This window comes from Ochrobactrum sp. P6BSIII, from assembly GCF_014138065.1.
In the GTDB taxonomy this organism is placed as follows: Bacteria; Pseudomonadota; Alphaproteobacteria; order Rhizobiales; family Rhizobiaceae; genus Brucella.
This window is the reverse complement of record NZ_JACGXB010000007.1, coordinates 171096-228766: the sequence shown is the minus strand read 5'-3', so window position 1 is coordinate 228766 and position 57671 is coordinate 171096. Positions and strand designations below refer to the sequence as shown.

Genomic DNA, 57671 nt, shown 5'->3' with positions numbered 1-57671 from the left:
TCGATGACCGGGATGGAGATTGGCATGCCGCTGCCCTTCTTGAAGCGATAGGTACGCGCCACTTCGAAGGTCTTCGACGTTTTCGGTGTCTGCTGTTCAATCAGGCAGATTTTTGCGGTAGTGCCGCCCATATCGTAGGACACGACCTGATCAAGCTTGTGATTGGCTGCGATATGGGCTGCGAAAATCGCGCCGCCAGCCGGTCCGGATTCAAGCAGGCGAACGGGAAACTCAATCGCACTGTCGACGCTGATAATGCCGCCGCCCGAGTGGATCATAAAGACCGGTGCAACAAGCCCTTCATCGTGAAGACGGCCTACCAGACGATTGAGGTAAGACGCCATCAAAGGTTTGACATAGGCATTGGCGCAGACGGTATTGAAGCGTTGAAACTCACGCATCTGCGGCGAGACTTCCGACGAAATCGAGACGGAAAGATCAGGCTTCCTGGCCAGCAGCCGGTCACGGAAACGGCGCTCATGTTTGCCATTGAGATAGGAGTGGATGAAGCCGACAGCGATACTCTCATAACCTTGCGCAATAATGCGATCGCAAAGCGTTTCTATCTCGCTCTCATCCAGAGGCTTGAGCACTTCGCCGCTTGCTCCCATGCGCTCATCAAGGACGAAACGGTCGCTACGGTCGACCAACGGGGCCGGGAGGACAATATCGAGATCATATTGCTCGAAGCGGCTTTCGGTGCGCATTTCGATCACGTCGCGAAAGCCTTTGGTCGTGACGAGCGCCGTTTTTGCACCGCGACGCTCGATCAGGGCGTTTGTCGCAAGAGTGGTGCCATGGATCACCGTATCGATCTGGTTCAGCGCTATCCCGGCCTTTTCCGCAACCTCGCGAATGGCTTTGACAATCGCATTTTCAGGGAACGCGTAATCGGTCAGAACCTTGGTTGAGTGCAGTGTCGAACCAACCTCCATCGCCACATCGGTGAAGGTTCCGCCAATGTCGACGCCAACCCTGATCAGTTTGCCATCTATCGTCATGTCTTGCCTAACTCCCAAGATCAGATTCTATGCGTTAAGTGCGGGGCCGGGCTGAAAGGCCACGGTTCAGGCACGTGTTTCCTCGTTCCGGCAGGCGGTGCCTGCCGGTTCATTAAGTGTTGTTTTGTGGTGTCTCGGCTAACTCGGAACGTTCAGACGTTCACCAGTCAGTCTGTGGTTAGTTCTTGCCGGTGAAGTCCACTCCATCAAGGGTGGTCGGCAACTTTGCGCGATCCACACCAATCCACTTTTTGTAAAGACCGTCGAGTGAACCGTCCGCCGTGTGGCGCGTGACAAAATCATTCAGATAGTCGAGCATTTCCTGATCGCCCTTGCGCACCGCCATTGCCTGGAAATTGTCTGCGACCTTGTACTTGCGACCGTAGTTGCCGCTGTTGCCAGTTTTGTCGATCACCAGCCCATAGGTCACGCTGCCCAGAATAGCGTCAACCTGACCGGACAGGAGCGCCTGTACGGTGGTCGCATCGTCATCGAAGCGCTTGATCTGCGTGTTGGCGGGCGCGACTTTCTTCAGGACCGGCTCGAAAACGCTGCCGCGATTGACGCCAATGATGTATTTGCCCAGATCGTCATTGCCCTTGATATCAACGTCGTTCTTGCCCCAGACAGTGATGTCGTTGGAGGAATACGGAATGGCGAATTGAATGACCTTGGCGCGCTCTGGCGTGATGGTCATGGATGGAACGAGAAAATCGACCATGCCATTGGTGAGAAGTGGAATACGGTTCTGACCGGTAATGCGCTCGAACTTGATCTGAACGCCCAGTTCCTTGGCGATCAGGTCAGCAACATCGACGTCATAGCCTCCATTTTTGCCGTTCTCGTCGATAAAGCCCCATGGAAACTGGTCCATCTGCACACCGATGGTAACGGTGCCCTTGGCCTTGATTTCCTCGGGCGTAGCGGCGCCAGCCGCCGTGGCGATGCACACGGATGCGAGCAGACCGAACGCGAAGCCGAGTGAAGCCTTGGAACGAGCGAAACTTGAATTGAACATGTTCTTACCTCTGGTTGTTTTATTGTTATTCAACGGGATGCATTCATCCGCTTTTCGATACGGGCGCTGTAATAGGTGAGCGGAATGCAGATCACGAAGTAGACAAGACCGACAGCGCCGTAGACTTTGAGTGGCTCGAAAGTGATGTTGGCCATCAGCTGACCCGAGCGTGTGAGTTCGGTCAGGCCGAGCAGAGCCGCAAGGGCGGTGCCCTTGATCAGATTGACGAGAAAGCCAATCGTTGCGGGCAGGCCGATGCGAAAGGCTTGGGGAAGCACGACATCCGACATGCGCCGGACATAGCCGATACCAAGCGCGCGGGCCGCTTCATCCTGCCCTGCCGATACAGCCTCGATGCTGCCCCGCCAGATTTCACCAAGAAATGCACTGGTATGGAGCGAAAGACCGATAATGAGCGCGACCCAGACATCGACACGAATGCCGAGCAACGGCAGGCCGAAATAGACGAAGAATAGCTGGATCAGCAGCGGTGTGCCCTGAAAGATCTGGATATATGTCGCCATAAAATAGCGAAGCCATTTCTTGTTGCTGGTGCGCCCAAGGGCCACGATGAGACCACAGGCACCACCGAAGACGAAGGCGAGGAGTGACAGGATTACTGTCCAGCGAGCCCCTTCAAGAATGAACAGGAATTCTGCAAAGCCGAAACTGCGTATCATCGGTCTGCCTCACTTCGTCGGGTAGGAAAAGTAAGTTCTGCCAATGAGTTGGAGAACAATGGAAAAGAACTGCGAAAGCGCGAGATAGATAACGCCGAGTGCGAAATAGACTTCGAAGCTGCGGAATGTCTCTGAATCGATCATTTGACCGACATAGGTGAGTTCTTCCGCGGAAACTGAAGCCACCAGGCTGGAATTGAGCATCATCAAAATGAACTGGCTGCAAAGCGCTGGGTAAACCGCGCGAATGGCTGGCCGAAAGATGATGAAGCGATAGACGTCGATTGTGTGAAGGCCAAGCGCCCGTCCTGCTTCCACCTGCCCCTTCTTGATGGACTCCACCCCGCCGCGCACGATTTCGGCTGCATAAGCTGCGCAATTGAGCGTCATGGCCAGAATTGCCGCCTGTGTGGCTGTCAAGGTGACGCCAAGAGATGGCATTCCGAAGAAGATGAAAAATACCTGCACCAGAAACGGCGTGTTGCGGATCAATTCGATATAGGCAAATGCCACCCGTGATACGGTTCGTATCGAGCTCATGCGCATCAACATGAAGACAATGCCGAGCATCAGCCCAAGCGCCATCGAGATGGAGGATATCTTTAGGGTTTGTAATGCGCCGCTGAGCAGCAGTGGCCAGGCCGCCAGAACCGGCCCCATGTCGAAACTATATTGCATTGGCAAGCTCCCGTTATTCCGTCTGGTTCCCCTTTGTTGTTAGTGATTGAGAATCTGGCCCAGAAATGCTTTGGCGCGTTCGTGCTTGGGGTTGCCGAAAAACTCTGTGGGAGGGGCGCTTTCGATAATCTCGCCGCGATCCATGAAGATGACACGGTGCGCAACGGCGCGCGCAAAACCCATTTCGTGTGTTACGCAGATCATCGTGATACCGTCGTCCGCAAGCGAGATCATGGTATCGAGAACTTCTTTCACCATTTCAGGATCAAGCGCCGATGTGGGTTCATCGAACAACATGATCTTTGGCCCCATGCAAAGCGCGCGAGCAATGGCCACACGTTGCTGCTGACCTCCAGAAAGCTGGGCTGGATATTTGTTGGCCTGTTCGGCGATATGCACCCGCTTGAGGAAATGCATGGCTTTTTCTTTGGCCTCGGCTGTTGAAGCCTTATGCACGCGGCGCGGCGCCAGCATACAGTTTTCGAGTACGGTCATATGGGGGAAAAGGTTAAACTGTTGAAAGACCATGCCGACATCGCGCCGGATATGATCGACATTGGCCCCTTTGTTGCCTAGTCGTGTTCCATTCACATCGATGGTGCCGTCCTGAATCTCTTCAAGATGATTGATACAGCGAATAAGCGTTGATTTACCCGAACCGGAGGGGCCGCACAGAACGATATGTTCGCCCCGCTTCACATGTAGATCCACATTCTTGAGTACGTGAAGCTGGCCATACCATTTATTGACCGCGCTCATCGTGATGGCTTGTTCAGACATCTATCTCTCGCTTCATATGTGTAGGCAGAACGGAAATCGCCCGCTCAGGGCTGAACTTCAAAAATGGCGTCGACTTCGACAGCAAATCCGCGCGGCAGAGAGCCTGCCCCCAATGCCGTGCGGGCATGTCGGCCTTTCTCGCCCAGAACTTCGACCAGAAGATCGGAGGCTCCATCAATAACGGCGGGATGGTCTTTGAAGCTGGGCACGGCATTTACAAAGCCGCGCACCTGCAAACAGGCTGAAATGCGGTCGAGATCGCCATCAACGGCCATTGAGGCGCGTGCCAGAAGATTGAGTGCGCAGACACGCGCTGCCTGATAGGCCTCCGCTATATCCATAGTGTCGCCGACGAGGCCCAGATAACGGTCAACACCGTCGACGCGCGGCACCTGTCCGGAAATGTAGAGTGTGCTTCCACTCAACCGAAACGGAACATAGGTTCCGCTCGGGGCCGTCACACTGGGCAGGGCAAGGCCCAACTCCGCCAGTCTGGAAGAAACGATTCCCATCTCGAATTCCCCTGTTTTTGTTCGCCTGTTCTGCAATTGCTGTAGCATGGAACTACCTGCAACTGCATGGTGATATTATCACATGGCGTCTTGTTGTGATGTTAGGTTTGCTGAAATAATATCACTTGTCAAGAATGAATCTCAGGCGTCTATTTTGGTGGGAAAGCGATTGAGATTAGGTGTTATGCTATAGAAAACAGCATGTTGACCAATCTTTGAGCGAATTCAGAGGGTTGTGTCGCATAAACTGAATATCTACTTTTGTCGGCGCATTTTGTTCCGATAGTACCCATTCGGCGTTCCAATGGGTGTCAGGTTGGCTTGTAAAACGAAATGTGATTTTAAGAGATATTATCACATACATGATGATAGTATCTTGTCTTGAGCGTGCTAACCGCGTATCACCATGGAAAGACAATATTTTCCACCGGGATAGGCTCATATTGAAAACACTGACTGCGCGAACGATTGAGAGCCTCAAGACACTGATCGGCGACGGTACGCTTCAGGTCGGCGACAAGTTGCCGACCCTTGCTGAACTTGGGGACAAGCTTGGTGTCAGCCGCACGGTTATCCGCGAAGCTGTGGCGGCTCTGCGCTCTGACGGATTGTTGGAAGCAAAGCATGGGGTTGGAATATTCATTCGCGATCCTGGAAAGGCAGTGCCTCCCGTCTCAGACGATTCCATGCTGGAGCCGTTGGCGCGGCTTTCGCTTCCATTCATGGATTTGCTTGAGTTGCGTATGGCTTTTGAAGTCCATGCCGCCGGATTGGCCGCGCAACGCCGGTCATGGGCGCAGGAAGCAAACATGTGGGATGCGCTGAAGCAGTTCGAGGCTTCTATTGAGAATGAAGAAGCACTGGATGAACTGGACTTCATTTTCCACCGGTCCATATCGGAGGCAACCAATAATCTGGCGTTTATCGAGTTTTTCAGCGTCATGAGCCTGAAGATACTGCCACAGCCAGCATTTTCGCGGGATCTGAACCCCTCGCTTATCACGCCTGATTATATCCAGAACACGGTCATCGAGCATCGCGCCATTTGTGAAGCGATCAGCGCCGGAAATGCCGAGCAGGCACGTGAAGCGATGCAGGCACATCTCAATCGCAGCCATCAGCGCTATCGCGGGTTCAACGGCGCTTTTGGGTCGCCGTTGAGTAATATTGTGGATAGCTGAACCTATTCAGTAAGCGCTATCGACTGACGGACTATGGCCGCTACCTTCAACATTCGGGAGGTGAGGGCGGTACGACTGGCTGTTCGAACGTGCGCTGCAACTGACCCCAGCCCGGATCGTGCATGTGGGCGTCCAGTCCGGCTCGGGCGACCAGAGCACGCGCCTCTGCTTCACCGAAGGCAAGCGCCTCGTGCATATCGGCAGTTAGGACCACGCCGTCCTGCATGATAATCTTGCCGTCGACGATGACAGTATCAACATCGCTGCCAAGAACCTGATGAACCAGCCGATGGACCGGCATCCAATTGGGTGTCAGATGCGGTTTGCGCATATCGATGATCGCGATATCCGCTTTCTTGCCGGTTTCAAGAGAACCGATCTCATGATCCATACCAATGGCACGCGCCGCGTCGATGGTTATCATCTCGAACACCTTGCCGGGCGGCAGAAGGTATCGGTCGTGATTATGCAATATATGTTGGGTTGATTGCGCGATCCGGGCGACTTGCAGCATGTCGAAATGGCGGCTTGGTGCGGCGCCGTCGGATGTAATAGCGACAGGCACGCCCCGCGCAAGCATCTGCATAATCGGCGTGGAACGTCCGGGCGGTGCATGGGTGACGTGGGTGCCGGTTTCGGCGAGGATATCTATTTCCTCATGAGAGATGCCCCAGCAATGCTGTAAATGCACATCAGGACCCAGCAGTGCATGTTCCTTGTCTTGATACGCCATCCGAATTTGCCCGGCAAAGGCATCAGAATGGATGCGCACGCCCCATTTGCGCGCGGTTTCGCGAATGCGACGCGCCTGCATCCGGTCGTTCTCCGTCAGATTGACCGCGAAATCCGGTGTGGAAGCGTTTGACGGTTCGACAGAGGGGACGATTGTAAAAGGCGTCAGAAAAACCTTGATGCGGCCGCCGGCTGTTCCGTTAAGGCTTTCGATGGTGGCTTCAGCGCCCTCAATCATTTCTTCGAATGAAACAGTGTGACGCACAGGCTTGCCGCTTTCCCATCGCGTTACCGATTGCGGCCAGGGTAGTTCAGCGGGGCCGGCACATATGATCTCGCGCAGACCGAGTTCCGCATAGGCGCGCGCGTGATTGGCTGCAAAGACCGGATCGTCGCTGCGCGGCATGGAGGTGATGATGCTGGCCGAGGTTGTCACGCCCGCGCATAGCCGCTCCAGGCCGGAAACGAGGCCATCGGCGTACCAGTAGTCGCGGGTTACATAATGATAATAGGTTGGCGTGACGATCCGCATCCAAAGTGAATTGGTGTCGGCGGCAATGCTGCGGATCAGCGCGTGACCAGCGTGGCCGTGCGCGTCGATGAGACCCGGAATGAGCATCTTGCCACAACAGTCGATTGTCTTCTTGTCAACATGGCGCGGAGCGAGGTCCTGCGATGTGCCAATATCGACAATTCTGTCGTTCTCGATTGCCACAGCTCCATCTTCTATAATCCGCCGTGTTTTATCGACTGTCACGACAGTCCCGTGAAGCAGCAGCAATCCAGTCATATCTTCCCCTTTTTTATGTCCATGACGACAGCGTTTGACGCTGTGCGGTCTCATATCGATATGTCGATGTTTTTGAAGTTAATTGGCGACAATATCGTTGACAATAAAAGAATGGATTAAGATACTGCAACGAAATTCAGTCCAACAATCTTATCGTTATGGATGAGGGGAAAAAGCATGTCGCGTTTAAATAGGTTTTTTATATCGGCCCTGACGGCAGCTGCCATTGCGGCGCCGGCACTGGCCAGTTCTGCCGACGCGGCTACGTTACGTTGGGGCAGTCGTGCGGATATCTACTCGCTCGATCCTGATTCTGTTCCATCCACATCCAATCTGGCTTTCCTGAACCACATTTACGAAGGTCTGATCCGTTACGGCCCGAACTTCGAGATCGAGCCCGCGCTGGCTACCGAATGGAAGTTGGTCGATAACAAGTTCTGGCGTTTTACCCTTCGCAAGGGCGTGAAGTTCCACAATGGCGCAGATTTTACGGCTGATGACGTTGTGGCCTCGATGAACCGTGTTTCCGACCCGACATCACCTCTGCGCGGCAATATTCCGCTCTATGTCGGCGTCAAGAAAGTGGACGATTCCACGGTCGATATCGAGGTTTCGGCACCATCGGCGCTGTTCCTCAACGACATGACCAATATTTTCATGTTCAACGCGAAGTGGCTGAAGGACAATAGTGCCGAAAAGCCGACCGATATCGCGTCCAAGACAGAGAATTATGCAACGCATAACACCAATGGCACGGGCCCGTTCAAGCTCGACAGCCGTGTACCCGATTCAAAGACGGTTCTGATCGTTAATGATCAATGGTGGGACCAGAAAAAGCACAATCTGGATCGCATCGAATACATTCCGATTTCTTCGGCTGCGACGCGCGTTGCGGCACTTCTTTCCAATGAAATCGATCTGGTCGATTCAGCACCCATTCAGGATATTCCGCGTCTGGAATCGACGCCGGGCATCAAGGTCGACAAACGCACCGAGCTGCGCACGGTGTTTATCGGCTTTAACGGCAAGGAAAAGCTTGAGGATGGGCGTCCGAACCCATTCCTGGATGTCCGCGTGCGTCAGGCCGTCGAGGCAAGTATTGATCGTGATCTCATCAACAAGAAAATCATGCGCGGTCTGGCACGGCCTTCCGGTTCTCTGATTGCGCCGGAAATCGCAGGCTATTCGAAAGCGCTCGACACTTATCAGCCAGCCGATCCCAACCTTGCTCAAAAGCTGCTTGAAGAAGCTGGCCAGAAAGGCCTGACTTTCAACTATCTTTGCATGAATGATGAGAGCATCAACGAGGAAGATATCTGTTCGGGTATCGCCAATATGATGAAACGCGGCGGTTTCGAACCGAGCATCGATATGGGGCCACGTGCCGTTCAGCAGCCTAAGCGCACCAATGGCAAGGCTGATATGTTCAATCTGAGCTGGGCCAATGAGCCGACGCTCGATGCCTATTCGTTGCTTTCGCAGGTGCTTTCTACGCGCAGTGGTTCCACCGGTGTATCCAACTATGGTGGCTGGTCTTATCCTGAACTCGACGAACTGATGAAAAAGGCGGCACAGGAACCTGATACGGCGAAGCGTTTGGCGCTGGAAGAACAGGCGCTGAAAGTTGCCAAGGACAAGGCAATTCTGATCCCGATTCATCAGCAGCCCATCGCTTGGGGCATGCTGGACAAGGTCAAGAGCGTGGATTTCCGGGCCGATAACAAGCCGCGTCATTGGCATACGCAAATGGCCGAGTAAGGCCAGCAAAGCGAAAATAGAAAAGCGCTTCACCTTGGTGAGGCGCTTTTTTTATGTGGTGCACACTCTGGAGATGCGACAATTCTCATTCAAAAGCCGCACTTTGATTGTTGCTCAGAAATGTGGCAGCATCTGACCAATTGTAGAGCATAGTTGTCGACAAATAGGTTATTGAAACTCAAAAAATTGTCTACAATTACGTTGACAACTTTATATCGACTGGCAATACTCCCTTTCGTGATCTGGGAGGCCGGTCACCTCAAAAGGGAGAAATCAGTATTACCCGCCTTCATGGCGTGAGCAGACACTGAAACGCAGCACCGAAACGGATGCGGCGATGCATGAAAACAGACCTCCAAAAAAGGAGGCGCAAATTTCCAGAAGCGGAGCAAAATCTATGTTAAGAAAACTTGGCCTTGCGGCCACAATGCTGGCTGGGCTGACTTTGGCTGGCCACGCCGAAACGCTCAAATGGGGCGCTGCGCGCGATATCTATTCGCTTGATCCCTATTCTTATGGCGACAGCTATACACTGTCCTTCCTCAATCACATCTATGAAGGCCTCGTGCGCTACGACGCCGAGCTGAAGATCGAGCCTGCGCTTGCTGAATCCTGGGAAAATGTTTCCGAGACGGTTTGGCGCTTTCATCTGCGCAAGGGCGTCAAGTTTCATGATGGCGCGGATTTCAATGCCGACGATGTGCTCGCTTCGTTGAAGCGCGTCAGCGATCCGGTTTCGCCGCTGCGTGGTAATTTGCCTGCCTACAAGTCCTCCAAGAAAGTGGACGACTACACAATCGATATCGAGTTGAGCGGCCCTTATCCGCTGCTCCTCAATGACCTCACCAATATTCACATCTTCGATGCGGGCTGGCTGAAGACCAATAATTCGGAAAAGCCCACCGACGTTGGTGCCAAGATCGAAGGCTACGCTACCTACCACACCAATGGCACGGGTCCGTTCAAGCTGGAAAGCCGTGTACCGGATTCCAAGACCATTCTGGTCAAGAACCCGGACTGGTGGGACAAGACGTCGAAATCAAACATCGACCGCATCGAGTTCAATCCGATCACTTCGGCAGCGACACGCGTTGCGGCACTTCTCTCTGGAGAAGTCAATTTTACGGAAAGTGCCCCATCGCAGGATTTGCCGCGCCTTCAGGCACAGCCTGACCTGAAGGTCATGGAACGTACCGATTTGCGCACTGTCATGATGGGTTTCAATCGCAAGCCGAAGCTCGAAAACGGATCGGAAAACAAATTCAACGATTTGCGTGTGCGTCAGGCTTTCGCACATTCGCTTGACCGCGACCTGATACAGAAGCGCATCATGCGCGGCAAGTCGCGCACGGCAGGTGCGGTGGTTGCGCCGGAAATTCCGGGCTACACGCCGGAACTGGATACCACTTTGGCCTATGATCCGGCCCTGTCGAAGAAGCTTCTGGCCGAGGCTGGGGCTACGGATTTTCCGTTCACACTGGTCTGCACAACTGATGCCTATGTGAACGAGGAAGAACTGTGCCAGGGGCTCGTGAATATGCTGAGCCGGGGCGGCTTCAAGCCGCAGCTTGATATTGCACCAACGGCTGCGCAGGCACCGAAACGCACGGGTGGCAAGGCTGACGTCTATATCATTGGCTGGGCAACTGAGCCGATGCTCGACAGCTATTCGATCCTGTTACAGATGATTGAAACCAAAACTGATAATGCCGGTGTTTTCAACTGGGGTGGCTGGAGCTATCCGGAAATCGACAAGCTGGTCATTGAGGCATCCACGGAGATGGATCGCAGCAAACGGCTGGCATTGCAGACAAAGGCTCTGCAAATGGTCAAGGACGAGATCGTCATGTTGCCGCTGCATCAACAGCCGATGGCGTGGGTCATGTCGAATAAGATTGATCATATCGTCCAGTTGCCAGACAACAAGCCGCGTCACTGGCTGACGCATTTTGCCGAATAGTCTCATCAAGATGCTCCGGGGCACGCCGTTTCGGAGCATCCTGTTCCCAAGGAATTCACATGCTGGTTTTTATCATCAAGCGTCTGGCCAATGCCATCATGGTTATGCTGGCTGTTGCCTTGCTGGCCTTTTTGATCTTTCGTCTGGCGGGCGACCCCGTCGAGATGATGGCCAACGAACAGATGACACAGGCCGACCGCGATAATCTGCGCGAGCGTCTGGGGCTTAACGATGGCCTGATGACACAATATACCCGGTTCGTGGTGAACGCAGCTCAGGGCAATTTCGGCATCTCCTATCGCAATGGTCAGGATGTTCTGGGCCTTATCGCCGAGCGGTTTCCGGCAACACTGGAACTGGTTCTGGTGGCGACCTTGATCTCGTTGCTGCTCGGCCTTCCCCTTGGCGTACTAACAGCAATCAAACGCGGCAAGTGGTATACGGAGGGATTGCAGTTTCTCTCTATTGTCGGTGTTTCACTGCCAAGTTTTGTGGTTGGTATCCTGCTCATTCTGGTTTTCTCGGTTACGCTGGGCTGGTTCCCGGCTTTCGGACGAGGTGATGTCGTACAGCTTGGCTGGTGGTCCACTGGATTGTTGACGCATTCCGGTCGTATCGCGATTTTGCTGCCGGCCATTGCGCTGTCGCTTTATCAAGTCACGCTCGTCATGCGTCTGGTTCGCGCAGAAATGCTGGAAGTGCTGCGTTCGGACTATGTGAAATTCGCCCGTGCCCGCGGTATTCCGCGCTGGCGTATCTATTTTCGTCATGCGCTTCGCAACTGCCTGATGCCAGTTGTGACCATGACAGCGATGAATGTCGGTTCGCTGATCGCCTTCGCGCTGATTACCGAAACCGTGTTTCAATGGCCAGGCATGGGCATGTTGTTCATTCAGGCCGTTACCTTCCTCGATATCCCGGTCATGGCAGCCTATCTCTGCATCATTTCCTTCATCTTCGTTGTGCTCAACACTTTCGTGGACATTGCCTATGCGGTGATTGATCCACGCCTGCGCACGGCGCGTTGAGTTGCCCATGGAACCGATTGTGGAGTCAAAGTCGATGAGCACCCCAACCACGCAAACCACCACCACCTCCCGTCCGTCGTTTGTACAGCGGGTTCGTAAAAGCGACTTGTGGTGGTCGTTCACACACAGCAAGACCGCGATGATCAGCGCAGCGCTGCTCGCAATCCTGATCCTGACGGCATTGTTTGCGCCCCTCATTGCGCCGCAAAACCCTTATGATGGCGCAGCACTCGATATGTGGAAAGCAGAGCTGCCGCCCATCTGGGAAGAGGGCGGCGAATGGCCCTTCCTGCTGGGCACCGACACGCAAGGGCGCGATATGCTGTCAGCCATTCTTTATGGCACGCGCATTTCCATCGTTATCGGCATCGCTTCGGTTGTGCTTTCCTTGGTCATCGGCATGAGTGCCGGTTTGGTTTCAGGCTATTTTGGTGGCTTCATCGACAATCTCCTGATGCGCATCGGCGATATCACGCTGTCTATCCCGACCATTCTGGTCGCCATTCTGGTTTCAACCGTCGTGCGGCAGATGTTGCCGGTCAGTCTTCGTGAAGTAGGGGCATCAGCGGTTCTCATTCTGGCCATTGCGCTCTCTGCATGGGTGCAATATGCCCGTACTGTCCGCGCTCAGGCCATCGTTGAAACCGGCAAGGACTATGTGTCTGCCGCCCGTCTGATCGGGGTTCCGGCGCGCCGCATCATGGCGAGACATATCCTGCCGAACACGTTGACCCCCATCATGGTGGCGGCCACGCTTAACTTCGGCATGGCCATTCTTACCGAAGCCACGCTGTCCTTCCTTGGCATCGGCATGCCGCCGAGCCAGCCTTCTCTCGGGACCCTGATCCGCATCGGCAACCAGTTCCTGTTTTCCGGTTCCTGGTGGATCGTGCTCTTCCCCGTCATTCAGCTGTGCCTGCTGGTTGTGGCCGTCAATATGCTTGGCGACTGGCTGCGCGATGCACTCAATCCGAAACTGAGGTAATATCGATGAACAATCTTTTGCTCCGCAATGTGCGCCCTATGGCTGGCGATACGTGCGATGTTTTGATCAAGGATGGGAAGATTGCTGGTTTCGGACAGTTCGAGGCAGAGCCCGGCATGGCCATCGAAGATGGTGGCAATGCAATCGTTGCGCCCGGCCTGATCGATGCGCATACGCATCTCGACAAGACGACCTGGGGCATGCCCTGGCATGTCAATAATCGTGCCGCGATCCTGCGTGAACGTATTGATTTTGAGCGCGAGCATCGGCTGGAAATCGGCCTTGATCCGCATCGCCAGTCGATGCGTCACGCAATCGGTCTTGCCGCCCATGGCGCAACGCATATCCGCAGCCATGTCGATATCGATCCCACCCATGGATTGTCATTGGTCGAAGGCGTCTGGGCAACACGCGAGAAGCTGAAAGGCATCATTGATATCGAGATCGTTGCATTCCCGCAGTCGGGTCTGATGGTCATGCCCGGTACGGAAGAATTGCTCGATGAGGCCTTGCGTCAGGGTTGTGAAGTTCTGGGTGGTATCGATCCATGCGGTATTGATCGCGACCCAAAGGGGCAGCTCGATATTCTGTTCGCGCTCGCTCTCAAGCACGGCGTACCGATTGATATTCATCTGCATGAGACCGGCGATCTTGGCGCGTTCACGATGGAACTCATCTTTGAGCGTATCCGCGCTAACGGTATGGAAGGGAGGGTGGCGATCAGCCATGCTTTCGCGCTCGGCATGAATGATTATTTGCGCGTCGGCCAGTTGATCGAACAGATCGCGGTTCTGGATGTCGCAATTCTGACGACCGGTGCGCCATCGGCCACAGTGCCGTCGATCAAGCGTCTCAAGGAAGCGGGCGTGCGCATTGGTGGTGGTTGCGACGGCATTCGCGACACCTGGGGACCATGGGGGCAGCCCGATATGCTGGATCGCGCCAAGATCATTGGCATGAAAAATGGCGTCCGTTCAGATCATGATCTGGAACATCTCCTGTATATCGTCTCTCAGGGCGGCGCAGACGTGATGCGTCTTGAAAACTATGGTCTGGATGTGGGCTGCAATGCCGACTTCACCCTTCTGACGGGTGAAACATTGGCCCATACCGTGGTGGATATCGCGCCGCGCCCTCTGGTGGTCAAGAACGGTCGCGTCACTGCACGTAACGGCGTTGCTGTGGTGGAGATGCCGTGATGAACAATGCGATCGATACATTAACGCTTGGTCAGCGATCTGATGGACGGACCCTGATTACCGCCAGCTGGGTGGTTGGGCACAAGGATGGCGGCCATACGCTCTTGCGCAATGGCGAAGTCGTTTTTGAAAACGGCGAGATTGTCTTTGTTGGACATGGTTTCACCGGTGAACTGGCGCGCCGCATCGATTTCGGCAATGCGCTGATCTCGCCGGGTCTCATTGATCTTGATGCCTTGTCGGACCTCGACACCACCATTCTTGGCATAGACAACCATCCCGGTTGGGCCAAGGGCCGCGTCTGGCCACGGTCTTATGTCGAGGCTGGCCCTTATGAGATGTACAGTCAGGACAAGCTGGCTTTTCAAAAGCGCTTTGCGTTCGGCCAGCTTCTGTTGAACGGGATCACCACGGCAGCACCCATCGCCTCGCTATTCTATCGCGAATGGGGCGAAACAGTTGCCGAGTTCGATGCTGCTGCTGAGGCAGCGGGTGAACTGGGGCTGCGCGTTTACCTAAGCCCTGCCTACCGTTCCGGCGGTATGGTTCTGGAAGAACCGGGAAAGATCGTTCCCATTTTCGACGAAGAGCGTGGCTTTCAGGGACTGAAAGACGCCGTTGCTTATATCGAGCGCCAGAATGGCCGTCACGGCGATCTGGTGCGCGGCATGTTGGCTCCGGATCGGGTCGAGACTTCAACACTTGGATTGTTGCAACGCACTGATGCGGCTGCGCGCGAGTTGGGCTGCAAGTTCCGTCTTCATATGGCTCAAGGCACGATGGAAGTCGATACTGTGCGGATGTTGCACGGCTCGACGGCTCCGGTCTGGCTTGCAAAATATGGCCTGCTCAGCGACCGGATGATTGCACCTCACGCGACGAATGCTACGGATGAAGATCTGGGCCTCTATGCAGCCAATGGTGTTTCCATTGTGCATTGTCCGCTCGTATCGGCACGCAGCGGCTCGATCCTCAAATCCTTCTCTGCTTGTCGCAAGCGGGGGATCAATATTGCCATGGGCACCGATACCACGCCGCCCGATATGCTCATGAATTTGCTGACGGGTCTCATTGCCGGTCGTATTGCCGATGGTGCGCCGGACCGTTTACGGTCGGCAGATCTTTTTGATGCGGCGACCATTGGTGGCGCAAAAGCACTTGGACGCGGTGATATCGGTCACCTCTCACCGGGTGCGAGAGCGGATATAGCGGTCTTCGATCTCGACGACACCATCATGGCGGCGACAGTTGACCCCATCACGACCATTGTCACTGGCGGTTCGGGCAAGATTACGCGCGCGGTCTTTGTCGATGGCCGCGCTTCCATGATTAATCGAAGGCTTGCCGGGTTGGACATGGAACAAGCCCGTCGTCAGGCGCAGGCCCAGTTCGACGGACTTATCGCCAAATATCCCGAGCGCAGCTGGAACCATCCTCCTGTCGCGGAAATCTTCCCTTCCAGCTATCCGATAGAAGGTGATTTCAATGCATGACATGCAAGAACCAGTCATTGAAGTGCGCAATCTGCGCGTGGTTTTTCCAGGGCGTCATGGCACGGTTACCGCTCTGTCGGATGTCAGTCTGTCGATCCGGCCCGGTGAAATCCTTGGCGTTGTGGGGGAATCCGGTGCTGGCAAGTCGATGACCGGTCTGGCCATTCAGGGCCTGCTGGAAGCGCCTGGGCATATCGCCGACGGTGAAGTGTGGCTTGGCAAGCGCCGGATCGACACGCTGGATGACCGGGCTATGGAGAAAATTCGCGGCCGTGAAATCGGCGCGATTTTTCAGGATCCGCTCACCTCGCTCAATCCGCTGTTCACGGTGGGCGCGCAGCTTGTCGAGACGATCCGGCGCCATCTTGGTCTTGGCAAGGCTCAGGCGCGTGAACGGGCTATCCAGTTGCTGCGCGATGTCGGTATTCCTTCGCCGGAGGACCGCGTCAACCAGTATCCGCATCAGTTCTCGGGTGGTATGCGACAGCGCGTGGTGATTGCACTTGCACTTGCCGCTTCCCCTAAGCTCGTTATCGCTGATGAACCGACGACGGCGCTAGACGTATCGATCCAGGCACAGATCATTTCGCTCTTGCGGAAACTCTGCAAGGAAAAGCAAACCGCCGTTATGCTCGTTACGCACGATATGGGCGTGATTGCCGAAGCGGCTGATCGCATTGCCGTGATGTATGCGGGGCGACTGATTGAGATCGGGCCTGTCGAACAGGTTCTGCATCAGCCGCGTCACCCCTATACACAGGGCTTGATGGCCTCGATCCCGTCGCTTGGTGCGCGGGTGGAAAAGCTGAACCAGATTGATGGCTCGATGCCGCGCCTTGACGCTATTCCCAAGGGTTGCGCTTTCAATCCGCGTTGCAAAGTGGCGGTGCCCCGCTGTCTTGAGGAACGCCCCGAACTCAACCTTATCAGTCAAAACCCCAATCTTGGCGCTAGCGCTTGTTGGCTCAACGCAGGAGGCAGCGTATGACGAACCCGTCGAAAGAAACTGCGGCTTTGACCGTCGAGCGTCTGGTCAAGACATTTGATGTCTCGGCTCCATGGCTCAACAGAGTGATAGAGCGCAAGCCGCGCCAGTACCTCCAGGCTGTCAACGATATCAGCTTTACGGTGCCAGCAGGTGGTTGTCTGAGCATCGTTGGCGAAAGCGGATGCGGAAAGTCAACCGTAGCCCGACTGGTCACTGGATTGCATGGCGCGACAAGCGGCCAGATGCGGTTTGCGCCCGGCAAAAGTGGTGCGCCATTGACGGCGCAGATGATATTTCAGGACCCTTATGCCTCGCTCAATCCTCGTTGGCGCGTCAAGAACATCATCGCTGAACCATTGCGGGAATTGAAACTGCGCAAAACAGCGGCGGAAGTTACCGAGCGCGTGGAGGAACTTCTGCGCACCGTTGGACTTTCACTTTCCGATGGCGAAAAGTTTCCGCACGAATTTTCTGGCGGGCAACGCCAGCGCATTTCAATTGCGCGTGCCTTGGCGAGCGAGCCTGAGTTTCTCGTTTGCGACGAGCCGACTTCGGCGCTGGACGTTTCAGTGCAGGCTCAGGTGCTCAATCTTATGCGACGGTTGCAGGATGAGTTGGGCCTGACCTACCTCTTCATCAGCCATGATATGAGCGTCGTTCGCCACATGTCTGACCGCATCGCGGTCATGTATCTGGGGCGGATTGTTGAAGAGGGCAATACGGAAGAACTCTTCGCGCAGCCACGTCATCCCTATACGCAGCTTTTGTTGCAGACAATCCCCAATATTGAAGCGCCCAATCGCAACCGCACACCGGCAAGCGGTGAAGTTCCAAGCCCGCTGAAGCCGCCTTCCGGTTGCACATTCCATCCGCGGTGTCCGTTTGCGGTGGCGCGCTGTGCGCAGGAAGCGCCGAAGATGCAGACTTTGTCGAATGGCACACGTGTGGCCTGTCATCTGGTGGAAGAGGCCGCAGCCGCTGCCTGATACAGGGTATTCAAGCGCCGCATTGGTCTACCGTTGCATGTTTGAAGCAGGCAACGAGATCTGCGGAAAAGTGCTCCAGTCGGTGTTAAAGCGGGTTGTTAAATTGTCGACAATATGAAATATTATTGTAGATAATAAATCAGGTTTCGGGGACGTGATGGAATTCGATTTTGAAGAGCTGGACCCTCAAAGCCGTTACAGGCTTCTGACGAATTTCATCGGCCCGCGACCGATTGCACTTGTGACAACTCGCTCACCGGCTGGCCACAGCAATGCCGCGCCGATGAGCTTCTTCAACGTGTTTTCGCACGACCCGGCCATTGTCGTTCTGGGCATTCAACCGCGTCTTTCCGGTGAGGAAAAGGACACGCTGGCGAATATCCGTCGCACCGGCGAGTTCGCAATCAGCATGGTCGACATGGCATTGTCGGAACAGATGCTGATTTGCGGATTGGGTTTTGACAGTGAGGTCGATGAGCTTGAGATGGCGGGGTTGTCAGCGAAACCCTGCCAGAAAATCGATGTCTCTTTTGCTGAACAGGCACCTTGCACCTTCGAGTGCCGTGTCGAACGTGTGATCGATTATCCGCGTCGCGCGCTTATCCTGGGAGAGGTGGTGCATATGCACGTCCGTCGCAATTGTCTGGATGCCGACGGCCATTACGTCGATCCCGAATTCTATCAACCGATTGCCCGGCTTCACGCCGACAATTACATCACTTCAGATCGCCAGTTCGTTTTGAAGGCACCGCCCATCGCCGATTTCGTGAAGCCGGAAAACTAGGCCAGAACGACGGTTCTTCGAGAATTTTTATCATGCACATTCATCTGATCAATCCTAACTCAACAGCGTCTATGACAGCGCAAGCTCTTGATAGTGCTCTGCTCGTCAAACACAGCAGCACCAAGGTCTCAGCTTCAAATCCTGCCGACACGCCTGTCAGCATTGAAGGCGGAGCCGATGAAGCACTGGCGGTGCCGGGCATGCTTGCGGAAATCCGAAAAGGTGAAGCGCAAGGCGTGAACGCCTATGTGATCGCCTGCTTTGACGATCCCGGCCTGCATGCGGCGCGAGAGATCGCGAAGGGTCCGGTACTGGGCATTTGTCAGGCGGCGGTACAGGTGGCCATGACGATCAGCCGGCGTTTTTCAATCATCACGACCTTGCCGCGGTCGGTTCCGATCATCGAAGATTTGGTTAGTGATTACGGCGCAGATCGTCATTGCAGGAAAGTGCGTGCGATCAATTTGCCGGTTCTGGGACTGGAAGAAGATCCTGCGGAAGCGGAACGGCTTTTGATCAGCGAGATCGAACTCGCCAAGCGCGAAGATCGGGCAGAAGCGATCATTCTCGGCTGCGCGGGCATGACGTCCTTGTGCGATCGGTTGCGGGATGCAACGGGCGTTCCGGTGATCGACGGTGTCGCGGCGGCGGTGAAGCTTGCCGAAGCTCTGGTCGGAGCGGGCTACGCGACTTCGAAGGTGAACACCTATGACTATCCGCGCGTGAAGACGGGCAATAAGGACGCCATCTGCGGAATATGTGCCTGAAATAGAAGCATCACGATGTATTGTTGACAATTTTGTAGGCGCTTTGCGGTTGCAATAGTTGACTTTTTCGGTCGCATCACGCTTCCTGAATCGGAACGGGAGCAAGACCATGACTGATCAGACAGGTGTCTCGACGCAGCAGATTGTTGAAAAAGTATGGCTATCCATTGCCGAGCGCCGTCTGCGTCCGGGGGTGCAGCTTAAAGAAGAGCAGATGGCGACGATTTTTCACGTCAGCCGTGCGCGTATCCGTCAAGCGCTTGCCGCGCTTGAGCGGGAAGGGCTGGTCACGATTATTCCCAATCGCGGCGCTTTTGTCTGCAAGCCTACGGTGGAAGAAGCGCGGGACGTGTTCTTCGTTCGCCGCACCGTGGAACGATGCGTGGTCGAGCGCCTTGGGCGTTCTCCGTCAAAGGACAAGATCAAGATTTTGCGCGAACATGTTGCGAAAGAACGTGTCGCCAACAAGAACAACGTCACGACCGATATCATCAAGCTGTCAGGTGGCTTTCATCTGCTGCTGGCCGAACTGACGGGGTCTGATTTTCTGTTTACGACGATGCGCGATCTCATTTCGCGCACCTCTCTCATCACGGCTGTCTACCGCAATACCAACCGCTTCAACTGTGGGCCTGATGAACACGCGGAGATTGTGGAAGCGATTCTGCATGGCGACGTCACAAAGGCCGCCGATCTGATGGCGCACCACCTTGAACATGTGGAATCCGAGCTGGACCTGCGGGAAATCAATGATCTCTCCCATGATTTGAGTGCGGCGCTCGCCTGAACGGGTATGACCGGTAAACGGGCGATAGTTCTTTTTCCTCCGTAGCCGTTGTGATTGATGGCGGATACGCCTTTACTAAATTATTTCAATAAGTTGTTAGCAAAGTAAGCCAACCGGTTATTACCCGGTTGGTTCGCTTTTGTACCGCCTGCCTATGGCGCACACGGCGTTTTCTCGACCAAAAGCGGAACAAGCTTCGGGTGAAAATGCAAGTTTCATCCCCATAGCAAAGAAATCCATCCACGATCTTGACATATGTCATAAGTTGGAATTAGCTTGATTGAAATTGAGCAGATGTCGCTTCGAGGAGACCCTTACCAGGGTGGAGCACATCGAGCTTGGGAGGAAATATTTGTGACTGGATTGTACACGGCAATCTTCGATTGCGTGATTGCGTGCGGCTGTGTTTCAGGCGGAGCATCCGCCTGTCTGTGGTTGGGCGTTGATCAGGAACGGACTTGTGCCTTGCAGGGTTCTTCGCCCGAACTGGTGAAGTCTCTATGAGTTACGAGTTCAGTTTCAGCTTCTTGGCTCAATACTGGCCGCTGCTGCTAAAAGGCACTCTGGCGACGATCCAGATGTCCCTGATCGTCACGGCGCTGGGCTTCGTGCTGGGTACGATCTGTGCGGTTGCCAGCATCAGCAAATACAAGTTCCTGCGCATTCTCGTGGCGATCTATGTTGAGGCGATCCGCAATACACCTCTGCTCGTGCAGCTGTTTTTGGTCTATTTCGGACTGTCCTCCATGGGCGTCAAATTTTCCGCCCAGACCTCGGCGCTAATCGGCCTGACCATCAATGTCGGCGCCTATTCCAGCGAGATCATTCGTGCAGGCTTGCAGGCCATTCACCCCGGCCAGCTGGAAGCTGCTGACACGTTGGGGCTGTCCCGGCTGCAAATGCTTGCAGGGATTATGCTGCCGCCAGCACTTGAGAAGGTCTATCCCGCTCTCGTCAGTCAGTATGTGCTGTTGATGCTGGCAACAAGTGTGGCATCGCAGATATCGGCTGAAGAGCTGACCGGAGCTGCGTCCAGAATCCAGTCGATGACCTTTCGTTCTTTCGAAGTCTATCTCGTCATTCTGGTCATCTATCTCGTCCTTTCCCTATTGATGCGGGGGCTGTTCAAGCTTCTGGGGTTGGCGTTGTTTCCACGCAAACGCCGTCTTGGCACCAATCTTTAGGAGGTCGGGATGTTTACGAATTTCTCCTGGATTCACATCGAAGTTCTGCTTCAAGGCTTGGTCTGGACAGTTTTGCTCTCCATCATTGCCTTCATATTCGGCGGCCTGCTTGGCTTTGCCGTGGCGCTGGCTGGAATAGCAAAGAACAAGGCTCTGGTTGCTCTGGTCGATGGTTATATTGTTCTGGTGCAGGGCACACCGGTTCTGATCCTGATGTTCATCGTTTACTTCGGTTTGCCGGTCTTCGGTATTGAAGTTTCGTCGCTTTTTGCGGCTAGCGTTGCGATGACGATCTTCGCCAGCGCCTTCCTTGGCGCTATCTGGCGCGGCAGTCTGCAATCCGTGCCGCGCACGCAGTGGGAAGCATCCGATTGTCTGGCCCTGACTGGATTGCAGGGGCTGTTCCTCGTCATCATGCCCCAGGCCATTCGCATCGCGACGCCGCCAACAGTCGGCTTCATGGTCCAGATCGTTAAGAACACATCGCTCGCATCGATCATCGGCATGGCCGAGATGACCTATATCGGTAAGGAAATCAACGCTTCGACGTTCCAGCCCTTCACGACCTATCTCGTGATCGCATTCTTCTACTTTTGCATTTGCTTCCCGCTCTCAGCGGCCAGCCGGAAATTCGAGAGGATGTACAGTGTCAGCCGTCGTTAAGTTTGTTGACGTTCATAAAAGCTATGGCTCGCTGCCGGTGCTCAGAGGTATCAATCTCGAAATTGAGAAGGGGCAGGTTGTTGCTCTGATCGGCCGAAGTGGTTCCGGTAAAAGCACAGCGCTTCGCTGTGTCGACCGGCTCGAAACCGTCAATAGCGGAGATATCTGGGTTTGTGATCACCGTGTCAGTGATCCCCATATCAATCTGCGCGCGCTCCGACAGGATGTGGGCATTGTCTTCCAGAGTTACAATCTGTTTCCCCATCTGACGGTTGAACAAAACATCACTCTGGCGCTGCGCTGGGTCAAGAAACTGACAAGACCAGCCGCGCGGGAAATAGCCGAGACGGTTCTGCGGCAGGTTGGACTGGCGGAAAAGATCGATTCCTATCCCGAACAATTGTCCGGCGGGCAACAGCAGCGCGTGGCTATTGCCCGATCACTGGCCATGAAGCCGAAGGTCATGCTGTTCGACGAGGTTACCTCGGCGCTCGATCCGGAACTGACCGGCGAAGTGCTAAAGGTCATCGAGGATCTTGCCAGAAATGGCATGACAATGCTGCTCGTCACCCACGAAATGGATTTTGCCAAGCGCGTGGCGGACAAGGTTGTCTTCATGCATCAGGGCCTGATTTGCGAGCAAGGTGGGCCAGCAATTCTGACCAGCCCGCAAACACCTGAATTGCGCAGCTTTGTTGGCGCGCATCATTAACCATCCAATCAAAGCATGTGGTGTCGATGAGGAGCGACACCATCAACAACAGGAGGAGGAAATATGACTATTCTGAACAAGAGAAAATTTCTGGCGATGATGGGTCTTGGCATCGGCATGGCTGCCATGATGGCGCAGCCGTCCTTTGCCGATCAGCTGGATACGATCCGCCAGCGTGGCAAGCTGCAAGTCGCTATTGATCTGGGCAACCCGCCTTATGCGATGCGCGATGCGAAGTTCCAGCCAACAGGCTCCGAAGTCGAAACGGCGCAGTTGCTCGCCAAAGACATGGGCGTGGATATTGAGTTCCTGACGGTTCCAACCTCGGGACGTATTCCCTTCCTGGTTTCGGGCAAGGCTGATCTGGCCGTGTCGACGCTATCGATAACAAAGGAGCGGCTTGAGGTGGTGGATTTCAGCATTCCTTATGCAGAAACCGCAATCGTCGTTGCAGCTCCCAAAGAAGCAAACGTGAAGTCCTATGCGGATCTGGCAAATGCGTCGGTCGCCGTCACACGCGGTACGGTCAACGATACCAATCTGACGGAAAAGACGGCGGATGTTTCCGGCGTCCAGATCGTGCGGTTTGAAGATGACCCAACATCGAGCGCGGCAGTCACCAGCGGCCAGATTGCAATCTATGCAACGTCCCGCCCGCTTCTGACCGAGTTGATCAAGGCCAATCCCAAGCTCGACCTCGAAGAGAAATTTGTCGCCAAGGCTTATCCGCTCGGCATTGCGCTTCGCAAGAACGAGCCAAAGCTCAAGGAATGGATTGACGCCTGGATCAAGACCAATCTCGACAATGGCAAGTTGATCGACATTTACGAAAAATACCACGGCGCTCGTCTGGACCCGCAGAAGCTGCTGGCCGGTGATTTGCCTCGGTCGTGACGAAGCTGTCGTGGCGGGCGGTGAGAACCTCGACCCGCCACGGCGTTGGTCTTGATACTGATGGAACGGAACCTTGCTCTTGAGAACTTGGACGATCCCGAAACCAGTAGATGAGAGCGCATCCCGAAAAGTGTGAAACGGCTTTCGGAAAAGATGCGCGTTAAAACAAACATTTTGAGCGCCGATCTGGTCCGATCAGATCGAAACGAGTTCTAAGGTGCAGGAACGAAATGATGACAGACAAGTTCAGTGTAAGAGACAAGATTGCCATTGTGACCGGCGGGTTGGGGCAGCTTGGAACGCAGTTCAGCAAATCGCTCGCGGAATCTGGCGCCAAGGTCGCGATCTTCAGTCGCCGGGCAATCGACGCTGCCGATCTTGAAGCGAAGTTTCCGGGCTTGACGAAGAACATTCGCGTTTATGTCGCGAGCGTTACGGACAAGGCCAGCCTTGAGCAGGCAACCGAACAGCTCATCGCCGATTGGGGCGTGCCGCATATTCTGGTCAATAATGCAGGCATCGATTCAAAGCCCTCGGGTTCGGCAGACCAGAACAGTCCATTTGAAATCTACCCGCAGAAATACTGGAACGAGATCATCGAGACCAATCTGACGGGTGTGATGCTGTGCTGTCAGGTCATCGGCTCGAAGATGGCTGATGCCAGACGCGGCAGCATCATCAATGTCGGTTCGATCTACGGCATCGTGTCGCCCAATCAGGCGCTCTACGCGTATCGCGAGGCACGAGATGGCGAGCCTTTCATCAAGGCCGTCTCCTATGCGGCTTCCAAATCCGGCCTTGTCAACTTGACCCGTTATCTTGGCACCTATTGGGGAACCAAGAATGTCCGGGTGAACCTGATTTCATTCGGTGGCGTGAAAACCGCAAACTTCGACAAGGAATTTGTGGATGCGTTTCTCGAACGCGTGCCGATGAACCGACAAGCAGAGATCGATGAATATAATGGCGTGATACAGTTTCTGGCATCCGATGCCTCGTCATATATGACAGGCTCGAATGTCGTCGTCGATGGAGGCTTTACGGCATGGTGACAGAACAGGCAGACAATCGATATCTGACGAGGCGCGCGTTACCTGATCGTGACAAGCTGCACGTCTCCGTCGTTGAGGCGCTGGAAGCACAAATTCTTTCCGGCAAACTCAAGATTGGCGATCGTCTGCCTGCCGAAGCCGCAATGGCGCGTGAATTCAATGTAAGCACGCGATCTGTTCGTGAAGCGCTTCAAATTCTCGAAACAAAGGGTCTTGTTCGCCGCAAGCACGGTGAAAGAGCGCTTGTTGTGCGTGACGATGTCGGAGAATTTCTCGGTTCGCTTGCAACGACTGTCAAACAGCTCTTTGCCAATAATTCCGACTATCTCGTCCAGCTGATGGATGTGCGCCGGATCATCGAGACTGAAGTCGTGACGCGACTGAGTTCGGAGGACTTGGTGATGACGCCGGAAGTGGACGAGGCGCTTGCCAGTATGCGGGCTGCGGCTGACGCCAATGACATGGCCCGTTTTACCGACAGTGACGCCGCTTTTCATCTCGGGCTCGTGCATTCCGTGGGCAACGAGATCCTCAATGTCGTCTATGACAATCTTTTCTCGATTATCATCGACGTCATCCGGGTCACGAGCCGCGTGCCGAACAAGTCGCTGGAGGACGGGTTTGCCGAGCATGAGGAAATTTATAACCTCATCAAGGCCAGAGAACCCGAGACCGCCCGGCAATCCATTCGCAGACAGATCGATGAAAGTTCGCGCTATCTCAAGGTGGCGCTGGACAATTCAAATCTTAAGAACAAGGTCAAAACCAAATGAGCAATTTCGATTATTCCGATACTGACTGGGCGTCGATCGAACGTCTTTCGAAATGGTATTCCGGCGATGTCCATGACAGCCTGGAACAACTCGGCGGCTGGGGTTATCTGGACGGTATATCGTTACAGGGTGAATTGAAGCCGGGCGAAGTGGTCTGCGGTCCAGCAGTCACGGTGCAGTTTGCGCCAAGCGAACGTCGCAATCAGCCGCAGGATGTCTATCACAACGCCATCGACAACGCGCCGAAGGGTGGCATTGTTGTCGTCGATGCATCTTGCGCGCAGGGTTCCTGCTCGGGAGAGCTGATGAGCACAGGCGCGAAAACGCGGGGCGCTGCGGCTACGATCGTCAACGGAACGGTGCGTGATATCGCGCAGGTTCGCCATCTCGGCTATCCGCTTTTCGGTCGTGCACGGTCTCCGGTTTCGGTATCCGGCAAGATGGAACCGAAGCTCTCGCAAGTTCCAATCGAAATCACCGGCGTGAAGATCATGCCGGGCGACGTCATCTTCGCGGATATCGATGGCGTTGTCGTCATCCCCAAGGCCATGGTTGCAGCAGTCGCTGATCAGGCCGACAAGCTGGGCGCAAATGAAGCTTCGGCTCGTGACCGTATTCTGGGTGGTGAAAAGCTTCAGTCGGTCTGGCCGGTGGAGTCGAAATACGGCGCCTGATCAATTGGCGTCATGACATAAAAAAGGCCGCCCTTGAGGCGGCCTTTTCATAATATTGCGGAGGAACCGATTACGGCGTCACGTCGAAGCCGAACCACTTTTCGGAGAGGCGCTTGATGGTGCCATCAGCCTTGGCGGCTTCAATGGCTTCATTGAACATCTTCTGAAGTTCAGGTTCGTTCTTGCGAAGACCAACAGCAACGCCGCGACCCAGAATGCCGCCCTTAAAGAAAGGACCGGTCATGACGATATCTTCGTTGCCTGGCTTCTTGGCGGCATCGCTGAGATAAGCCAGCGAAGCGACGACGAGATCAACGCGGCCCGACTTGAGGTCGAGGTCATGCTGATCGGTGGTCTTGTATTCGCGGATATCGGCAGAATCCTTGAAATACTTGTCGAGCAGCGACAGGCCGAGCGAGGCAGTCTGTACACCGATGGTGCGGCCCTTGATTTCAGCCTTGACGTCGTCAATGGCCTTCTGAGCAGCGGCTTCGTCCTTGGCCAGATAGAGCGTTTCGCCTGTATGCGGCAGCTTGGCGAATGGGCTATCCTTCAGCGTGGCGAAGGTCTGCGGGGTCAAGCCATAAGAGACGGAAAAGTCGATGGTTTCTTCGCGCTTCGGCGTAGCGGTAAGGCCAGCCATGATTGCGTCGAACTTGCCTGCATTCAAGGCCGGGATGATGCCGTCGAAAGGCTGTGCAATCATGGTGCACTCAACCTTCATGCGGGCGCAGAGGTCTTTGCTCAGTTCGATTTCATAGCCGTCCAGCGTGCCGTCTGGCTTGGTGAAATTATACGGACGGAAAGCGCCTTCAGTTGCGATGGTGATCTTGGTCCACTTCTTCTCTTCGGCATGGGCCGAAGCAGCGGTGACAACGAGGGCCGAAACGAGAAGGGCTTTGAACAATCCCTTGGTCTTCATCTTAATTACCTTACTGTAGTTAAGTGCTGAGCGGTCTTTTGGCATAAATCAGTGACGTTTGAAATAATCAGCCAGCGTTTTCGTGGCTGATAAACTTGCGAAAACGCTCTGATTTGGAGTTTGTGAACACATCTTCGGGCGCACCGTCTTCTTCAACGAGCCCTTGATGGACGAAGACGACCCGGTTCGACACGTCGCGTGCAAAGCCCATTTCGTGGGTGACGACAAGCATGGTGCGGCCTTCTTCGGCCAAGCCGCGCATAACACGCAGCACTTCGCCGACGAGTTCGGGATCAAGCGCGGAGGTCGGTTCGTCAAACAGCATGACCTTTGGCTTCATCGCCAGCGCGCGTGCAATGGCGGCGCGCTGTTGCTGACCGCCGGAGAGATGCGACGGGTAGAAGTCGCGCTTGTCGGCGATGCCAACCTTGGCGAGTAGCGCTTCGGCTTCTGCAATGCATTCCGCGCGCTGCCGACCTTGAACATAGATCGGCGCTTCGATGATGTTTTCAAGAATGGTCTTGTGCGACCACAGATTGAAGCCTTGAAAAACCATGCCCAGTTCAGAGCGGATCCGGGAGACCTGCTTCTTGTCGGCGGGATAGGCTTCGCCCTTGGAATTCTTGGCCATCCGGATAGTCTCACCGGAAACGGTCACGGTGCCGGATGTTGGAATTTCCAGAAGGTTGATGCAGCGCAGCAAAGTGGATTTTCCCGACCCCGAAGAGCCGAGGATAGAAATGACTTCACCTTCGCGCGCTTCAAGCGAAATGCCCTTCAGCACTTCATTCGCGCCAAAGCTTTTACGCAGGTTTTCGACTTTTAGCGCCACCGGTGCGTTAGGAGAGATGGCTTTACTCACGATGTTTTTCCTTCGGTGGAGATGCTGACGGCTGGCTGGCGCAAATAGGGCGTGAGCCTGTATTCGGCGATCAGGAGCAAGCGTGTCAGAACGAAATTGATAGCCAGATAGATGGCGCCCGCAATCACGAACACCTCAATCACGCGGTAGCTTTCGGCAATGAGCTTGGCTGCAATACCGGTGACTTCCATGAGCGTGATGATGGAGGCAAGCGAGGTCGCCTTGATCATCGAGATCATTTCATTGCCGTAGCCGGGCAGCGCCTGACGGATGGCAAGCGGCATCACTACTCTGCGGAAGCAGGTAAAACGCGACATACCACAGGCTTTTGCCGCCTCGATCTGGCCGTGCGGCACCGACAAGAGGCCGCCGCGAATGATCTCGCTGGCATAGGCTGCATTGTTCAGCGTCAGCGCGATGATCGCGCACCAATATGGTTCACGGAGAACGGGCCAAAGGAACGAATAGCGGATCGTCGAAAACTGGCTGAGGCCATAATAGATGATGAAGATCTGCACCAGAAGCGGGGTGCCGCGGAACACGAAGACGTAGAGCCGGGCAATCCTGTCGAGGACGCTTATTCCCGACAGACGCATCATGGCAAAGAGCAGTGCAAGAATTGCGCCGCACACGATGGAGATGGCCGCAAGCTGAAGCGTCAGCGGCACGCCGGCCATCATTGCCAGAAAGGATTCTGTATAGAATTGAAGGTTCATTTTGCCCTCCTGACGCCGCGCGAGAAGTGACGTTCAGCAGCTTGCAGTATGCCGCCGGAAACGGAGGAAATCAGCAGATAGAGAGCGCCAGCGATCAGGAAGAAGTTGAAGGGCAAGCCCGTAGAGCCTGCGCCAATCTGTGCCTGACGCAGAATATCGACCACACCAACGACGGATATCAGCGCAGATTCCTTCAAGGCAACCTGCCAGACATTGCCAAGTCCGGGCAGCGCATGCCGCAGGGCCAGCGGCGCGATAATGCGGCGAAACTTCAGTGCCTGGCCCATGCCGCAGGCAGATGCCGCTTCAAGCTCTCCCTTGGAGACGGCTCGAAACGCACCACGAAACACTTCCGTATGATGTGCGCCGCAGGAAATGCCAATTGCCAGAACGCCAGCCAGAAAAGCGGGGAAACCGATGAAACCCTGTGCGCCGAAGAACTTGCCGAGCGCTGTGATGGCGGCGCTGCCGCCAAAATAGAACAGGTAGATCACCAGAAGATCGGGGATGCCGCGAATGATGGTGGTATAGCCATCAGCAATGCCGCGCAGTGTGCGTCCGCCGGAAATCTTTGCCCATGCAGCAAAAACACCAATCGTTGCGCCAAGCAGAAAGCCGACGACGGCCAGCGAGACCGTTACCAGAGACGCCATCACGAGAACATAGCCCCAGCCATCGGGGCCGAAGCTTAAAATATCGAAAAAAGCCTTCATGATGCTTCAGGCCAATTCTTGAAGGAGCGATTGAACTTCATTTCACTTTCCGGCGGCTGCATTGGCCGTCTTTCATTTCGCTGCGACGGGCAGGGCAGGTTGCACGCTGTCGGGAATAGGATTGACGAAAACGTCGCCATTCAGCCTTTTCACGTGGTCCTGTTTGGCTTCTACAATCCGTTCTGGATGCAAAAACAGTTCCACGGCCGTGCTTCCCATGACCTTTGCGGCATGAGCCATTCCTTTATGAGCAGTCGATAATTTACCCTGCGCCACCATTTGCCACGAATGGAGCGGCGTGCCAATAGCGCAGGTAGCGCCACGCATTTGCACGGTGGGGACAACCCAGCTCACGCTGCCGACGTCTGTCGAACCAACGAGCGAATTGTCTCCCTTATAGGGTTCATAAACATCCTCACAAAGGGCAAGGCCCTCCTTCGGTTCGACGCCGAAACGGCGAAATGCGTCAGAAATGTCTTCCTTGGTCAACGTGGCCTGAAAACGCTGTGCCATTTCCTGATCTTTAGCGTCGAACACGGGTGGTCCCAGACGCTCCAGCTCGCGCTGCATAAGCTGTTCCAGCGGCTTGTTGCCGATCAGATTGGCGTCGCCGCTAACGATTTCGCTGCGCACCGTCGTTTCTGTCATGAGCGCCGCGCCGTCAGCAATTTTCTTGACCCGTTCAAGCAAGGTCTGCATGACGGGCAGGCTCAGCGCACGGATCAGATAACGAACGCTCGCCTTGGCCTGCACGACATTGGGTGCGAAACCGCCCGTATCCGTTACGGCGTAGTGAATGCGGGCCGTTGATGGCATATGCTCGCGCATGTAATTAACGCCGACATTCATCAGCTCAACGGCGTCGAGAGCGCTGCGCCCCAAATGGGGAGCGGACGCGGCGTGAGCCGCACGACCGGAGAAATGAAAGCTAATTTCGTTGCAGGCCAGTGACACAGGGTCGTTGACGCCCGCGAAAGGTGCCGGGTGCCAGCAAAAGGCAATGTCGACATCGTCAAACAGGCCTTCACGAACCATGAAGCCCTTGGCCGAGCCGCCTTCTTCTGCCGGGCAGCCGTAATAGCGCACGCGGCCCTTGATTCCATGCGTTTCCAGATATTGCTTCACTGCGGCGGCCGCCAGAAGTGAACCGGCGCCAAGCAGATTATGACCGCAGCCATGGCCGTGCCCACCTGCCTCAATAGGCTGTTCTTCTGCAATGCCCGCGATCTGGCTCAAGCCGGGAAGGGCGTCGAATTCACCGAGAATGGCAATGACCGGACCTTCGTCACCTGCTTCGCCCATAACGGCGGTCGGCAGTCCTGCGATGCCGCGCGTGACGCGAAATCCTTCGGCTTCAAGCATTGCAGCATGAGCAGCGCTGGACTCATATTCTTCATAATTGGTCTCAGGATGATCCCAAACCGTGTCGCTGAGTTCGAAATAAGCGGCACTTTTGCCGTCCACAATATCCCAGATATCGTGATGGTTCTTCGCCATAGCTCGATCCTCCATCGTCTGGCTCCCATTGTATTGGGGTCCGTTATTGTCGGCCCTTATGTTCGGGATTGCGCTTTTCAGCGCAATCCCGTCGAAGGGAGTAATCTGAAGTGGTGCTGATTACCCCCTTCTGCGTTCATGTCAAACATTGAATTGAAAGCCATCAACCGTGAATGCCTGACCGGTGATGAAGCACGGTTCGGACGTGGCAAGGAAAGTGACAAGGCGCGCGACATCGTCAGCGCAGCCAAGGCGACCGAGCGCGATGCCCTTGATGACTTCATCGGCACGTTCGGTAACATTCGTGTCAATCTCGGTGCGGATGACGCCGGGGCAGATCGCATTGACGGCGATATTCGGGCCAAGTTCCTTGGCGAGCGAGCGTGTCATGCCGAGAATGCCAGCTTTTGCAGCGGCATAGGCGAATTTGCTCACGGCTGCGGTCACGCCACCGGAAAGTGCATTGAGCGACGACATGGAAACAATGCGGCCTCCGCCCTGTTTCAGCATATGTGGCGCCGAATGCTGGATATAATTGAAGCAGCTTTTCAGGTTGATGGCGATCGCACGATCGAACTCATCTTCCGAAATGTCGAGAATGCCAACCGGGGCAGAACGGCCTGCATTGTTGAGCAGAAAGTCAAGACGGCCAAAGGTTTCAACGGTTTGCGCAACGACTTCACCAGCCCGCTTGTGGCTGGAAACATCTGCCACGCAGGAGATTGCCTTGACGCCGAGGCCTTCGATTTCTGTTGCGGTTGCCGCCAGTTCCACTTCCAGCAGATCAACCAGCGCAATGTCATAGCCCGCACGCGCCAGATCGAGAGCGCAAGCCTTTCCGATGCCTCTTGCCCCGCCGGTAACAATGGCAACCTTGTTTTTTGAGTTCATTTCCAGATGCGCTCCTTTTTGTATTGCCACTTGATCGTATGTCTGCCACATTATTCCACAATAGGAATTTGGTTCACATATATGAACATTGAAAACAGTGGTGAAGTTAAGTCGGCCGTTCGGGTTCTCGAGATCCTCGAATTCCTCGGTCGTGCGCATAAGCCTGTGACGCTCAAAGCAATTGTCGCTGAGCTTGGTTATCCCAAAAGCAGCACGTTCAATCTGCTGGCTACCTTGGTGGCTCGGGCATATGTCGTGCGGGACGATACCGAGTCCTATCGCATCCATGAGGCGTTTCGTGATGGACCGGGCTGGTCAAGCGGCAGCGATGCCTATCTGATCGCGACGGCCCAGCCGATCATGGATGCCATGCGTGACAGTGAAGGCGAAACCGTCTTTCTCGGCACACGCCGCAAGGATGGGCGGGTTAAGCTCCTCGCCAAGAGCGTCAGTCATCAGGCGGTCCGCTTTGATTCCGATCTGACAGGGTCTGATCCTGCCTATTGCACGGCAATGGGCAGGATTCTTCTGGCGCATTGGCAGCAGGAAAAGACATCTACCTATCTAGCCAAAGAGCGGATCGTTCCTTTGACGGATAAGACCGTGATCGATCGCGTACAGATACGCCGTATCATTGAAGCTGCCCGCGAGGACGGCTTTGCAATCTGTGATGAAGAGGCGGTTGTCGGTGGGTCCGGCGTCGCGGCTCCGGTTTTCGATGCCAGCGGAGACGTGATTGCAACGCTCAATATGGCCACCATCTCATCGCGCTTTACCGCATGCCGTCAGCGCATGGTCGACGCTGTCGTCAAGCACGCGGCGGAGTTGAGCGCACGCCTTGGATACAAACCAACAACAGCAGACAAGCAATAATATGGACATAGAATTCAAAGAAAAGCGGGTCCTGGTAACCGGGGCCGCCAGGGGAATCGGACGGGCTATCTGCGAGGCATTTGCTGCGGACGGTGCAATCGTCACTGCTACAGACGTTCTGGATGATGAACTGGCAGAATTGGCCCGTGAGGCACAGCCCGGGCGTGGCGGCTCGATCAGAACCGTGCATCTGGATGTGACTGATGAAGCCGCGATAGCCGCATTGGCGGCGGTCGAAGAGGCCAATGGCGGGTTCGATATTTTCGTCCATGTTGCCGGTGGTGTCCTCGGACAGAAGAAGCGCCCGGTGGAAAATGTTCCGGCCGCCGATTGGGATCGCATCTACGATATTAATGTGCGCGGGGCATTTCTGGTCGCCCGGGCACTTGTCCCGGCCATGAAGCGGCGGGGCACGGGCAAAATGGTCTTCATTTCCAGTGGTGCCGGTCTTGGCGTTAGCCTCACGGGCATTCAGGCCTATGCGAGTGCAAAGGCTGCGCTGATCAGTCTTGCCCGCCAGCTGGGGCACGAGCTTGGACCGTTCGGGATCAACGTCAATGCCGTTGCTCCCGGCTTTTTGCGCACCAGCCCTGACTATGAGCGTCAGTGGGCTTCCTATGGTGATGAGGGGCAGGCCGCAATGATCAACGAAATTCCGTTGCGTCGTATCGGGCTGCCCGAAGACATTTCGAATGCTGTGCTCTTTCTCGCATCTCCCTTTGCAAGCTGGATCACCGGGCAGACATTATCGGTCAGTGGAGGGCCGACATCATGACAACCGACGCGCCTGTTCCAACCTGGACATGGTCTGAAGAACGGCTTCAAACCATCATGAACCGCGCCCGCGCTGGCCGCAGTTTCAAACCGTCTTCATGGCAAGGCGGCGCTCGATGTACCGTCGCGCTGTCCTTCGATTCAGACCATGACACGTTTGAACTGCGTGATGGCGGAAAATCGATTTCGGCTTTGTCGCAGGGGCAGTTTGGCCCAAGGCAGGGAATCCCGCGTATCCGCGAAATTCTGCGCCGCGATAACATCCCGGCCACATTCTTCGTGCCTGCCATTTCGGCCATGCACTATCCTGATGAACAACGCGCCCTGATCGGCGAGGGGCACGAAATTGCCCTTCATGGCTGGATACACGAGCGCAACACATTGCTTGACGGTGAAACAGAGCGCGATCTTCAACATCGTGCCGCTGATGCGCTGGAAAAGATCACCGGTGTTCGCCCGGTCGGCATTCGTACGCCGTCCTGGGACTTCAGCGACAACACATTGCAGATCACTTCTGAAATGGGATTGATCTATGATTCATCGCTTATGGCGGATGTAGATTGCTACGAGCTTTTGCTTAATGGCGAGCCGTGTGGTGTCACCGAACTGCCTGTGGAGTGGATTCGGGATGATGCAGCCTATCTCGTCATGGACCGTTGGGGCGGGTTGCGCCCGCAGATCGCACCGCACGATATTCTCCAGATATTTCTCCGGGAGTTTGATGCAGCCTATGAAGAAGGCGGCATTTTCCAGCTGACCATGCATCCGGATATCATCGGGCACCGTTCGAGAATCTGGATACTGAAAGAGCTGATTGCGCATATTCGCACCCATAAGGATATATGGTTTGCGACCCACGCGGATATTGCGCGCTATGCCAAGCTAAATGGTTGATAGTTAGAGCTTTGCGGTGCAGCTGAAACTAACCTTGGCCCGATTTTCGGGCCGGGTGTGTTTACGTGTGATGGTCATGCACGGCTTTCATAAAGCAGAACAAAGTTCATATATATGAACCAAATTCCGCTTTTCATCACTGGTCAGTGGGTCCAAACTCTTTGCAACCGGGCAAAGAAAAGCGCGTAACCGCCGCCCGCATTGCAGATAGAAAACACAAATAAGCATGAGGGAACTATGCTGAAGAAAATTGCGGCCATTGGCCTTTGCACTTTGTCGATACTTTATAGCGGCAGCGTTTTGGCGAAAGATTGGAAAGCTGTGACCGTTGGTGTCGAGGGCGCCTTTCCGCCTTTCAACCTGACAAGCCCGGGCGGAGAGCTTCAGGGCCTTGACCTTGATGTCATCAAAGAAGTCTGCAAACGCGCCGAGCTTGAATGCAATATTGTTGCGCAGGATTGGGACAGCCAGATTCCGTCGCTGCTCGCTGGTAAATTTGACGTAGTACTGACGATGGGGCCAAACCCGGAGCGTCGCAAGGTGATCGATTTCTCCGATCCTTACGTGATTACGCCGAATACGTTCCTGGTGCCAGCCGATGGTCCTTTGGCCAATCTGCCGCACACGGGTGAAAGCCTTTCCACGGATGCCGAGGAAGGCAAAAAGGCGATTGCTGATCTCAAGGAAGCGTTGAAAGGCAAGACAATTGGTGCTTCGCTTTCGACCAGCCAGTTGCAGTTTGTCGAACAGAACTTCGGTGATGCCGTTCAGGTCCGCACCTATAAGGGATCGGAACAGGTCAAGCTGGATCTCGAATCCGGCCGCGTTGACGGTCAGTACGATAATGTGGTTTTCGCACGTGACCGCGCTGAGAAGAGCAATGGCAGGCTGAAGATCACCGGGCCGCTTCTGGTTGGTGGCATTCAGGCAACCAGTGTCTGTATCGGCCTGCGCAAGGAAGAGCCAGAACTGAAAGCCAAGCTCGACAAGGCGCTGGGCGAAATGCGGGCAGATGGCACGCTCGCCAAGATGTCGGAAAAGTGGTTCTCCATGGATTTGAGCCCGAAGAGCTAAGCGAACTGAGCTCTCGTCTTTTCAAGATAGCCCCGCATTTGCGGGGCTTTTTCTGTTTTGGTGCCGTAAACGGTTCGCTCGATCTGGCGATGTGATCATCTTAAATGCGGCGCGTTTGACTTCATTCATCCTCTATTCAAACATCTGGAATTAAAGCATAGTCCGGCAATATGGAGGGACCAAGAATGATATCTGTAGTTAAGACGACGGTTGCATCGCTTTGTCTCGGCGGCGTGATGGCAATGCTTTCGCCAATGCTCGCAACGACCGCTTCCGCAGCAGAGTTGCAGCGTTGTGCTAGTGAGGGCGGCATTTGCCGACTGCCTTACCCGGCTGAAGTTGTCTATGGAACAGGCGGGCGCAACACGTCCCGTTTCATCGATCGCCCGGAAGTGACGTGCTCGAACCGTGTTTTTGACGACCCGGCACCGGGCAAAAAGAAAAGCTGCTCTTTCGTTGTCCGTGATCGCGACTACCGAGACGGTCGCCCCGACCGTCCCGATCACCGGGGCCGACCAGATCGTTACGATGACCGGGATCGGGATTGGAGGCCTTGCGCCAAGGAAGGCGGGTATTGCGACTTCTATGGTCGTAAACGGGTTCGCTATGGCGCAAACGGTCGCTTTATAGAGCGCACTTTCCGTGATGGGGTCGATTGCGGCAATTATTCATTCGGTGATCCGGCACCTGGAAAAGGAAAAGCCTGCTATGTGCTGGACTAAGTACTAAGGCATTCTGCAAGCCCGAAGGTATCCTGTTAGGTTGCCTTCGGGCTTAATTCATTCGAACGCGCCTGTGTTGCTGTACGCCTTCAATGCGCAGTTACAAGACTGTGTATGATCGAAAACATCGTGCGTGCGCCATCGGCTGCCGCAAGAATGGCCTGCTGCATTGGCCCCGCTGCGCAATCACCCGCAGCATAGACTCCCTTCATTGAGGTCTCATTCATCTCATTGCGCCACAGGCCCCCATCATCGCGTAAATTGAGTGCCAGTCCCGTGACGATGGGTGTTTGGCTTTGAAGTGGTCTTATCCATAGCGACTGGATATCCTCTCGACGTTCATCCTCGAGCACTAGTCCACCGATGGTGTGACCATCGCCGCTAAGAACTTCTTTGATAGGCATTGTTACCAAACTGATCTCTGAGCGTGACAGATCTGACAGTTTCTCGGCTGGCAGGTCTGCGCCATTGGTGAAGACGGTCAGGCGTCCCGCCCAGTTCTTGAAGAATGCGGCGTGATCCAGCATGGCTGTTGTTTCTGCAAGCACACCCCAACGCTCGCCGCGATGCTCAAAGCCATCGCAGAAGGGGCAATGATGAACGCCGCGGCCCCAGTTTTCCGCAAGGCCTTCAATGGCCGGAAGCTGATCCGTCACGCCAAGGGCGAGGAGAATTTTGGGCGCAGAGACAACGTCTCCATCGACCAACTCTACTGAGTAGCCTCCATCTGCTGGCCGGATGGCCTGGGCAAGACCTTCGCGATAGGTCACGGTGTCATAGCGTGATAGCTCTTCACGCGACGCCTTCCGAAATTCTTGCGGCAGGATACCATCCCGTGAAAGATAACTGTGCATGGCGGGCGCTTTTCGATTTCGGGGCTCTCCGCCATCGATGATGAGCACTTTGCGCAGTGCGCGGCCAGCAATGAGGGCTGCTGAAAGTCCAGCGGGGCCACCGCCGATGATAATGGTCTCGTAGTTTTGCATGATTGTTATCCGGTCATCTTGATTGCCGTTGACGGTGTTCGTACCGAAGCAGCTTCGTCAAACTGTCGTTGTGAACTCCGAAAACGGTGTTTAATCGTATATGACACAACATAAGTTACATGAAATGAGGGAGTCAATAGTCATGTAACTTCACTTGTATCAATTTGCTTTCTGGCCAGAAATACCCGATAATCAAGCTCGTCTTTTCAGGCCGATACAAAGAGTGAAAACATATGAGGCAGGATAGCCGGCTCTCCCGCATGTTGCATGTGTTGATCCATATGGATCACCACGACGGCGCCATGACTTCAGAAGAAATCGCATCGATGCTGGATACCAATCCGGTAGTGATCCGACGCACGATGGCGGGGCTTCGCAAGGAGGGCTATGTGCATTCCGAGAAGGGACATGGCGGTGGCTGGACATTGGCGCGGCCGCTGGACCAACTGACCTTGTTTGACATTTATCGCGCTGTTGGCGAGCCATCAATTTTCGCGGTTGGTCCCGCCTATGACATGCCCGGTTGTGTTATAGAACAAGCAGTTAACGACAAGCTTAAAAGGGTTTTCAATGAAGCAGAGCAGCTGCTTATGACACGATTACAAGGCGTCACCCTTGCAGATATCGCGCAGAATTTTTCGGCAAGCATGGCGAGGAATGGCCATTCTGGAAAAACAAAACGGACCTCTGCCTGAAGCTCGAGTTGGAGATCATTTGCCGATCGGCTGTTGCCTCGATCTAGTCTAGTCTCCCACAATTTCACGACCATGAATAAGCCACATTAGGACAAGGTTCCTTGCCTTGAAGGCACGTGCAGGGACCGTGCTCTTTGAGGTTGAATCCGCGTAAAACCTCATTCAGCAACGGTTCATGATCACGCAGGTAACGCTTCTGTGAAGTTGCCGCAATTTGCCTCTATTCGCATTCCAGCATGCGCGGAATCGGAAGCAGGCCCTTTGCTTATCAGTTCTGCCTTCCAGAAGGAGAAGGATTTATGTCTATTCGTTCCAAGCTTCGCGCCACTGTTGCGATACCGGTGATGTCGGTCTGTGTTTTTGCACAGCCATCTTTCGCGGATATGCTTTCGCAGCCTTATCAAGTGGCACAGGAAAACAGCGAAGAGCGAGCCCCTCAGGAACAGCCCGTTGAACAGCCACAGGCAGAGGGCGAGCGTCCTTCTGAGGAAGGCCAGGGGCGTCGTCATGCTGAGGAGCAGAAGCAGGCTGAACAGGAAGAAGCGCAGCGTCAAGCCGAAGAGCGCAAGCGTGCCGAGCAGGAAGAAGCGCATCGCCAGGAAATAGAAAAGCAGCAGGCGGAAAAGGCAGAGGCTGCAAGACAGGCTGAAGAACGCAAGGCGGCTGAAGCGGAAACGCAGCGTCAGGCGGCTGAACAGAAAAAGGCCGAGGAAGAAGCTGCCGCACAGCAGAAGGCGGCAGAACAGGCACAGCGTAAAGCTGAGCAGCAGCAGAAAGCAGAGCAGGAAGCAGCGGAACGCCAGGCTGAGAAGCAGAAGCAGGAGAAGGCTGCTGCCGACGAAGCTGAAAAGCAGGCGGCCGAGCAAAAGAAGGCGGCAGAGCACGAAACGCAGCGCCAAGCCCAAGAGAAGAAGCCTGCATCGGAAGAAAGCTCGCCGAAAGGCGAGGCTGAACCAGAACAACAGGTTCCTGCCCACAGGAAGCCAGCAGCGAAGACGCCGGATGCAAACGCTGCATCGCAAGAGACTGCCAAGGAGCCTGCGGAACGCCCAAAGAAGAGGCCGGCTCCTGCCGACGATGCACAGGCGCAGAAGCCAGCGCCACAGCCGGAATCTGCACCTGCTCCAGTGCAGCCGACCGAACCGCAGACTGGTGAAGCCAATCCCGTTCAACCTGCGGAACAGCCAGCTGTCAAAGAACAGCATGGAAAGAAGAATCGCGAGCCGTCGCCGGTAGAACAGCAACCAGTGGAGCAGCCGCAGGAAGCTGAAAAGAAGCCAGAGCCTGTGCCTGCAATTGTGGACAAGCGCTCAGCTGCCGAAAAGGAAGCAATCGCGAAAGATCCATCGAAGACCGACGAAACGGTGGTTCTACCGGTCGAAAATGGCGCCGCCATTCTCGATAGCGACAAGGACGCCGATAATAGCGGTGGCAATCAGGCTCGCGAGCAACGTCGCAAGCAGCGTGGTCAGCAGCGTGAAGCCGAAGCCTCGGCGCCGCCCCCCGCAGATGATGCATCCGCTCAGATCGCCATCCCCGAGCAGATCAAGGCCGATCTTCCCAAGAAGATTGAAGCCAATCTGAAGGAAAAGGGAAAGCGCGTCGACGAAGCACCGGCTTTCGTTGTCCCGGAAACCACAAATATCGTGAACAACACCGTTGTTAACAACACGGTCGTCAATAACACGACGGTCAACAATGTGACGAACAACGTCAGCAATGTGAAGGTACTTGAGCAGGTCGATAACCGCGTTGTTATGGATGTCGGCGACCGGATGTTTGTGCGCGGCGATGACCGCCCACGTCTGCGCCACAATGCCGAAGAAGCCTATTATGATGAGCTGCCACGCGGCCGCATGCGCGAAACGATTGTGCGTCCCGGTGGCTACCGTGTGGTCACTGTTTATGACCGTTATGGTGATGTTGTGCAGCGCTCCCGTATCGACCGCGACGGCAATGAATATCTGATGGTCTATGCCCCCGACTATGAAGATACGCCGCGTGCCGCCATCGCCGATGTTGGTTACGATCTGCCACCGATGCGCCTCACGATCCCTGTCAGTGATTACATCATCGACGTGACAGACGACCGTGATCGTGACTTCTATGACTTCCTGGCCATGCCACCTGTCGAGCGTGTTGAACGCGTCTACACGATCGATGAAGTGCGCCATTCTGCACGTCTGCGCGATAAGGTGCGTCGTATCGATCTGGACACAATCCACTTTGCGACCGGTAGCGCTGAAGTCTCGCTTTCACAGGCCAAGACGCTACGCAAAGTGGCTGATGCCATGCAGAAGGTTCTTTCCAAGGACCCCGGCGAAACTTTCTTCATTGAAGGTCATACGGATGCTGTCGGCTCTGATCGATCGAACCTCGTTCTTTCCGACAAGCGCGCAGAGTCAGTCGCAAGCCTGCTGACGGAAGTCTATGATATTCCGGCTGAAAATCTCGTTACTCAGGGTTACGGCGAACGGTTTCTGAAGATCAAGACCGACGGACCGGAACAGGAAAACCGCCGTGTCACGATCCGTCGTGTAACCCCGTTGGTTCGCCCGGTAGCGCAACGCTAACCACCGGTGGCGCATCATAAACAACTGTTCAGGCCGCATGACAAATGCGGCCTGAACTATAAAGATCAGTCTCCCAGCACCTGTTTGTCGTCACCGTCGCGGGACCGGACAAGCTCCTCCTTGATCTGTCGGAGCACATGGGCAGAACGACTACGGTCAGCATAGGCAACCATGTTTGCCAGAATATCGATGGTCGCCAGATAGGCGTAGCGGGTGGATGTGGGGCGAAAGATATTCTTGCCTTCATCAAGATCGATCGTGATCACCAAGTCAGAAGCCTGTGCAACGGGGGAGTTGCTTTGGGTTATCGCAATCGTGGGAATAGCGCGTGCCCGCAGCAAATTCATGCAATGCACCAGATCACGGTCACGTCCCGTGATGGATGAACCAATGACAACTGTTCCCGGTTGGGCGGCAGCGGAAAGCATATGGTTCATGCTGTGATCGGTTGATGCGTTGATGCGACATCCAAGGCGGAACAACCGGTTGTGGAGTTCATTGGCGATCATGGCCGAGTTGCCGGTAGCACCAAAGGCCTGAATGAAATCAGCCCCGCGCAGCAAATGGGCGGCCTTTTCCATGGCAACCAAATCGAGTTGGCGGTGGAGTTGAAAAAGTGCGTTCTGCGCTTTGGTGATAATGTCTTCCGCTACTTCTTCTACCGTGCTGGTTTCCGTCTCCGGCATCAGATAGCGCAACCCGACATAGGTGATTTTGGCCAGCTGTACCTTGAAGTCGGAATAACCCTGGCAGCCGATCCGCCTGCAAAATCGCGTTACCGTCGGCGGAGATACGCCCGCTTTCTCAGCAAGCTCTCCAATGGAGGAGTTGACGACGAAATCGACATTTTCAAGCACAACAGCAGCGAGCTTTTTCTCAAGACCGGAAAGCCTGCCTTCCTTGTCCGACAATGCGTGAATGACGTCCATGGGATCTCCGGTCAGGTTACAAACTGCGCTTGGCAGGCGATCTTCCAAGTTTATACTCTGAAAAATAATTACATAACTATGGAAATTTTCTGCGTTCTGATTAATGATTATCTCTCAATTGCGGTCAATCAAGAAAATAATATACACCGCCATCGAAATTCGCGTCGCACATCCGAGAGAGGCACTCTATGACGTTCCCCTGGCCAGAAGCAGGCACGCCACTTGAAAACATCCCCACCCCAATGCCGGTCATCGATGAAGATCGTATGACTGCGAACATTGCGCGCGCGCAGGCTTATTTCGACCAGCATGGGAAGGCTTTTCGCCCGCACATCAAGACGCACAAAATTCCTTCTGTTGCACAACAGCAGGTGGAAGCGGGCGCCAAAGGCATCAACTGCCAAAAGATCACCGAGGCGGAGGTTTTTGCCGAGGCCGGTTTCGATGACATCCTCATCACCTATAATATTCTGGGTGCAGCGAAACTTGCGCGGCTGAAAGCGCTCAATGAGAAAATTCGTGGATTGAAAGTGACAGTTGACAGCGACGTCACGATCAAAGGACTTGGTGAGACGTTTAATACCGAGCGACCACTCGCCGTTCTGGTGGAATGTGATACGGGCGGCAAGCGTTGCGGTGTACAGACGCCTGATGCTGCAGTGGTGCTGGCTGAATTAATCTCAGCGCAGCCGGGCTTACGCTTTGCCGGGATTCTAACTTATCCGGCGGCGGGTGGGGCAGATCGGGTCGAGAGTTTCATCGTTGAGACAATGGCAAAACTTGCCGCGAAAGGAATAGATTGTCCGATCCGTTCCAATGGCGGCTCACCGGACCTTTATTCCGCCCATCTTGTGCCATCTGCGACCGAACACCGTGCCGGTACGTATGTCTACAACGACCGCAGCATGGTTCGGGCAGGGCATTGCACCCATGACGACCTGGCCATGCATATTCTAGCGACTGTGGTTTCGCGGCCTGCTCCGGGCAGGGCGGTTCTCGATTGCGGCTCCAAAGCCCTGACATCGGATCTTCTGGGCTTTGTGGATCACGGCGTCATCGAAGGGTTTGAAGGCGCACGGGTTGTCACCCTTTCGGAAGAACATGGTGTGGTTGATCTGACGGACTGCAAACAGGAATTTCCGCCGGTCGGAGCCGTTGTCTGTGTCATCCCGAACCACACATGTGTCGTCAGCAACCTTTTCGACCGCATGGTTTTTCATCGTAATGGCGTGGTGACTCGTGTTGAAAATGTTGCCGCGCGTGGCACCGTTTGGTGAGTTACGTGTTGTTCGTGGCGTGAATTGACAGCACACTCCAAAAATTATGAACAGAATTTATGAAAAAAGAGCCGGATTTTCCGGCTCTTTTTTCATCTGATAAGTAAAGTTATCCCGTTCGACACGATGTTCCTGGAGCCAAAGGCCTTGAATGAACGTGGATTTTCGATTTGTCTTTGCTGAGAGATATCTACGGCATCGTGAAAATCAATTTCACAAATTTTCATTCATCAGCCTGACGATGGGTCCGGGTCACGATATCCGGTTGACACAGCCAATATTCGACGCATTATCAAGAAAATAAATTACAGAAAATAATCAAGGGCGAACACAAGGCGGAGACCATTTTCATAGACCGATTTCAATTGTTGTGCCGGCAGGGTCGCCGGACTGCGTGAACTGTTCCCTGTGTGCAGGACATGGAGACACTCTTGAAGCCAGCGCGCGTGATTGTGAGATCGTGTGCGTGTTCATTTCCCAATAATACGTCCCTTGCTGAACCCGTGCACCTGGAACCAACACATGCGCATATTCACAGCCTCGATGGCTACGGAAACGAATACATTTTCCCCTGTTCCAACGGACATGGATGCATTCAAGGCTGCCTTTTATGCTGGGCCGGGCGAGCACCCGGAAACACCGACTTTGTGTTCATCGGTTGTGCCTATCTTGCGGCGTCGCGGCAAAGCCGAAGGTTTCACGGTTATCGAAGGCACGTCCTGCTGGGCTGAACCTGCCGGTCTCATTCAACGCCAGACCTATGAGACGTTGCGTGATACAATTCTGGCAGAGCTGGAAGCAGCACTGCCTGTGGATGCAGTCGTTCTGGGTTTGCATGGTGCGATGGTGGCGCAGGGCTACGATGATCCGGAAGGGGACTTTCTGGAACGAGTGCGCGCAATCGTCGGTCCCGATATTCTGGTCGCTGCCGAATTCGATCCGCACAGTCACCTGACCGCAAAGCGTGTGTCCAATCTTGATATCATGGCAGCGTTCCTTGAGTTTCCGCATACGGATTTCGAAGAGCGTGGAGAACATGTCGTTGATCTGGCTCTCAGGACGCTGCGCGGCGAGATCAAGCCGGTCATTTCGACCTTCGACTGCCGCATGATCACTATTTATCCCACCAATCGTGAACCGATGCGTTCCTATGTAGATCGGCTTGTGGCCATGCAAGGGAAGAACGGCATTCTGTCCGTTTCCGTAATCCATGGTTTCATGGCCGGTGATGCGCCGGAGATGGGGACGCGGATCGTGGTCGTTACCGATCATGACAAAGCCAAAGGCGACCAGCTTGCACGCGAGTTGGGTCATGAACTGTACCGTTTGCGCAAACTCACAGCCATGGAGATGTTCGATACAGAAACGGGTCTCGACCGTGTGCTGGACGTACGTGCCGGCGATCCGTCGCGTCCTGTTGTGATCTCCGATATCTGGGACAATCCGGGCGGCGGCGTGGCAGGTGACGCAACCTATATTCTGCGCCGCATGTTTGAGCGCAAGCTCGACAATTTCGCTGTCGCCACCATCTGGGATCCGGTTGCTGTTGCCTTCTGCCATGCTGCTGGCGAGGGAGCTGAGCTGGAAATCCGCGTCGGTGGCAAATCTTCATGGCAGGGCGGGGAGCCGCTGGATTTGCGCGTGATCATACAAAAGGTGGCGGATGCAGGCTGGCAGAGTTTCCGCAACAGTCGGGTCAATCTTGGGCGCGTCGCGGTGATCCGTCCCGTTGGAACACAGATCGATATCATTTTGATTACCAGCCGATCCCAAACCTATGAGCCGGATATTTTCACTAACCTTGGGATCGATTTTGCCAACAAGGATTTCCTTGTCGTCAAGTCAACCAACCACTTCCAGGCCGGGTTTCAGCCGATTGCATCGGAGATCGTCTATATCGCGGCGCCGACGTCATATCCAACCAACCCGGCAGTCACACCATACAGGAAAGCAAGTCTGGAACTCTGGCCACGGGCCGCCGATCCGCTAGGGCTGGACTAACAACAGCGAACCATCAGTCAGTTCAATTATAAAAGGGGAGTTACAATGAAGAAACGTTTCCTGCTTGCGACCACCGCAGCACTTCTATGTTCAAGCGCGATGGCTTTCGCGCAATCATCGGATGGTATTCTCACCATCGCGACCATTGGCGAGCCGCCAACGCTGGATGCGATGCAGACTCCAACTGATATCGTTTTGACGATTGATCAGCATATCTTTGAGACGCTTTACACCTATGATGAACAGTGGAAATCGGTTCCATTGCTCGCCGCCGGTATGCCGGAAATCTCTGAAGATGGTTTGACTTACCGGATTGCGCTGAGAGAAGGAGTGAAGTTCCACGACGGCAGCGACTTTGACTCCAAGGACGTCGTTGCATCCTTGAAGCGATGGATGGAAATCAATTCCAAGGGCAAGCAGGTTGCTGGCATCGTGGACAGCCTGACCGAAGACGGCGACCATGCCGTCATCATCAAGCTCAAGTCGCGTTATGCGCCGCTTCTCGCCACGCTCTCGCAGGCGTCGATTATTATCCCGTCGGAGACAATCGCCGATACGCTGACGAAGTTCGTTGGAACCGGACCCTACGCGCTCAAGGAACGCAAGCCGGATCAGTACACGCAGCTCGTGCGCTTCGATGATTATAAATCCCCGGAAGGTGAGCCAAGCAACTATGCAGGCAAGCGCGAGGCTATTGCAAAGGAACTACGCTTTGTGCCTGTTCCCGATGCGAATACACGCGTTGAGGGGCTGATTTCCGGTCAGTTTGATTTCGCAGATTCGCTTCCCGTCAGCGCCTATGAGCGCGTTGAGACAAGCGGCAAGGCGAAGCCGGTCATCTTCAAGAACTCCGGCTGGGCCTCCATGAATATCAACATGAAGGAAGGCGCGCTCGTCAAAAAGGAACTGCGTCAGGCGGTGCAAGCTGCACTCAACGCGTCCGACATGATGCTCGCAGCCTTCTCCGATGACCGCTTCTACAGCGTCGATGGTTCGATTTTCCCGGAAGGTTCGTTCTGGCATACTGAAGCCGGTGTCGCCCGTTATGGCGAAGGTGATCCGGAAACAGCAGCCAAGCTCCTGAAGGATGCCGGATATGACGGCACGCCGATCCGGCTCTTGACCAGCCGTCAATATGAGTTCCATTACAAGATTGGTGAGGTGGCTAAAGCCTATCTTGAGGCAGCGGGTTTCAAGGTGGATATGCAGGTTGTCGATTGGGCTACGTTGACGACACGTCGCGCCGATCCGAAGCAGTGGGACATCTTCATCACCCATTCGAATTTCCCTGGCGATCCGACGACCATCAACACCATCACGGATAGCTATCCGGGCTGGTATGTGTCGGACCAGAAAGCCAAGGCCGTCGCTACCTATATGGATGCGACGAGCGATGAAGCAAAGCAGAAGGCGTGGGAAGGCATCCAGACCGTCATCTATGATGACGCGCCGCTCTATAAGGTCGGTAATTTCAATGCGCTTTCCGGCGTTGCGGATGGGGTTTCGGGTTATACGCCAACCTACTGGCCGCATTTCTGGAATGTAGCCCCGAAGAAGTGAGGCAAACCATGTCGAGGATCGTCCGGGCACTGTTGCACCGTTTGATAGGCATGGCCGTCGTGCTTGCCCTTGTTGTGACAGTTGTATTCGTCATTGTCCGGGTCACGCCCGGCGATCCTGCTGCCGTCATGCTGGGGTCTGATGCGACCCCGCAGGACATCGCAGATTTGAGAGCACGGATGGGGCTGGATGCGCCCCTTCTGGTGCAATATGGCCAGTTCGTGCTGGGCATATTCCAGGGCGATCTAGGTCAGTCCATTTTTCTCAATCAACCCGTGACACAAGCCCTTGCTTCGCGTGCGGAGCCCACATTCTTCCTCACGCTGTTTTCGATACTGATTGCAGTGCTGATTGCCTTGCCCGTTGGGGTTTTCTCTGCAGTTAAACGAGGCACCTTCTTTGACCAGACTGTGGTGGTGCTGACCATGGTGGCAGCGAGTGTACCCAGTTTCTGGCTGGGCCTCCTCCTCATTCAGATTTTTGCCGTGCAATATGGCTGGTTTCCGGCGTCAGGTTATGGCGGTCCGGATACGAGCTTTCTGGAACGATTACATCACCTGATTTTGCCTGCAGTGGCGCTTGGGGTTGTTAATTCCGCACTGATTACCCGCTTTACACGCGCTGCCATGCTTGATGTGTTGGGGGATGACTATGTGCGCACCGCCCGCGCAAAAGGCGCCAGTGAACGCCGCGTAATCCTGAAGCACGCGTTCAAAAATGCGCTTGTGCCTATCATCACCGTCATCGGCCTTTCCATTGCAATGCTGGTCGCTGGCGCTGTGGTGACGGAGACTGTGTTCGGCCTGCCCGGCATTGGCAATCTGGTGGTGTCGGCGGTTTTGCGCCGCGACTATCCGGTTATCCAAGGCACGCTGCTTGTCGTCGCCGCCATCTATGTCCTGATCAATTTTGTGGTCGACATGCTCTATATTCTTGTAGATCCGAGGGTACGCCTGTGACGCTCGCTTCCATTTCCTTGCCCTTTGCATCGAGCTTGCGTCGTCTATTTGGCAACCGTGCAATCATGCTTGGCTCAATCATTCTGCTGATCGTGGTGCTGGCAGCGATCCTTGCGCCATGGGTTGCGCCTTATGCCCCCAACAAACTGTCGATCGTCAACAAGCTGCACGGACCGTCCTTAACGCATCTATTCGGCACCGACGAGTTCGGGCGCGATATTTTCTCGCGTGCCATTTATGCAGGACGCATTTCGTTGCTCGTCAGCCTCGGTGTGGTTGTGATCTCAACCGTTCTGGGTGTCATACTGGGTGTCACAGCCGGATATTTCCGCAAGCTGGATACGCCTATCTCCAGACTGCTCGACGCAATGATGTCCTTTCCGGATATTCTGCTGGCGATTGCGCTTGTTGCAGCACTAGGTCCTTCGTTGATGACCGTTATCATCGCGCTTGGGATCACCTATGCGCCGCGTCTGGCGCGTATCGTGCGCGGCTCGACACTGGTGATCCGGGAGATGCCCTATATCGAGGCTGCAATTTCGCTGGGGCTTCCCACCTGGCAGATATTGTTGCGTCACGTGCTGCTCAATCTGGCCTCCCCCATTCTCGTACAGGCGACGTTCGTCTTCGCTTCGGCAATGCTGGCGGAGGCAAGCCTGTCCTTCCTGGGAGTTGGCGTTTCGGCGGACATGCCGACCTGGGGAACCATGTTGGCGTCGGGGCGGGAATATATGAACAACGCACCCTGGCTCATGCTGTTCCCCGGCCTTGCCATCGTCTTTTCCGTCCTCTCGCTGCAACTTGTTGGCGACGGCTTGCGCGATCTGGTCGATCCGCGTCTCGCAAAGGAAAGCTGATCATGTTTGAAGAGCATAGCGGCGAAATTCGTCCCGTTCTGTCAGTTGAAAACCTGACCACCTCGTTCAAAACAGCGGACGGTTGGCGACCCGTAATCCGCAACATCAATTTCCATGTGAACGCTGGCGAGACAGTTGCAATCGTGGGGGAAAGCGGTTCGGGTAAGAGTGTTACCGCGCTTTCCACCATGCGGCTGCTGCCGCCTGCAAAATCGAAGTCGGAAGGCCGGATTTTACTCGATGCGCGCGATCTCCTGCAAGTATCAGAAGCCGAAATGCGTTCGGTGCGCGGTGGCTCCATCGGAATGATTTTTCAGGAGCCGATGACTTCGCTCAATCCGGTTTTCACGATTGGCAATCAATTGGCTGAAGCCTTGGTGCTTCATCAAAAACTGAGCTGGAAGCAGGCTGAAGACGAAGCCGTTCGTCTCATGGAGCGCGTCCGCATTCCTGCGGCTCGCTCCCGCCTGAAAGAATATCCGCATAAGTTCTCCGGCGGCATGCGCCAGCGTGTTATGATTGCAATGGCGCTCGCCTGTCGCCCAAGGCTTTTGATTGCCGACGAGCCAACGACTGCTCTGGATGTAACAATTCAGGCCGAAATCCTGCACCTCATTCGCGAGTTACAGCAGGAAGAGAACATGGCCGTTCTCTTCATCACGCATGATATGGGCGTCGTCGCGGAGGTTGCGGATCGTACTGTGGTCATGTTCCGTGGCGACATGGTCGAGACGGGCCGCACGGAACAACTCTTCGTTGCACCAAAAGAAATTTATACCAAATCGCTGCTTGCTTCCATTCCGCGTCTGGGGACCATGGGCGCTGCGACAGCGCCAAAGCGGTTTCCATCCGTTGATCCGCAAACCGGAAAAGCCACGGACGGTGTGCAGACAAAACCCGTGTCCGAAGACCGAAAGCCGCTTCTTCAGGCGTCCAATATTGTAGTGCGGTTTGATCTCCCGAACGGTCGCATTCACGCCGTTGAAGATGTTTCGTTCGATCTTCGTCCCGGCGAAACGCTCGCATTGGTCGGGGAATCCGGTTGCGGAAAATCGACGACCGGACGAACGGTCATGCGTCTGCTCCAGCCGACATCGGGAAATATAGTCATTGATGGCCAGGACGTGACCAAACTGGCCGCATCGCAGTTGCGCGAAATGCGGCGCAGCGCGCAGATGATTTTTCAGGATCCGTTTGCTTCGCTTAATCCCCGTATTCGCATAGGTGCGGCGATTGCTGAGCCTATTCTGGCCCATAAGATGATGGGGAAGCGTGAGGCGAAACGGCGAGTTGCAGAACTGCTGGAGCAGGTAGGGCTTTCCGCTTCCGTAGCTGAACGTTTTCCGCACGAGTTTTCAGGCGGCCAAAGGCAGAGAATTTCCATCGCACGCGCCTTGGCGCTGAAGCCAAAGCTGATAGTCGCGGATGAGGCGGTGTCGGCGCTCGATGTTTCGGTCAAGGCGCAAGTGGCCAATCTTCTACTCGATTTGCAAGAGGAAAACGATCTTGCCTATCTCTTCATCAGCCATGACATGGCTGTTGTGGAGCGGATCAGTCATCGCGTCGCTGTCATGTATCTGGGCGAGATCGTTGAGATCGGTCCACGCGAGGCAATCTTCGGCAATCCTCAGCACCCTTATACACGCCGCCTCATTGCAGCCGTGCCGATTCCTGATCCGTCGTCGCGCGGGCTGGTGCGTCCGGAGCTTGGCGAAGAAATCAAGAGCCCGTTGCGACCGCTCGATTATGTGCCGCCCAAACGCAACTATATAGAAGTTTCGCCAGGGCATCTGGTGCAGGATTTCTCCGAATGGGGCGAGCGCCTGACCGCTGCGTGAGCGATGCAAAAGTACCAATTGAATAAGGAGCCTAGACATGAGCAATGAAAAGCTGATCCGTTACGAAACCGCTGACAATCAGGCTGGCGGACAGCGCCGCCCCTTTGCAAAAGCGGTTCGTGCGGGCGATTTCGTCTATGTCTCTGGACAAGTTCCGACACTTAACGGCGAAGTGGTGGTGGGCAATATCGTTGCCCAGACTGAACAGGTCATCATCAACATCAAGGACGTGCTGGCCCTTGCTGAATGCACATTGGCTGATGTGGTTAAGGTAAACGTCTGGCTTGATGATGCACGCGATTTTTCCAGCTTCAACGCGGTGTTTCAAAAGCACTTTATCGATCATCCGCCAGCGCGTTCCACGGTGCAGTCGCCATTGATGATTGACGCCAAGGTGGAGATGGACGTGATCGCCTATAAGCCATTGGCATAAAGCACGCACGATATTCGGCAAGCCGACCCAGCTTGGCTTGCCGACATTTACTTAGTTCTGGTCCAGCACGCGTGACAGGCTGAGTGCAGCCAGTGTGCAGATTGCACCGGATATCAGATATCCGCCGATGAAGATAATACCGAGGCTGGTTGCAAGGCCAAGAGCGACGAGCGGGGCAAAGGCGGCTCCGACGAGCCAGGCAAGATCCGATGTCAGTGCCGCACCGGTATAGCGATAATACTGCGTGAAACGGGAAGACACCGCGCCCGAAGACTGGCCAAATGTCAGTCCCAATACGCCAAAGCCGATCAGAATATAAGCATCTTGTCCGGCACTGCCTGCATCAAGCAGGAAGGGGGCGGAAAAGCTGAATATGGCGATGATAATGGCGCCAACCATCAATTCGCTACGTCGTCCAATGCGGTCTGCGACGAAGCCCGACAGGATAATACCGACCACGCCGATCGCGGCGCCAGCTACTTGCACCCAGAGGAAGCGTTCTGCAGGTTGCGTGCCCGAAAGCACAACCCAGCTGAGCGGAAAGATCGTGACGAGATGGAACATGGCAAAGCTCGCCAGCGGCACAAATGCGCCGAGCAGGACATCAGTGCTATGCTTGCTCAGCATTTCAAATACCGGCCGTGGTTGCAATTCCTGTGCTTCCATAGCTGCGCCAAATTCGCTGCTTGCAACGATGCGGAGACGGGCGAATAGCGCAACGACATTGATTGCGAAGGCGACAAAAAATGGATAGCGCCAGCCCCATGCGAGGAAGTCCGCTTCGCTGAGGTTATGCACGAAATAAGCAAACAGAACACTGGCGAGCGCAAAACCGATAGGCGCTCCCAATTGCGGTATCATTGCATACCAGCCCCTTTTACTCTGGGGTGCGCTCAAACTGAGCAGTGAAGCCAGACCATCCCAAGCACCGCCGAGCGCGAAGCCCTGTCCAAGTCTAAACAGCGCGAGTAGAAATACGGCCCAGTATCCGATCGTCTCGAAGCCGGGCAAGAATGCGATGGATGCTGTTGACCCGCCGAGGATGACGAGGGCAAGCGTCAGTTTCGTACCTCGCCCGTACTCGCGATCAATCCACATGAAGATGAAAGAACCCACGGGACGCGCAATGAATGCGAGCGAGAAAACCGCAAACGACATCAAAGTCGCCGTCACCGGATCGGGGGCAAATGGAAAAATCAGCTTCGGGAAAACCAGAATGGACCCGAGTCCATAGACGAAAAAATCGAAGAACTCGGACGTTCGACCGATGACGACACCTATGGCGACGTTGCCCGGAGACAGGGGCTTTCCGTCACTGTGGATGCGTCGCGCGTCTTGTTCAAGACCTGTTGATGTCGGCGTGGCGGACGAACTCATGAAACTCTCCGAGGGAAACGTATCATGTGCTTTATGATGTCGCACCAGCGCACGATATCAAGGAACAGGGCAAAAAAAAAGCCGATATAGTTGCCTAAAAGCTGCTTTGCCGCGAAATTTTCACAAACTGAAAAATGGGTCTTCCCGAAACGCGATTGTGCCTTATCATGATTAAAGGAACAGAATGTAGGTCGGGTTTAACATGGACTCATTCTTTAGTTTCATACGAAATACGATCCTAGCCTCGCTTCTTCTGGGGCTGGCCGGGTGCAATATGGTCGTCATGTCCCCGTCCGGGGATATTGCCGCCCAGCAGCGGGACCTCATCGTCATATCGACGATCCTGATGCTGATTATTATTGTGCCGGTTATTTTCCTCACACTTTTCTTTGCCTGGCGGTACAGGCAGTCTAACAGCGCGGCCAAATATGATCCCGAATGGCATCATTCGACGGCATTGGAAGTGGTTATCTGGACAGCGCCGCTGCTGATCATCATAGCATTGGGCGCGATCACCTGGGTCAATACGCACAAACTCGACCCCTATAGGCCTCTCGACAGAATTGATGGCGCTCGACCGGTCGAGGCTGGAACAAAGCCGCTAACCGTTGAGGTTGTGGCGCTCGACTGGAAATGGCTGTTCTTCTATCCGGACTATGGTATCGCCACGGTGAACGAGATGGCGGCACCCGTTGACAGGCCGATTGATTTCAAGATCACCGCTTCGTCAGTCATGAATTCCTTTTATATTCCGGCACTTGCGGGCATGATCTATGCGATGCCCGGAATGCAGACGCGGCTTCATGCCGTCATCAACAAGGCCGGTGAATATGAAGGCTTCTCATCCAATTACAGCGGTGAAGGCTTTTCCCATATGCGCTTCCAGTTTCACGGGGTTGATGATTCCGGCTTCGACAACTGGATCAATCGGGTGAAGCAGAACGGTACCGCGCTGAACAGGGATACATATCTCAAGCTTGAAAAGCCAAGTATCAAGGAACCGGTTCGGTATTTCGGAGCGGTCGAAGACGGGCTTTTTCAAGCCATACTCAACATGTGCGTTCGTCCGGGCCAGATGTGCATGAGCGATATGATGCATATTGATCGGATGGGTGGCGCAGGCGTCGACAGCCGTGAAAATAAGGCCAAGCTTCAACACGACAATCGCTATAGCAATGATGCGGCCCAACCCGCAGCAACGGATGTTCAAACCACTCCGAGCACCAATCAGGAACAGGGTCATGACATGCATAATATGCACAACATGCCTTGAAGTTGATTCAGGTCGATGGCGTGACACAGGTTAGGACGAGTTAAAGTTAGAGTTCAGACAAGTACATAGGTCCAAACATTGAAAACGCGATGATCGCGTGAATATAACTTCGGGAATGTTCTATCATGATTGGCGGTAACAGTCCTACGAGTATGATTTTCGGGCGTCTCACTCTTGAGGCGATACCCTATCACGAACCGATCCTCCTGCTGACCTTCATAGTGGTCGCAATCGGAGGGATCGCTGTCGTGGGGCTGATCACCTATTTCAAGCTTTGGGGCTATCTTTGGAACGAGTGGTTCACCAGTGTCGATCACAAGAAGATCGGCATCATGTATGTTGTTCTCGCGCTGATCATGCTGCTTCGAGGCTTTGCAGACGCAATCATGATGCGTATTCAGCAGGCATTGGCCTTCAACGGCTATGAAGGCTATCTGCCTCCCCACCACTATGATCAGATATTCACCGCCCATGGCGTGATCATGATTTTCTTCATGGCAATGCCGTTTGTAACTGGTCTGATGAACTATGTGGTGCCGCTTCAGATCGGCGCGCGCGACGTATCGTTTCCGTTTCTCAATAATTTCTCGTTCTGGATGACAACTGGCGGTGCCATCATCATTATGATGTCGCTATTTGTGGGAGAATTTGCTCGTACTGGCTGGCTGGCTTATCCACCGCTGTCCGGTATTGATTACAGTCCGGATGTCGGCGTTGATTATTATATATGGGGCTTGCAGGTGGCAGGTGTGGGCACGACCCTGTCAGGCATCAACCTCATCGCCACGATCGTCAAGATGCGTGCACCGGGCATGTCATTCATGAAGATGCCTGTGTTCACCTGGACGTCGTTGTGCACCAATGTGCTCATTGTCGCGACATTCCCGATTTTGACAGCAACACTCGCTCTGCTATCACTGGACCGTTACGTGGGGACGAACTTCTTCACCAATGATCTTGGTGGCAATCCGATGATGTATATCAATCTCATCTGGATTTGGGGACACCCGGAAGTTTACATCCTTGTTCTGCCGGCTTTTGGTATTTTTTCGGAAGTGGTGGCGACATTCTGCGGCAAGCGTCTGTTCGGCTACGCTTCGATGGTCTATGCGACCTGCGTCATCATGATCCTGTCCTATATCGTCTGGCTCCATCACTTCTTCACCATGGGGTCCGGCGCATCAGTCAATGCGTTCTTCGGCATCACGACGATGATCATCTCCATCCCAACGGGTGCGAAGATGTTCAACTGGCTCTTCACGATGTATCGCGGACGGATACGCTATGAAGTGCCTATGCTATGGACCATCGGCTTCATGGTGACATTTGTGATCGGCGGTATGACTGGTGTGATGTTGGCCATACCACCAGCGGATTTCGTGCTGCACAATTCGCTCTTTCTCATCGCGCATTTTCATAATGTGATTATCGGCGGCGTCGTCTTTGGTCTCATGGCGGGATTGGTCTACTGGTGGCCGAAAGCATTTGGCTACAAGCTCGATCCGTTTTGGGGCAAGATGAGCTTCTGGTTCTGGCAGATTGGATTCTTCTTTGCCTTCATGCCGCTTTATGTTCTGGGCCTCAAAGGTGTAACGCGCCGCGTCAGTCAGTTTGAAGATTCTTCGCTTCAGATATGGTTTGTCATTGCGGCCTTCGGCGCGTTTCTCATAGCGCTCGGCATCGCGTCCTTCGTGATCCAGCTCGTTGTCAGCTTCCTGAAGCGGGAGCAATTGCGCGACCTGACCGGCGATCCGTGGGGTGGTCGAACGCTTGAGTGGTCAACCTCTTCGCCGCCGCCGGAATATAACTTCGCTTTCACGCCAGTCGTTCATGACCATGACAGCTGGTATGACATGAAAAACCGCGGTTACGAGCGCCCGCTTACTGGTTATCGTCCCATCCATATGCCGCGTAACACGGGTGCAGGCGTCATACTTGCAGGGTTCAGCGTCGTTCTCGCCTTCGCTCTCATCTGGCACATCTGGTGGCTGGCAATTGTCTCCTTCGTGGCTTTGCTGATCACCGCAATCGGCCATACATTCAACTATAAACGTGACTTCTATATCCCTGCTGAAACCGTGGCGGCGACTGAAGATGCGCGTTCGAAACTTCTCGCTGGATAGGTTGAATTATGACAGAAACACATCTGGACCAAGCCGAGAAGCCGCAGTTCTATCTGACGGAAGACCACCATCCGGAAAACAGCACCATGCTGGGCTTCTGGCTCTATCTGATGAGCGACTGCCTGATATTTGCTGTTCTTTTTGCTACCTATGGCGTGCTTGGTCGCAATTATGCGGCCGGACCTTCACCAGCCGACCTGTTTGATCTCAGCCTGGTCGCTATCAATACGGCGATGCTTTTGCTGTCGTCGATCACATATGGCTTTGCCATGTTGCAGATGCAGCGCGATGACAAGACTGCAACGCTATTCTGGTTGGGCATTACCGGCATTTTCGGCGCATTGTTTCTTGCTATCGAAATTTATGAATTCAGCCATCTTATTCGCGAAGGGGCCGGGCCGGGCCGTTCGGCATTCCTATCCTCGTTCTTCACGCTTGTCGGTACCCACGGCCTGCATGTTACCTTCGGTATCATCTGGCTGATTACGCTCATGTTGCAAGTCATGCGTCATGGTCTGATCGTCGAGAACCGCAGACGTCTGATGTGCCTTTCGATGTTCTGGCATTTTCTCGACGTTATATGGATCGGCGTGTTCTCCTTTGTATATTTGTTGGGAGTTCTGGGATGAGCGTACAAGGCGAGCACCACGGAGCCCAATCGGGCCATCACGACAATCATGGGTCGGGCGCGGACGAGGTCCATGCGACCTTTGGCGGATACATGACAGGCTTTGTCCTGTCGGTTATTCTCACCGCCATCCCATTCTGGCTTGTTATGGGCGATGTTTTCGCCAGCAAGCAGCTGACCGCCATGCTAGTCATGGGGATAGGAGCGGTCCAGATTGTGGTTCACATGATTTACTTCCTGCATATGAGCCCACGCTCAGAAGGCGGCTGGACGCTGATGGCACTGATCTTTACGCTCATCATCGTTGGTATCGCACTGGCTGGGTCGCTTTGGGTTATGCACCATCTCAATGAGAACATGATGCCGATGAGCCCGGAGATGATGAAGAACATGCCATAGCTGCGGTCCCGACGAACGCGTCTTTTATGACCTGTGTGCTGAAAGCCGCAGTGACAGAATTTCGGCCACAGCGGCAGGAAGTGGACGTTGTGGTAGTTCCTGAGCAGAAACTGCGCCCATTGACGCCTGAACGTCGGCGATCTTGTCAGCAAGAGCGCCTGTCAGACCCAAAGCATCAAGTGTGGCGGCGCTTTCGCGCATTTCGGCTGCCCGGCGTGCACCGTGACGTAGCGTCCGCTCAAACATGTAGTTGACGTTCTGTGGCCATCCGAGGCCCGGGTAACTGGCTGAAAGCGACGAAAGGACGTAGTCGAAGCAACCCGAAGCGGATGCAGCCAGCATCGTCTCGACAGTTAGTGCCTCAAGACCTTTGACGAAGAGAGAACGAACCATCTTGATGGCGGTCGCCGCACCCGGTTCCGGCCCTATAACTTCGAAATTGAAGCCAAGAGAGCGCATGTCGCCAGCCACTATATCCGCCGTTGAACCGGCGAGCAGCACGGGCGTTTGGTGGCCTCTTGGGTCAACGGGCGCCATAACCGCCATGTCGAGATAGGTGGCACCGCTCTTTTCCACTATGGCGGCGGTTTCCTTTTTCCGGTCAGGTGAGACGGAATTGATGTCGATAAACAGCTGACCACTGGAAAGTGCATCCATAACCGCAGCGGCGGCATTGAAGCTCTGGTCGGCGGTAACAGCGCTGATGATCCAGTCGGCATCCGCGATCGCTTCGCCCGCGGTGGGCTTTAATGCAACGCCACGCGCATTGGCTGTGGCAGCAATCGTGCTGTCCGCTTTCAGGTCGTAGGCGGCTATTATTTTGGCGGTGCCGAGCTTTTGCAAGCTGTCCGTAAATGAACGCGCAGCTTCGCCAAATCCAATAAATGCTATTTTCATAGTTCCTCTCAAGACTGGTGTGCCGCCACCAGATCGATGAATTGTTGTTGCGCTGCCGTTGGCATCCAGTTCTTGCGTGTGGTCAAACCAATGGGGCGCTCGGTATGGCTAAGGTCGAGCGGCAGTTGTTTGAGAAATCCGCGAGCGAGTTCCGCCTGTGCCTGAAGATACGATATGCAGCCCAAATGCTCGGTGCTGAGCAGCAATTCACGCATCAGCACCAGCGAGCTGGATTCGATGAGGCTATCCGGTGCACAGTCGGCATTTTCAAACAGCCGGTCGAAGTGCTGGCGGATGGGTGTTTCGCGGTTACCGACGATCCAGGGATAGCGCGCCAGATCTTGAACGGTAATCGTGCTTCGGCGCATCAAGGGATGCTCGCTTCCAGCAATCAGCGCCAGCGTATCGGTGAAGAGAACCTGTTGTTCCACATCGTCTATTGGTGTGGGAAATCGTAGCGCTCCAATAAGAAAGTCAATCTCGCCTCGTCGCAGTGCGGAAAGAAGATCGACATAGGGTCCTTCCACAATCTTTATCAGGGTCTTGGGACGCAGAACGCGAAACTTGGCGATTGCCTTTGGCAGAATATAGGACCGTGATAGCGGCATGCCGCCAATCACAACCCGGCCTGCTTCTTCGGACACCGTATCTGCCACATCGGCTTCCGCCTGTTCAAGCTCGGCAAATGCCAATCGCGCAGCCTGTGCCAATTGCACGGTTATGCGGGTGGCAATAATGCCATAGGCAGTGCGTTCGAAAAGCTTGCGTCCAGAGGCATCTTCCAGCTGAGTGATTGCGCGGTGGACGGTGGGTTGGGCCAGATGCAAGCGCCTCGCGGCTAGCGTAAAATTCTGGGTCTCATGGACAGC

55 protein-coding genes (2 of these 55 cut by a window edge) are annotated in these 57671 nt (G+C 54.7%); 37 read left to right on the top strand and 18 right to left on the bottom strand.

Going from position 1 to position 57671, the window contains the following annotated elements:
• The 6 genes from FHW00_RS12495 to FHW00_RS12470 form a co-directional block, all read right to left on the bottom strand.
• On the bottom strand, positions 1-1001 hold the start of the coding sequence (locus tag FHW00_RS12495) for a hydantoinase/oxoprolinase family protein (RefSeq protein WP_078337181.1). 1087 nt of this gene lie to the left of the window's left edge; only the first 1001 of its 2088 coding nucleotides appear in the window; the start codon lies at positions 999-1001; its stop codon lies off the left edge, out of view.
• A gap of 178 nt (positions 1002-1179) precedes the next feature.
• On the bottom strand, positions 1180-2019 hold the full coding sequence (locus FHW00_RS12490; protein ID WP_078337180.1) for a transporter substrate-binding domain-containing protein: 840 nt from the start codon (positions 2017-2019) through the stop codon (positions 1180-1182).
• A gap of 29 nt (positions 2020-2048) precedes the next feature.
• Positions 2049-2699, bottom strand: coding sequence for an amino acid ABC transporter permease (locus tag FHW00_RS12485; RefSeq protein ID WP_078337179.1), 651 nt, complete (start codon positions 2697-2699; stop codon positions 2049-2051).
• A 9-nt stretch (positions 2700-2708) separates the two neighbouring features.
• A complete protein-coding gene (locus tag FHW00_RS12480; RefSeq protein WP_078337178.1) occupies positions 2709-3377 on the bottom strand; it encodes an amino acid ABC transporter permease in 669 nt (222 codons plus the stop codon).
• 39 nt (positions 3378-3416) lie between these two features.
• A complete protein-coding gene (locus FHW00_RS12475; RefSeq protein ID WP_078337177.1) occupies positions 3417-4157 on the bottom strand; it encodes an amino acid ABC transporter ATP-binding protein in 741 nt (246 codons plus the stop codon).
• Between the two features lie 44 nt (positions 4158-4201).
• On the bottom strand, positions 4202-4669 hold the full coding sequence (locus FHW00_RS12470; RefSeq protein WP_078337176.1) for a RidA family protein: 468 nt from the start codon (positions 4667-4669) through the stop codon (positions 4202-4204).
• 443 nt (positions 4670-5112) lie between these two features.
• On the opposite strand from FHW00_RS12470, the gene FHW00_RS12465 reads away from it, so the two are divergent.
• Entirely contained in the window at positions 5113-5850 is a 738-nt protein-coding gene (locus FHW00_RS12465) for a FadR/GntR family transcriptional regulator (protein WP_078337175.1), read from the top strand.
• Positions 5851-5896: 46 nt separating this feature from the next.
• Here the strand turns inward: FHW00_RS12465 and FHW00_RS12460 are convergent, their stop codons facing one another.
• Positions 5897-7372, bottom strand: a complete 1476-nt coding sequence (locus tag FHW00_RS12460; RefSeq protein WP_078337174.1) for an amidohydrolase family protein — start codon at positions 7370-7372, stop codon at positions 5897-5899.
• A gap of 177 nt (positions 7373-7549) precedes the next feature.
• Here FHW00_RS12460 and FHW00_RS12455 point away from each other — a divergent pair, with 177 nt between their 5' ends.
• The 18 genes from FHW00_RS12455 (at position 7550) to FHW00_RS12370 (ending at position 26059) form a co-directional block, all read left to right on the top strand.
• The gene (locus FHW00_RS12455; RefSeq protein WP_078337173.1) at positions 7550-9130 is read left to right on the top strand and encodes an ABC transporter substrate-binding protein; all 1581 of its coding nucleotides are present in this window, start codon (positions 7550-7552) and stop codon (positions 9128-9130) included.
• Between the two features lie 397 nt (positions 9131-9527).
• Positions 9528-11090 (top strand): ABC transporter substrate-binding protein, encoded by a 1563-nt coding sequence (locus FHW00_RS12450; protein ID WP_078337172.1) that lies wholly within the window; start codon positions 9528-9530, stop codon positions 11088-11090.
• Between the two features lie 59 nt (positions 11091-11149).
• A complete protein-coding gene (locus FHW00_RS12445; protein ID WP_078337171.1) occupies positions 11150-12118 on the top strand; it encodes an ABC transporter permease in 969 nt (322 codons plus the stop codon).
• Positions 12119-12152: 34 nt separating this feature from the next.
• Positions 12153-13103 carry an ABC transporter permease gene (locus FHW00_RS12440; protein ID WP_078337478.1) on the top strand — a complete coding sequence of 317 codons (951 nt, stop codon included), beginning with the start codon at positions 12153-12155 and terminating at the stop codon, positions 13101-13103.
• Positions 13104-13108: 5 nt separating this feature from the next.
• Positions 13109-14302: an amidohydrolase family protein gene (locus tag FHW00_RS12435; RefSeq protein ID WP_078337170.1), complete on the top strand. Its 1194-nt coding sequence runs from the start codon at positions 13109-13111 to the stop codon at positions 14300-14302.
• Positions 14302-15795, top strand: coding sequence for an amidohydrolase family protein (locus FHW00_RS12430; protein ID WP_078337169.1), 1494 nt, complete (start codon positions 14302-14304; stop codon positions 15793-15795). Before FHW00_RS12435 ends, FHW00_RS12430 begins: the two co-directional genes overlap by 1 nt.
• A complete protein-coding gene (locus FHW00_RS12425) occupies positions 15788-16783 on the top strand; it encodes an ABC transporter ATP-binding protein (RefSeq protein WP_078337477.1) in 996 nt (331 codons plus the stop codon). The genes FHW00_RS12430 and FHW00_RS12425 overlap by 8 nt, the downstream gene beginning before the upstream one ends.
• Positions 16780-17769 carry an ABC transporter ATP-binding protein gene (locus FHW00_RS12420; protein ID WP_078337168.1) on the top strand — a complete coding sequence of 330 codons (990 nt, stop codon included), beginning with the start codon at positions 16780-16782 and terminating at the stop codon, positions 17767-17769. The genes FHW00_RS12425 and FHW00_RS12420 overlap by 4 nt, the downstream gene beginning before the upstream one ends.
• Before the next feature lie 157 nt (positions 17770-17926).
• Entirely contained in the window at positions 17927-18553 is a 627-nt protein-coding gene (locus tag FHW00_RS12415; protein WP_078337476.1) for a flavin reductase family protein, read from the top strand.
• Positions 18554-18585: 32 nt separating this feature from the next.
• Positions 18586-19320, top strand: coding sequence for an aspartate/glutamate racemase family protein (locus FHW00_RS12410; protein ID WP_078337167.1), 735 nt, complete (start codon positions 18586-18588; stop codon positions 19318-19320).
• Positions 19321-19429: 109 nt separating this feature from the next.
• Positions 19430-20107, top strand: coding sequence for a GntR family transcriptional regulator (locus FHW00_RS12405; protein WP_078337166.1), 678 nt, complete (start codon positions 19430-19432; stop codon positions 20105-20107).
• A 500-nt stretch (positions 20108-20607) separates the two neighbouring features.
• Positions 20608-21291 (top strand): amino acid ABC transporter permease, encoded by a 684-nt coding sequence (locus FHW00_RS12400; RefSeq protein WP_078337165.1) that lies wholly within the window; start codon positions 20608-20610, stop codon positions 21289-21291.
• Positions 21292-21300: 9 nt separating this feature from the next.
• Positions 21301-21954 carry an amino acid ABC transporter permease gene (locus FHW00_RS12395; RefSeq protein ID WP_078337164.1) on the top strand — a complete coding sequence of 218 codons (654 nt, stop codon included), beginning with the start codon at positions 21301-21303 and terminating at the stop codon, positions 21952-21954.
• Positions 21938-22666 carry an amino acid ABC transporter ATP-binding protein gene (locus tag FHW00_RS12390; protein WP_078337163.1) on the top strand — a complete coding sequence of 243 codons (729 nt, stop codon included), beginning with the start codon at positions 21938-21940 and terminating at the stop codon, positions 22664-22666. Before FHW00_RS12395 ends, FHW00_RS12390 begins: the two co-directional genes overlap by 17 nt.
• Positions 22667-22729: 63 nt before the next feature.
• Positions 22730-23560 carry a transporter substrate-binding domain-containing protein gene (locus FHW00_RS12385; protein WP_078337162.1) on the top strand — a complete coding sequence of 277 codons (831 nt, stop codon included), beginning with the start codon at positions 22730-22732 and terminating at the stop codon, positions 23558-23560.
• Positions 23561-23790: 230 nt separating this feature from the next.
• Positions 23791-24612, top strand: coding sequence for an SDR family oxidoreductase (locus tag FHW00_RS12380; protein ID WP_113534230.1), 822 nt, complete (start codon positions 23791-23793; stop codon positions 24610-24612).
• Positions 24606-25385 (top strand): FadR/GntR family transcriptional regulator, encoded by a 780-nt coding sequence (locus FHW00_RS12375; protein WP_078337161.1) that lies wholly within the window; start codon positions 24606-24608, stop codon positions 25383-25385. Before FHW00_RS12380 ends, FHW00_RS12375 begins: the two co-directional genes overlap by 7 nt.
• Positions 25382-26059 carry an RraA family protein gene (locus FHW00_RS12370; protein ID WP_078337160.1) on the top strand — a complete coding sequence of 226 codons (678 nt, stop codon included), beginning with the start codon at positions 25382-25384 and terminating at the stop codon, positions 26057-26059. The genes FHW00_RS12375 and FHW00_RS12370 overlap by 4 nt, the downstream gene beginning before the upstream one ends.
• A gap of 70 nt (positions 26060-26129) precedes the next feature.
• Here the strand turns inward: FHW00_RS12370 and FHW00_RS12365 are convergent, their stop codons facing one another.
• The 6 genes from FHW00_RS12365 to FHW00_RS12340 form a co-directional block, all read right to left on the bottom strand.
• Entirely contained in the window at positions 26130-26981 is an 852-nt protein-coding gene (locus FHW00_RS12365) for a transporter substrate-binding domain-containing protein (RefSeq protein WP_078337159.1), read from the bottom strand.
• Between the two features lie 67 nt (positions 26982-27048).
• A complete protein-coding gene (locus FHW00_RS12360; protein WP_078337158.1) occupies positions 27049-27843 on the bottom strand; it encodes an ATP-binding cassette domain-containing protein in 795 nt (264 codons plus the stop codon).
• A complete protein-coding gene (locus tag FHW00_RS12355) occupies positions 27840-28559 on the bottom strand; it encodes an ABC transporter permease (RefSeq protein WP_078337157.1) in 720 nt (239 codons plus the stop codon). Before FHW00_RS12355 ends, FHW00_RS12360 begins: the two co-directional genes overlap by 4 nt.
• Positions 28556-29272: an ABC transporter permease gene (locus tag FHW00_RS12350; RefSeq protein ID WP_078337156.1), complete on the bottom strand. Its 717-nt coding sequence runs from the start codon at positions 29270-29272 to the stop codon at positions 28556-28558. Before FHW00_RS12350 ends, FHW00_RS12355 begins: the two co-directional genes overlap by 4 nt.
• 72 nt (positions 29273-29344) lie before the next feature.
• Positions 29345-30784 (bottom strand): M20 family metallopeptidase, encoded by a 1440-nt coding sequence (locus FHW00_RS12345; protein WP_078337155.1) that lies wholly within the window; start codon positions 30782-30784, stop codon positions 29345-29347.
• 126 nt (positions 30785-30910) lie between these two features.
• Positions 30911-31660, bottom strand: coding sequence for an SDR family NAD(P)-dependent oxidoreductase (locus tag FHW00_RS12340; protein ID WP_078337474.1), 750 nt, complete (start codon positions 31658-31660; stop codon positions 30911-30913).
• An 81-nt stretch (positions 31661-31741) separates the two neighbouring features.
• Here FHW00_RS12340 and FHW00_RS12335 point away from each other — a divergent pair, with 81 nt between their 5' ends.
• The 5 genes from FHW00_RS12335 to FHW00_RS12315 all read left to right on the top strand — a co-directional run bounded on the left by FHW00_RS12335 (position 31742) and on the right by FHW00_RS12315 (position 35997).
• Positions 31742-32533: an IclR family transcriptional regulator gene (locus FHW00_RS12335; RefSeq protein ID WP_078337154.1), complete on the top strand. Its 792-nt coding sequence runs from the start codon at positions 31742-31744 to the stop codon at positions 32531-32533.
• A gap of 1 nt (position 32534) precedes the next feature.
• Positions 32535-33308 (top strand): SDR family NAD(P)-dependent oxidoreductase, encoded by a 774-nt coding sequence (locus FHW00_RS12330; RefSeq protein WP_078337153.1) that lies wholly within the window; start codon positions 32535-32537, stop codon positions 33306-33308.
• Positions 33305-34201 carry a polysaccharide deacetylase family protein gene (locus FHW00_RS12325; RefSeq protein ID WP_182514659.1) on the top strand — a complete coding sequence of 299 codons (897 nt, stop codon included), beginning with the start codon at positions 33305-33307 and terminating at the stop codon, positions 34199-34201. Before FHW00_RS12330 ends, FHW00_RS12325 begins: the two co-directional genes overlap by 4 nt.
• Before the next feature lie 237 nt (positions 34202-34438).
• Positions 34439-35275 carry a transporter substrate-binding domain-containing protein gene (locus FHW00_RS12320; protein WP_078337152.1) on the top strand — a complete coding sequence of 279 codons (837 nt, stop codon included), beginning with the start codon at positions 34439-34441 and terminating at the stop codon, positions 35273-35275.
• 185 nt (positions 35276-35460) lie between these two features.
• Positions 35461-35997: a hypothetical protein gene (locus tag FHW00_RS12315; RefSeq protein WP_078337151.1), complete on the top strand. Its 537-nt coding sequence runs from the start codon at positions 35461-35463 to the stop codon at positions 35995-35997.
• A gap of 89 nt (positions 35998-36086) precedes the next feature.
• Here FHW00_RS12315 and FHW00_RS12310 read toward each other — a convergent pair whose 3' ends face one another.
• On the bottom strand, positions 36087-36983 hold the full coding sequence (locus FHW00_RS12310; protein ID WP_078337150.1) for an NAD(P)/FAD-dependent oxidoreductase: 897 nt from the start codon (positions 36981-36983) through the stop codon (positions 36087-36089).
• Positions 36984-37216: 233 nt separating this feature from the next.
• On the opposite strand from FHW00_RS12310, the gene FHW00_RS12305 reads away from it, so the two are divergent.
• The gene (locus FHW00_RS12305) at positions 37217-37678 is read left to right on the top strand and encodes an Rrf2 family transcriptional regulator (RefSeq protein WP_078337149.1); all 462 of its coding nucleotides are present in this window, start codon (positions 37217-37219) and stop codon (positions 37676-37678) included.
• A 299-nt stretch (positions 37679-37977) separates the two neighbouring features.
• Positions 37978-40251 (top strand): OmpA family protein, encoded by a 2274-nt coding sequence (locus FHW00_RS12300; protein ID WP_078337148.1) that lies wholly within the window; start codon positions 37978-37980, stop codon positions 40249-40251.
• A gap of 65 nt (positions 40252-40316) precedes the next feature.
• Here the strand turns inward: FHW00_RS12300 and FHW00_RS12295 are convergent, their stop codons facing one another.
• Entirely contained in the window at positions 40317-41180 is an 864-nt protein-coding gene (locus FHW00_RS12295; protein ID WP_078337147.1) for a MurR/RpiR family transcriptional regulator, read from the bottom strand.
• Between the two features lie 188 nt (positions 41181-41368).
• Between FHW00_RS12295 and FHW00_RS12290 the strand changes: the two genes are divergently transcribed.
• The 7 genes from FHW00_RS12290 (at position 41369) to FHW00_RS12260 (ending at position 50105) form a co-directional block, all read left to right on the top strand.
• Positions 41369-42457 (top strand): D-TA family PLP-dependent enzyme, encoded by a 1089-nt coding sequence (locus tag FHW00_RS12290; RefSeq protein ID WP_078337146.1) that lies wholly within the window; start codon positions 41369-41371, stop codon positions 42455-42457.
• A 522-nt stretch (positions 42458-42979) separates the two neighbouring features.
• Entirely contained in the window at positions 42980-44458 is a 1479-nt protein-coding gene (locus FHW00_RS12285) for a M81 family metallopeptidase (protein ID WP_078337145.1), read from the top strand.
• A 45-nt stretch (positions 44459-44503) separates the two neighbouring features.
• On the top strand, positions 44504-46018 hold the full coding sequence (locus FHW00_RS12280) for an ABC transporter substrate-binding protein (RefSeq protein ID WP_078337144.1): 1515 nt from the start codon (positions 44504-44506) through the stop codon (positions 46016-46018).
• Positions 46019-46026: 8 nt separating this feature from the next.
• Positions 46027-46977, top strand: coding sequence for an ABC transporter permease (locus FHW00_RS12275; RefSeq protein WP_210276519.1), 951 nt, complete (start codon positions 46027-46029; stop codon positions 46975-46977).
• Complete coding sequence (locus tag FHW00_RS12270) at positions 46974-47834, top strand: ABC transporter permease (protein WP_078337143.1); 861 nt, start codon at positions 46974-46976, stop codon at positions 47832-47834. Before FHW00_RS12275 ends, FHW00_RS12270 begins: the two co-directional genes overlap by 4 nt.
• 2 nt (positions 47835-47836) lie before the next feature.
• Entirely contained in the window at positions 47837-49672 is a 1836-nt protein-coding gene (locus FHW00_RS12265; RefSeq protein WP_078337142.1) for an ABC transporter ATP-binding protein, read from the top strand.
• A 37-nt stretch (positions 49673-49709) separates the two neighbouring features.
• Positions 49710-50105, top strand: a complete 396-nt coding sequence (locus FHW00_RS12260; protein ID WP_078337141.1) for a RidA family protein — start codon at positions 49710-49712, stop codon at positions 50103-50105.
• A 51-nt stretch (positions 50106-50156) separates the two neighbouring features.
• On the opposite strand, the gene FHW00_RS12255 is transcribed toward FHW00_RS12260, so the two are convergent.
• A complete protein-coding gene (locus tag FHW00_RS12255; protein WP_078337140.1) occupies positions 50157-51482 on the bottom strand; it encodes an MFS transporter in 1326 nt (441 codons plus the stop codon).
• A 202-nt stretch (positions 51483-51684) separates the two neighbouring features.
• Here FHW00_RS12255 and cyoA point away from each other — a divergent pair, with 202 nt between their 5' ends.
• The 4 genes from cyoA (at position 51685) to cyoD (ending at position 55905) form a co-directional block, all read left to right on the top strand.
• On the top strand, positions 51685-52755 hold the full coding sequence (gene cyoA / locus FHW00_RS12250; protein WP_078337139.1) for a ubiquinol oxidase subunit II: 1071 nt from the start codon (positions 51685-51687) through the stop codon (positions 52753-52755).
• 125 nt (positions 52756-52880) lie between these two features.
• Complete coding sequence (gene cyoB / locus FHW00_RS12245) at positions 52881-54878, top strand: cytochrome o ubiquinol oxidase subunit I (protein ID WP_078337138.1); 1998 nt, start codon at positions 52881-52883, stop codon at positions 54876-54878.
• 8 nt (positions 54879-54886) lie between these two features.
• Positions 54887-55507 carry a cytochrome o ubiquinol oxidase subunit III gene (gene cyoC, locus FHW00_RS12240; RefSeq protein WP_078337137.1) on the top strand — a complete coding sequence of 207 codons (621 nt, stop codon included), beginning with the start codon at positions 54887-54889 and terminating at the stop codon, positions 55505-55507.
• On the top strand, positions 55504-55905 hold the full coding sequence (cyoD, locus tag FHW00_RS12235) for a cytochrome o ubiquinol oxidase subunit IV (protein WP_078337136.1): 402 nt from the start codon (positions 55504-55506) through the stop codon (positions 55903-55905). The genes cyoC and cyoD overlap by 4 nt, the downstream gene beginning before the upstream one ends.
• A gap of 24 nt (positions 55906-55929) precedes the next feature.
• Here the strand turns inward: cyoD and FHW00_RS12230 are convergent, their stop codons facing one another.
• On the bottom strand, positions 55930-56802 hold the full coding sequence (locus FHW00_RS12230; RefSeq protein WP_078337135.1) for an NAD(P)-dependent oxidoreductase: 873 nt from the start codon (positions 56800-56802) through the stop codon (positions 55930-55932).
• An 8-nt stretch (positions 56803-56810) separates the two neighbouring features.
• Positions 56811-57671 carry the 3' portion of a LysR family transcriptional regulator gene (locus FHW00_RS12225; protein ID WP_078337134.1) on the bottom strand. The gene runs 357 nt beyond the window's last position, so only the last 861 of its 1218 coding nucleotides appear in the window; its start codon lies off the right edge, out of view; the stop codon is at positions 56811-56813.

Bases quoted from the DNA above. Each gene is read 5' to 3' on its own strand.
- FHW00_RS12315 (WP_078337151.1), top strand. From the start codon at position 35,461: ATGATATCTGTAGTTAAGACGACGGTTGCATCGCTTTGTCTCGGCGGC.
- FHW00_RS12290 (WP_078337146.1), top strand. From the start codon at position 41,369: ATGACGTTCCCCTGGCCAGAAGCAGGCACGCCACTTGAAAACATCCCC.
- FHW00_RS12345 (WP_078337155.1), bottom strand. From the start codon at position 30,784: ATGGAGGATCGAGCTATGGCGAAGAACCATCACGATATCTGGGATATT.
- FHW00_RS12445 (WP_078337171.1), top strand. From the start codon at position 11,150: ATGCTGGTTTTTATCATCAAGCGTCTGGCCAATGCCATCATGGTTATG.
- cyoA (WP_078337139.1), top strand. From the start codon at position 51,685: ATGGACTCATTCTTTAGTTTCATACGAAATACGATCCTAGCCTCGCTT.
- FHW00_RS12280 (WP_078337144.1), top strand. From the start codon at position 44,504: ATGAAGAAACGTTTCCTGCTTGCGACCACCGCAGCACTTCTATGTTCA.
- FHW00_RS12420 (WP_078337168.1), top strand. From the start codon at position 16,780: ATGACGAACCCGTCGAAAGAAACTGCGGCTTTGACCGTCGAGCGTCTG.
- FHW00_RS12410 (WP_078337167.1), top strand. From the start codon at position 18,586: ATGCACATTCATCTGATCAATCCTAACTCAACAGCGTCTATGACAGCG.
- FHW00_RS12405 (WP_078337166.1), top strand. From the start codon at position 19,430: ATGACTGATCAGACAGGTGTCTCGACGCAGCAGATTGTTGAAAAAGTA.
- FHW00_RS12385 (WP_078337162.1), top strand. From the start codon at position 22,730: ATGACTATTCTGAACAAGAGAAAATTTCTGGCGATGATGGGTCTTGGC.
- FHW00_RS12340 (WP_078337474.1), bottom strand. From the start codon at position 31,660: ATGAACTCAAAAAACAAGGTTGCCATTGTTACCGGCGGGGCAAGAGGC.
- FHW00_RS12435 (WP_078337170.1), top strand. From the start codon at position 13,109: ATGAACAATCTTTTGCTCCGCAATGTGCGCCCTATGGCTGGCGATACG.
- FHW00_RS12230 (WP_078337135.1), bottom strand. From the start codon at position 56,802: ATGAAAATAGCATTTATTGGATTTGGCGAAGCTGCGCGTTCATTTACG.
- FHW00_RS12350 (WP_078337156.1), bottom strand. From the start codon at position 29,272: ATGAAGGCTTTTTTCGATATTTTAAGCTTCGGCCCCGATGGCTGGGGC.
- FHW00_RS12325 (WP_182514659.1), top strand. From the start codon at position 33,305: ATGACAACCGACGCGCCTGTTCCAACCTGGACATGGTCTGAAGAACGG.
- FHW00_RS12295 (WP_078337147.1), bottom strand. From the start codon at position 41,180: ATGGACGTCATTCACGCATTGTCGGACAAGGAAGGCAGGCTTTCCGGT.
- FHW00_RS12265 (WP_078337142.1), top strand. From the start codon at position 47,837: ATGTTTGAAGAGCATAGCGGCGAAATTCGTCCCGTTCTGTCAGTTGAA.
- FHW00_RS12455 (WP_078337173.1), top strand. From the start codon at position 7,550: ATGTCGCGTTTAAATAGGTTTTTTATATCGGCCCTGACGGCAGCTGCC.
- FHW00_RS12380 (WP_113534230.1), top strand. From the start codon at position 23,791: ATGATGACAGACAAGTTCAGTGTAAGAGACAAGATTGCCATTGTGACC.
- FHW00_RS12355 (WP_078337157.1), bottom strand. From the start codon at position 28,559: ATGAACCTTCAATTCTATACAGAATCCTTTCTGGCAATGATGGCCGGC.
- FHW00_RS12275 (WP_210276519.1), top strand. From the start codon at position 46,027: ATGTCGAGGATCGTCCGGGCACTGTTGCACCGTTTGATAGGCATGGCC.
- FHW00_RS12460 (WP_078337174.1), bottom strand. From the start codon at position 7,372: ATGACTGGATTGCTGCTGCTTCACGGGACTGTCGTGACAGTCGATAAA.
- FHW00_RS12490 (WP_078337180.1), bottom strand. From the start codon at position 2,019: ATGTTCAATTCAAGTTTCGCTCGTTCCAAGGCTTCACTCGGCTTCGCG.
- cyoD (WP_078337136.1), top strand. From the start codon at position 55,504: ATGAGCGTACAAGGCGAGCACCACGGAGCCCAATCGGGCCATCACGAC.
- FHW00_RS12375 (WP_078337161.1), top strand. From the start codon at position 24,606: ATGGTGACAGAACAGGCAGACAATCGATATCTGACGAGGCGCGCGTTA.
- cyoB (WP_078337138.1), top strand. From the start codon at position 52,881: ATGATTGGCGGTAACAGTCCTACGAGTATGATTTTCGGGCGTCTCACT.
- FHW00_RS12480 (WP_078337178.1), bottom strand. From the start codon at position 3,377: ATGCAATATAGTTTCGACATGGGGCCGGTTCTGGCGGCCTGGCCACTG.
- FHW00_RS12335 (WP_078337154.1), top strand. From the start codon at position 31,742: ATGAACATTGAAAACAGTGGTGAAGTTAAGTCGGCCGTTCGGGTTCTC.
- FHW00_RS12370 (WP_078337160.1), top strand. From the start codon at position 25,382: ATGAGCAATTTCGATTATTCCGATACTGACTGGGCGTCGATCGAACGT.
- FHW00_RS12310 (WP_078337150.1), bottom strand. From the start codon at position 36,983: ATGCAAAACTACGAGACCATTATCATCGGCGGTGGCCCCGCTGGACTT.
- FHW00_RS12330 (WP_078337153.1), top strand. From the start codon at position 32,535: ATGGACATAGAATTCAAAGAAAAGCGGGTCCTGGTAACCGGGGCCGCC.
- FHW00_RS12475 (WP_078337177.1), bottom strand. From the start codon at position 4,157: ATGTCTGAACAAGCCATCACGATGAGCGCGGTCAATAAATGGTATGGC.
- FHW00_RS12260 (WP_078337141.1), top strand. From the start codon at position 49,710: ATGAGCAATGAAAAGCTGATCCGTTACGAAACCGCTGACAATCAGGCT.
- FHW00_RS12320 (WP_078337152.1), top strand. From the start codon at position 34,439: ATGCTGAAGAAAATTGCGGCCATTGGCCTTTGCACTTTGTCGATACTT.
- FHW00_RS12255 (WP_078337140.1), bottom strand. From the start codon at position 51,482: ATGAGTTCGTCCGCCACGCCGACATCAACAGGTCTTGAACAAGACGCG.
- FHW00_RS12485 (WP_078337179.1), bottom strand. From the start codon at position 2,699: ATGATACGCAGTTTCGGCTTTGCAGAATTCCTGTTCATTCTTGAAGGG.
- FHW00_RS12365 (WP_078337159.1), bottom strand. From the start codon at position 26,981: ATGAAGACCAAGGGATTGTTCAAAGCCCTTCTCGTTTCGGCCCTCGTT.
- FHW00_RS12470 (WP_078337176.1), bottom strand. From the start codon at position 4,669: ATGGGAATCGTTTCTTCCAGACTGGCGGAGTTGGGCCTTGCCCTGCCC.
- FHW00_RS12450 (WP_078337172.1), top strand. From the start codon at position 9,528: ATGTTAAGAAAACTTGGCCTTGCGGCCACAATGCTGGCTGGGCTGACT.
- FHW00_RS12395 (WP_078337164.1), top strand. From the start codon at position 21,301: ATGTTTACGAATTTCTCCTGGATTCACATCGAAGTTCTGCTTCAAGGC.
- FHW00_RS12425 (WP_078337477.1), top strand. From the start codon at position 15,788: ATGCATGACATGCAAGAACCAGTCATTGAAGTGCGCAATCTGCGCGTG.
- FHW00_RS12440 (WP_078337478.1), top strand. From the start codon at position 12,153: ATGAGCACCCCAACCACGCAAACCACCACCACCTCCCGTCCGTCGTTT.
- FHW00_RS12300 (WP_078337148.1), top strand. From the start codon at position 37,978: ATGTCTATTCGTTCCAAGCTTCGCGCCACTGTTGCGATACCGGTGATG.
- FHW00_RS12400 (WP_078337165.1), top strand. From the start codon at position 20,608: ATGAGTTACGAGTTCAGTTTCAGCTTCTTGGCTCAATACTGGCCGCTG.
- cyoC (WP_078337137.1), top strand. From the start codon at position 54,887: ATGACAGAAACACATCTGGACCAAGCCGAGAAGCCGCAGTTCTATCTG.
- FHW00_RS12415 (WP_078337476.1), top strand. From the start codon at position 17,927: ATGGAATTCGATTTTGAAGAGCTGGACCCTCAAAGCCGTTACAGGCTT.
- FHW00_RS12285 (WP_078337145.1), top strand. From the start codon at position 42,980: ATGCGCATATTCACAGCCTCGATGGCTACGGAAACGAATACATTTTCC.
- FHW00_RS12305 (WP_078337149.1), top strand. From the start codon at position 37,217: ATGAGGCAGGATAGCCGGCTCTCCCGCATGTTGCATGTGTTGATCCAT.
- FHW00_RS12430 (WP_078337169.1), top strand. From the start codon at position 14,302: ATGAACAATGCGATCGATACATTAACGCTTGGTCAGCGATCTGATGGA.